General features: G+C 63.2%; 38 protein-coding genes, 1 tRNA gene, 1 pseudogene and 1 riboswitch. Of the genes and pseudogenes, 17 read left to right on the top strand and 23 right to left on the bottom strand.

What is annotated here, in order from left to right; genetic code table 11:
- Positions 1–168: 168 nt before the first annotated feature.
- Complete coding sequence (locus NKI19_RS10135; RefSeq protein ID WP_352488224.1) at positions 169–693, bottom strand: GcrA family cell cycle regulator; 525 nt, start codon at positions 691–693, stop codon at positions 169–171.
- Between the two features lie 355 nt (positions 694–1,048).
- On the opposite strand from NKI19_RS10135, the gene NKI19_RS10130 reads away from it, so the two are divergent.
- The 3 genes from NKI19_RS10130 (at position 1,049) to NKI19_RS10120 (ending at position 4,347) form a co-directional block, all read left to right on the top strand.
- Positions 1,049–2,248, top strand: coding sequence for an aspartate aminotransferase family protein (locus NKI19_RS10130; protein ID WP_352488225.1), 1,200 nt, complete (start codon positions 1,049–1,051; stop codon positions 2,246–2,248).
- A gap of 14 nt (positions 2,249–2,262) precedes the next feature.
- Positions 2,263–3,174, top strand: a complete 912-nt coding sequence (gene argF / locus NKI19_RS10125; RefSeq protein WP_352488226.1) for an ornithine carbamoyltransferase — start codon at positions 2,263–2,265, stop codon at positions 3,172–3,174.
- A 162-nt stretch (positions 3,175–3,336) separates the two neighbouring features.
- Positions 3,337–4,347, top strand: coding sequence for an Hsp33 family molecular chaperone (locus NKI19_RS10120; protein ID WP_352488227.1), 1,011 nt, complete (start codon positions 3,337–3,339; stop codon positions 4,345–4,347).
- A gap of 77 nt (positions 4,348–4,424) precedes the next feature.
- On the opposite strand, the gene apaG is transcribed toward NKI19_RS10120, so the two are convergent.
- Positions 4,425–4,817, bottom strand: coding sequence for a Co2+/Mg2+ efflux facilitator ApaG/CorD (gene apaG, locus NKI19_RS10115; RefSeq protein ID WP_254816331.1), 393 nt, complete (start codon positions 4,815–4,817; stop codon positions 4,425–4,427).
- A 228-nt stretch (positions 4,818–5,045) separates the two neighbouring features.
- Here apaG and NKI19_RS10110 point away from each other — a divergent pair, with 228 nt between their 5' ends.
- Complete coding sequence (locus tag NKI19_RS10110) at positions 5,046–6,200, top strand: ceramide glucosyltransferase (RefSeq protein WP_352488228.1); 1,155 nt, start codon at positions 5,046–5,048, stop codon at positions 6,198–6,200.
- Positions 6,201–6,236: 36 nt separating this feature from the next.
- On the opposite strand, the gene NKI19_RS10105 is transcribed toward NKI19_RS10110, so the two are convergent.
- On the bottom strand, positions 6,237–7,427 hold the full coding sequence (locus tag NKI19_RS10105; protein ID WP_352488229.1) for an O-succinylhomoserine sulfhydrylase: 1,191 nt from the start codon (positions 7,425–7,427) through the stop codon (positions 6,237–6,239).
- 70 nt (positions 7,428–7,497) lie between these two features.
- A riboswitch (SAM riboswitch) is annotated at positions 7,498–7,575 on the bottom strand.
- 135 nt (positions 7,576–7,710) lie between these two features.
- On the opposite strand from NKI19_RS10105, the gene NKI19_RS10100 reads away from it, so the two are divergent.
- Complete coding sequence (locus NKI19_RS10100) at positions 7,711–8,805, top strand: 2'-deoxycytidine 5'-triphosphate deaminase (RefSeq protein WP_352566449.1); 1,095 nt, start codon at positions 7,711–7,713, stop codon at positions 8,803–8,805.
- Positions 8,806–9,011: 206 nt separating this feature from the next.
- Here NKI19_RS10100 and araD1 read toward each other — a convergent pair whose 3' ends face one another.
- From araD1 to chvE, 4 genes are all read right to left on the bottom strand, one after another.
- Positions 9,012–10,004: an AraD1 family protein gene (araD1, locus tag NKI19_RS10095; protein ID WP_352488232.1), complete on the bottom strand. Its 993-nt coding sequence runs from the start codon at positions 10,002–10,004 to the stop codon at positions 9,012–9,014.
- Between the two features lie 189 nt (positions 10,005–10,193).
- On the bottom strand, positions 10,194–11,486 hold the full coding sequence (mmsB, locus tag NKI19_RS10090; RefSeq protein ID WP_292659525.1) for a multiple monosaccharide ABC transporter permease: 1,293 nt from the start codon (positions 11,484–11,486) through the stop codon (positions 10,194–10,196).
- Entirely contained in the window at positions 11,483–13,015 is a 1,533-nt protein-coding gene (gene mmsA, locus NKI19_RS10085; protein WP_352488233.1) for a multiple monosaccharide ABC transporter ATP-binding protein, read from the bottom strand. Before mmsA ends, mmsB begins: the two co-directional genes overlap by 4 nt.
- A gap of 99 nt (positions 13,016–13,114) precedes the next feature.
- Positions 13,115–14,182 carry a multiple monosaccharide ABC transporter substrate-binding protein gene (chvE, locus tag NKI19_RS10080; RefSeq protein WP_352488234.1) on the bottom strand — a complete coding sequence of 356 codons (1,068 nt, stop codon included), beginning with the start codon at positions 14,180–14,182 and terminating at the stop codon, positions 13,115–13,117.
- A gap of 319 nt (positions 14,183–14,501) precedes the next feature.
- Here chvE and NKI19_RS10075 point away from each other — a divergent pair, with 319 nt between their 5' ends.
- Positions 14,502–15,491 carry a LysR family transcriptional regulator gene (locus NKI19_RS10075; protein ID WP_352488235.1) on the top strand — a complete coding sequence of 330 codons (990 nt, stop codon included), beginning with the start codon at positions 14,502–14,504 and terminating at the stop codon, positions 15,489–15,491.
- A 311-nt stretch (positions 15,492–15,802) separates the two neighbouring features.
- Here the strand turns inward: NKI19_RS10075 and NKI19_RS10070 are convergent.
- A tRNA-Gly gene (locus NKI19_RS10070) sits at positions 15,803–15,876 on the bottom strand.
- 133 nt (positions 15,877–16,009) lie between these two features.
- Here NKI19_RS10070 and NKI19_RS10065 point away from each other — a divergent pair.
- Complete coding sequence (locus NKI19_RS10065) at positions 16,010–16,273, top strand: DUF6460 domain-containing protein (protein ID WP_023677362.1); 264 nt, start codon at positions 16,010–16,012, stop codon at positions 16,271–16,273.
- 4 nt (positions 16,274–16,277) lie between these two features.
- Here the strand turns inward: NKI19_RS10065 and NKI19_RS10060 are convergent, their stop codons facing one another.
- Positions 16,278–17,180 (bottom strand): histone deacetylase family protein, encoded by a 903-nt coding sequence (locus NKI19_RS10060; protein ID WP_352566447.1) that lies wholly within the window; start codon positions 17,178–17,180, stop codon positions 16,278–16,280.
- Between the two features lie 50 nt (positions 17,181–17,230).
- On the opposite strand from NKI19_RS10060, the gene NKI19_RS10055 reads away from it, so the two are divergent.
- The gene (locus NKI19_RS10055) at positions 17,231–18,655 is read left to right on the top strand and encodes an MATE family efflux transporter (RefSeq protein WP_352488569.1); all 1,425 of its coding nucleotides are present in this window, start codon (positions 17,231–17,233) and stop codon (positions 18,653–18,655) included.
- 3 nt (positions 18,656–18,658) lie between these two features.
- Here the strand turns inward: NKI19_RS10055 and NKI19_RS10050 are convergent, their stop codons facing one another.
- Together NKI19_RS10050 and NKI19_RS10045 are read right to left on the bottom strand one after the other, a co-directional pair.
- Entirely contained in the window at positions 18,659–19,735 is a 1,077-nt protein-coding gene (locus tag NKI19_RS10050) for a quinone-dependent dihydroorotate dehydrogenase (RefSeq protein WP_352488238.1), read from the bottom strand.
- On the bottom strand, positions 19,732–20,082 hold the full coding sequence (locus tag NKI19_RS10045) for a DUF952 domain-containing protein (RefSeq protein WP_352488239.1): 351 nt from the start codon (positions 20,080–20,082) through the stop codon (positions 19,732–19,734). The genes NKI19_RS10050 and NKI19_RS10045 overlap by 4 nt, the downstream gene beginning before the upstream one ends.
- A gap of 125 nt (positions 20,083–20,207) precedes the next feature.
- Between NKI19_RS10045 and NKI19_RS10040 the strand changes: the two genes are divergently transcribed.
- A complete protein-coding gene (locus tag NKI19_RS10040) occupies positions 20,208–20,639 on the top strand; it encodes a hypothetical protein (protein ID WP_352488240.1) in 432 nt (143 codons plus the stop codon).
- 120 nt (positions 20,640–20,759) lie between these two features.
- Positions 20,760–21,422, top strand: coding sequence for a response regulator (locus NKI19_RS10035; RefSeq protein ID WP_473556440.1), 663 nt, complete (start codon positions 20,760–20,762; stop codon positions 21,420–21,422).
- 3 nt (positions 21,423–21,425) lie between these two features.
- Here the strand turns inward: NKI19_RS10035 and NKI19_RS10030 are convergent, their stop codons facing one another.
- On the bottom strand, positions 21,426–24,914 hold the full coding sequence (locus NKI19_RS10030; protein ID WP_352951114.1) for a PAS domain-containing hybrid sensor histidine kinase/response regulator: 3,489 nt from the start codon (positions 24,912–24,914) through the stop codon (positions 21,426–21,428).
- A gap of 231 nt (positions 24,915–25,145) precedes the next feature.
- Between NKI19_RS10030 and mscL the strand changes: the two genes are divergently transcribed.
- Positions 25,146–25,568 (top strand): large conductance mechanosensitive channel protein MscL, encoded by a 423-nt coding sequence (mscL, locus tag NKI19_RS10025; protein ID WP_352566443.1) that lies wholly within the window; start codon positions 25,146–25,148, stop codon positions 25,566–25,568.
- A 111-nt stretch (positions 25,569–25,679) separates the two neighbouring features.
- Positions 25,680–26,846 (top strand): pyridoxal phosphate-dependent aminotransferase, encoded by a 1,167-nt coding sequence (locus NKI19_RS10020; RefSeq protein ID WP_352566442.1) that lies wholly within the window; start codon positions 25,680–25,682, stop codon positions 26,844–26,846.
- Positions 26,847–26,878: 32 nt separating this feature from the next.
- Here NKI19_RS10020 and hemA read toward each other — a convergent pair whose 3' ends face one another.
- The gene (gene hemA, locus NKI19_RS10015) at positions 26,879–28,156 is read right to left on the bottom strand and encodes a 5-aminolevulinate synthase (protein ID WP_352566451.1); all 1,278 of its coding nucleotides are present in this window, start codon (positions 28,154–28,156) and stop codon (positions 26,879–26,881) included.
- 265 nt (positions 28,157–28,421) lie between these two features.
- Here hemA and galE point away from each other — a divergent pair, with 265 nt between their 5' ends.
- Both galE and NKI19_RS10005 read left to right on the top strand, forming a co-directional pair.
- Entirely contained in the window at positions 28,422–29,417 is a 996-nt protein-coding gene (gene galE, locus NKI19_RS10010; protein ID WP_352566441.1) for a UDP-glucose 4-epimerase GalE, read from the top strand.
- Between the two features lie 43 nt (positions 29,418–29,460).
- Positions 29,461–30,711: a D-amino acid dehydrogenase gene (locus NKI19_RS10005; RefSeq protein ID WP_352566439.1), complete on the top strand. Its 1,251-nt coding sequence runs from the start codon at positions 29,461–29,463 to the stop codon at positions 30,709–30,711.
- Between the two features lie 36 nt (positions 30,712–30,747).
- On the opposite strand, the pseudogene NKI19_RS10000 reads toward NKI19_RS10005, so the two are convergent.
- From NKI19_RS10000 to NKI19_RS09970, 7 genes and pseudogenes are all read right to left on the bottom strand, one after another.
- Positions 30,748–32,119: pseudogene (locus NKI19_RS10000) on the bottom strand (FGGY-family carbohydrate kinase).
- Positions 32,116–32,433, bottom strand: a complete 318-nt coding sequence (locus tag NKI19_RS09995; RefSeq protein ID WP_352566437.1) for an L-rhamnose mutarotase — start codon at positions 32,431–32,433, stop codon at positions 32,116–32,118. Before NKI19_RS09995 ends, NKI19_RS10000 begins: the two are co-directional and overlap by 4 nt.
- Complete coding sequence (locus NKI19_RS09990) at positions 32,433–33,434, bottom strand: ABC transporter permease (protein ID WP_502899260.1); 1,002 nt, start codon at positions 33,432–33,434, stop codon at positions 32,433–32,435. The genes NKI19_RS09995 and NKI19_RS09990 overlap by 1 nt, the downstream gene beginning before the upstream one ends.
- Before the next feature lie 232 nt (positions 33,435–33,666).
- Positions 33,667–34,644: an ABC transporter permease gene (locus tag NKI19_RS09985; RefSeq protein ID WP_352566433.1), complete on the bottom strand. Its 978-nt coding sequence runs from the start codon at positions 34,642–34,644 to the stop codon at positions 33,667–33,669.
- Positions 34,641–36,182: a sugar ABC transporter ATP-binding protein gene (locus NKI19_RS09980; protein ID WP_352566431.1), complete on the bottom strand. Its 1,542-nt coding sequence runs from the start codon at positions 36,180–36,182 to the stop codon at positions 34,641–34,643. The genes NKI19_RS09985 and NKI19_RS09980 overlap by 4 nt, the downstream gene beginning before the upstream one ends.
- Before the next feature lie 83 nt (positions 36,183–36,265).
- Complete coding sequence (gene rhaS / locus NKI19_RS09975; protein WP_352448664.1) at positions 36,266–37,261, bottom strand: rhamnose ABC transporter substrate-binding protein; 996 nt, start codon at positions 37,259–37,261, stop codon at positions 36,266–36,268.
- Between the two features lie 55 nt (positions 37,262–37,316).
- Positions 37,317–38,126, bottom strand: a complete 810-nt coding sequence (locus NKI19_RS09970; RefSeq protein ID WP_023677380.1) for a DeoR/GlpR family DNA-binding transcription regulator — start codon at positions 38,124–38,126, stop codon at positions 37,317–37,319.
- A 187-nt stretch (positions 38,127–38,313) separates the two neighbouring features.
- Between NKI19_RS09970 and NKI19_RS09965 the strand changes: the two genes are divergently transcribed.
- The 3 genes from NKI19_RS09965 to ggt all read left to right on the top strand — a co-directional run bounded on the left by NKI19_RS09965 (position 38,314) and on the right by ggt (position 43,852).
- Positions 38,314–40,416 (top strand): bifunctional rhamnulose-1-phosphate aldolase/short-chain dehydrogenase, encoded by a 2,103-nt coding sequence (locus tag NKI19_RS09965; protein ID WP_352566429.1) that lies wholly within the window; start codon positions 38,314–38,316, stop codon positions 40,414–40,416.
- A 175-nt stretch (positions 40,417–40,591) separates the two neighbouring features.
- On the top strand, positions 40,592–41,884 hold the full coding sequence (gene rhaI / locus NKI19_RS09960; RefSeq protein ID WP_352488256.1) for an L-rhamnose catabolism isomerase: 1,293 nt from the start codon (positions 40,592–40,594) through the stop codon (positions 41,882–41,884).
- 231 nt (positions 41,885–42,115) lie between these two features.
- Positions 42,116–43,852, top strand: a complete 1,737-nt coding sequence (ggt, locus tag NKI19_RS09955; RefSeq protein WP_352488257.1) for a gamma-glutamyltransferase — start codon at positions 42,116–42,118, stop codon at positions 43,850–43,852.
- 62 nt (positions 43,853–43,914) lie between these two features.
- Here ggt and NKI19_RS09950 read toward each other — a convergent pair whose 3' ends face one another.
- The 3 genes from NKI19_RS09950 to NKI19_RS09940 all read right to left on the bottom strand — a co-directional run bounded on the left by NKI19_RS09950 (position 43,915) and on the right by NKI19_RS09940 (position 45,327).
- Positions 43,915–44,256 (bottom strand): hypothetical protein, encoded by a 342-nt coding sequence (locus NKI19_RS09950; protein WP_352488258.1) that lies wholly within the window; start codon positions 44,254–44,256, stop codon positions 43,915–43,917.
- A gap of 181 nt (positions 44,257–44,437) precedes the next feature.
- Positions 44,438–44,887 carry a hypothetical protein gene (locus NKI19_RS09945; RefSeq protein ID WP_352488260.1) on the bottom strand — a complete coding sequence of 150 codons (450 nt, stop codon included), beginning with the start codon at positions 44,885–44,887 and terminating at the stop codon, positions 44,438–44,440.
- 140 nt (positions 44,888–45,027) lie between these two features.
- Complete coding sequence (locus NKI19_RS09940; protein WP_352488261.1) at positions 45,028–45,327, bottom strand: DUF1236 domain-containing protein; 300 nt, start codon at positions 45,325–45,327, stop codon at positions 45,028–45,030.
- Positions 45,328–45,582: the final 255 nt, after the last annotated feature.

Below are 45,582 nucleotides of genomic sequence, written 5' to 3'. Positions count from 1 at the left end.
CAGTAGGGCAGTAGGGCAGTAGGGCAGTAGGGCAGTAGGGCAGTAGGGCAGTAGGGCAGTAGGGCAGTAGGGCAGTAGGGCAGTAGGGCAGTAGGGCAGTAGGATATCGCTTCCGAGCACGCTTCTCCGCAATTCACCACATACTGCCGTACTGCCCTACTCCCCTAACTATCTGCTCCGGCGCCGCTCCGATGCCGGCTGGAACGCCACGCGGGCGTGGTACTTGCAGTAGGGCCCGGTTTCGGCGGCGTCGTTGCCGCAGAAATGGAAGTCTTCCGAAAGCGGATCGCCGTTCGGCCATTTGCAGGTGCGCTCGTTGAGCTCGACAAGTTGCAGATGCCGCGAGATCGGCACGACGACGTTCTCGACCGGGCGGATATAGTGGCGCGCCACCGGTTCGGCATCGAACTGCGCCTTGAGCGCGGTCGCACCGATCGACATCGACGTCGTGGTATGGCGGGTGGCGCTTGCTGCCCGCGACACCGATTTCTGGATCGTCGATCCCTGTACCGTCTTCTTCTGGCGTGCCGGTGAGGCGGTCGTGCGTCCGCGACCGGACAGTTTCAGCCGGTGCACTTTGCCGATGACCGCATTGCGGCTGACCCCGCCAAGCTGTGCGGCGATCTGGCTGGCGCTGAGGCCCTCCGACCACAATTTTCTGAGAAGTTCGACTCGCTCGTCAGTCCAGTTCATGAGACCGCGCTCCTGCTGAAATGTACGGCAATCGGAATCCATTCCCGACCCGGCTTCTGCCGGGCAGACACCACATATATCGGGTGATTAGGTCCGCCGCACGAAATCTAGTTATTTCTCTACTACAATTACCTTATGCGCTGACTCGGTGACAAGAGTCCCAAGGCCAACACGAATCGGTTTTTTCGGTTTTCCCCAACTTGCCCGGTCGCTTATGAGCCGGCGTTATGCTGGGGGGCTTGCCGCGCGACCTTGCGCGACCTTTTCGTTGACTTCACGGCCGAAAAACACGATAAGCCACAAGGGCCGCCGCTTTGGCGGCTTTTTGATTTTTCCGGTTCCGGAGACGCATATAATGAGCGGTTCGGCGCTTTTCGAGACCTTTGTTCGCGCACCCTTGGCTTTCGACCACGGTGAAGGCACCTGGCTGGTCACCGACAAGGGCGAGCGATATCTCGATTTCGCCGGCGGCATCGCCGTGAATTCGTTGGGCTACAGCCATCCGCATCTGGTCGCGGCCCTCACCGAGCAGGCCGCCAAGCTCTGGCACGTCTCCAATCTGTACGAGATTCCGGGACAGAGCCGGCTCGGCGAGCGGCTGGCCGACGCCAGCTTCGCCGACAAGGTGTTCTTCACCAATTCCGGCGCAGAGGCGCTCGAATGCGCCATCAAGACGGCGCGGCGCTACCACTTCGTCAACGGCCATCCCGAGCGCTACCGCACAATCACCTTCGAAGGCGCCTTCCACGGCCGCACCCTGGCGACCATCGCCGCCGGCGGCCAGTACAAGTATCTGGAAGGTTTCGGCCCCAAGGTCGACGGGTTCGACCAGGTCGGTTTCGACGATATGGATGCCGCCGAAAAGGCGATCACGCCTGAGACCGCGGCGATCCTGATCGAGCCGGTGCAGGGCGAGGGCGGCATCAGGCAAGTGCCGACGCAATCGCTGAAGCGCCTCAGGCAGCTCTGCGATCAGCACGGGCTGCTCCTGATTTTCGACGAGGTCCAATGCGGCGTCGGCCGCACCGGAAAGCTGTTCGCGCATGAGTGGGCGGGTGTCACACCCGACCTCATGGCGGTGGCCAAGGGCATCGGCGGCGGCTTCCCGATGGGTGCCTGCCTCGCCACCGACGAGGCGGCGGTCGGCATGACCGCCGGCGTGCACGGCACCACCTTCGGCGGCAATCCGCTGGCAATGGCGGTCGGCAACGCCGTGCTCGACGTGGTGCTGGAAGACGGCTTTCTCGAAGACGTCCGGCGCAAGGCACTGCTGTTGAAGCAGGGGCTCGCTGGCGTCGCCGACGAATTTCCGGATGTTATCGAAAGCATCAGGGGCACCGGCCTGATGCTCGGGCTTAAATGCGCGATGCCCAACACCAAAGTCACGGTGGCACTGCGTGACCAGCATCTCTTGACGGTTCCGGCCGGCGACAACGTTATCCGCCTGCTGCCGCCTCTCACCGTCACCGACGCCGAGATCCACGAAGCGCTCGAGCGCATTCGTGCCGGCGCCAAGAGCCTGGCGGATGCCATTGTCGCTGCCGCTGCGAAGTAATCCTGGAATTCCTGATGTCCCTTCGCCATTTCACCGATCTTTCCGCCGTTTCTGAAGGCGATCTGCGCTTCATGCTCGACGACGCAGCTGTGCGAAAGGCAAGGCTCAAGGCCGGCGAACGCAGCAAGCCGCTCGAAGGCAAGGTGCTGGCGATGATCTTCGACAAGCCGTCGACGCGCACGCGCGTGTCGTTCGACGTCGGCATGCGGCAGTTGGGTGGCGAGACGATCATGCTGACCGGCACCGAGATGCAGCTTGGCCGCTCCGAGACCATTGCCGACACGGCCAAGGTGCTGTCGCGCTATGTCGATGCCATCATGATCCGCACCACCTCGCATGACCGGCTGCTGGAACTGACGGAAAACGCTACGATCCCCGTCATCAACGGGCTGACCGACGAGACCCATCCCTGCCAGCTGATGGCCGACATCATGACCTTCGAAGAGCACCGCGGTCCGGTGGCCGGCAAGACGATCGCCTGGACCGGCGACGGCAACAACGTGCTGCATTCGCTGCTGGAGGCATCTGCGCGCTTCCATTTCAAGCTGAACGTCGCCGTGCCCGAGGGCAGCGAACCGGCCCAGAAGCATGTCGACTGGTCGAAAGCCAATGGCGGCAAGCTGAAATTCACCCGTTCGCCCGAGGAGGCCGTTCACGAGGCCGATTGCATCGTCACCGACTGCTGGGTGTCGATGGGCCAGGAGCACCGTGCCCGCGGCCACAATGTCTTCCTGCCCTATCAGGTCAATGCGGCACTGATGGCGAAAGCCAAGCCGGACGCGCTGTTCATGCACTGTCTGCCGGCGCATCGCGGTGAAGAGGTTACCGACGAGGTCATCGACGGACCGCATTCTGTGGTGTTCGATGAGGCCGAGAACCGGCTCCATGCCCAGAAGGCGGTCTTGGCCTGGTGCCTGGGCGCTTGATAAGGGCCGCCTTGATCCGGGCTGGCCTGATCTGCGCCGCGTTGATCCGGGCCGCCTTGATCCGGGAGTGGGTGGTGCCTATCTCAGGCGCATCACGCAAATCGAGCGCGTCTCGTCGCATGCGCCCCGGAGGGCGGCATCGCCGCGCCCCGGAGCTTTGTCATGTTGGAAACTCATCAATTGGCTGAACATAAACCCAAGCTCGGCGAATTCGGCTACGCTGGCGACGACCATGTCGTGCCGTTCGAGGTCGGCCCGCTCGACGTGCGCGGCCGCACCGTCCAGCTCGGGTCGATGCTCGACGCTATTCTCAGCCGCCACGACTATCCAGAGCCGGTCGCCCGGCTCCTGGCCGAAGCCTGTGTGCTGACGGTATTGCTCGGAACTTCGCTGAAGTTCGAGGGCAAGTTCATTCTGCAGACCCGTACCGACGGGCCGGTCGACATGCTGGTCGCGGATTTCTCCACGCCGCACGCGCTGCGCGCTTATGCCCGCTTCGATGCCGACCGGCTGCAGGCTTTGACTTCTGCCGGTGAGACGTCACCGCAGACGCTGCTCGGCAGCGGTGTCCTGGCGCTGACCATCGACCAGGGCGCCCACACGCAACGCTACCAGGGCATCGTCCAGCTCGACGGCGTCACGCTGGAAGATGCCGCACGCACCTATTTCCGCCAGTCGGAGCAGATTCCGACCGACCTCCGGCTTTCGGTTGCCAAGCTTCTGACGCCCGGCGTCGGCGGTGCCCGCGAGCAATGGCGGGCCGGTGGCCTGCTGGCACAGTTCCTGCCGCAGTCGGCGGAGCGCATGCGCGTACCCGACCTTCCCGGTGGCGACGGCGATCCGCGTGAGGAAATCCACGACCCGACCGACAATTCCTGGCAGGAGTTGCTGGCGCTGCTTGGTACTATTGAACCGACCGAGCTGATCGATCCGACGATCGGCGCCGAACGGCTGCTTTACCGGCTTTTCCACGAGCATGGCGTCCGCGTCTTCGGCGGGGTGCCGGTCGCCGACCAGTGCTCATGCTCGAGGGAGAAGATCCGCGGCATCCTCGAAGGCTTCTCCGCCGAGGAGATCAGGGACAGCACCGAGGATGGCAGCATTCACGTGGCCTGCGAATTCTGCTCGAAACAATATGACTTCGATCCGGCGGAATTTGCAGCGGCTCAATAGCGAGCGTCAGTGCGGCTGCCTTCGCAGAACTTGGATTCCCTCGCCCCGCAAGGCGGGGAGAGGAATCCAAGTGAACGTCAATTGACGGTGCGCCGCGTGCCCGGCAAATCGAGCGAGAAGGCGGGGATGGCGACGTCGAACGTCTCGCCCCGCTTGTTGCGCATTGTGTAGTGCCCGACCATGATGCCGGACGGGGTCGAGAGCGGGCATCCAGACGTATACTGATAGCTGTCGCCGGGGTTGAGTCCGGGTTGCTCGCCGACGACCCCGGGGCCGCGCACTTCCTCGACCTTGCCGGTGCCATCGGTAATGTGCCAGTAGCGTGACAGAAGCTGCACGAACTCGTCCGACTGATTGTCGATGGTCACCTGGTAGCCCCAGACATAGCGGTTTTGCGGCGGGTCGGAGTGATCCTCCAGATAGAACGGCCTGACCTGCACTTCGATGTTGCGGGTGACGGCGCTGTACATAAACTGCTCCAAAGCAATGTAGATGGAACTTTCGATGCTCAGCGCAGTTTGGTCAACGATGCGCGGCATCTTCTTGCCCGATCTCAAGCGCAGGTGCCGAAAAACAATGTCATTTGAGTGACACATGACAATGATGGTGTGCAGGCTTGTGCCGGGCGACTCAGCGTTTTGTCGAATTGTTGAAAACGGCCGTCATGCGGCCGGCATTTCTGGAGTGACCAGATCTCGATGGAACCGACATTCGCAGCCGCTCTCCTTTCCATAGCCCTCCTTCTTTCAAATCTCGCCAGCATCCTGTTAGCCTCGCTGAAGCTGAAGCGACCAGCCAAGATTGCACCGCCCGCGGCCAACGCGCCGCCGGTATCGATCGTCATCCCGGCGCGCGGCGTCGAGCCGTTTGCCGAAGAGACGCTGGAGCGCGCCTTCTCCCTCGACTGGCCGCGCTACGAACTCATCTTCTGCGTCGCCCATGCCGACGACCCGGTAGTCAAGCCGATCAACGCCGCAATGGCGCGCTTTCCAGCTATTCGCGCCCGTCTTCTAGTCGGTGACGACCGCATCAGCGGCAATCCAAAACTCAACAATTGCGTGAAGGGTTGGGAGGCGGCGCATTATCGCTGGGTCATCCTTGCCGATTCCAACGTGCTTATGCCGAGCGATTACGTCCAGCAGCTGCTGGCGGCCTGGCGGCACGACACCGGCCTCGTCTGCTCGACGCCGATCGGCTCGCGGCCGGACGGTTTCTGGGGGGAGGTCGAATGCGCCTTTCTCAACACGCTGCAGGCACGCTGGCAGTACGCTGGAGAGGCGCTCGGCCTCGGCTTCGCCCAGGGCAAGAGCATGTTGTGGAACAAGCCGATGCTCGACGCCAATGGCGGCATCCGCGCGCTTGCCGCCGAGATCGCCGAGGACGCCGCCGCGACCAAGCTCGTCAACCGACTCGGACTGCGGGTCAATCTTGTCGCCTCGCCATTCGAACAGCCGCTCGGCCGGCGCACGCTTGGCGAGATCTGGTCGCGGCAGGCGCGCTGGGCGCGGCTGCGCCGCGTCACCTTTGCACTGTTCTTTGCCCCCGAGATCCTGATCGGCGCGGCGCCGCCGCTGGTGCTTGCGCTGGTTGCCGCGGCTGATGCCGGCGTCAGCCTGCCGGCCACCGCCACCGCCGTGCTGGCCGCGGCCTACCTGCCGGAATGCGCCTTGGCCTCGGCCAAGGGGTGGCACCTGTCGCTGCGCACCATCCCGGCGATGATGGTTCGCGACTGCATGCTGCCGGCGATATGGGCGCGCGGATGGCTGAGCGGCGCCGTCGATTGGCGAGGCAATGTGATGACTATCCAGACCAAGGCCGTCGCGGAGCTGGAAGAGACCCCGTCCGGCGCCTGATCGGCGCGTCCCCGCTCGCCTCTGTTCGGCCAGCCCTTATCCGGCAGCTCTCAGCGCCTGCTCGATGTCTTCGAGCAGATCGTCGGTGTCCTCAAGGCCGACTGACAGCCTGAGCGTGCCCGGTCCGATGCCGAGCTCGGCGCGGGCCTCATCGGTCAAGTTCTTGTGCGTCGTCGTCGCCGGATGGGTGATCAGGCTCTTGGCGTCGCCGAGATTGTTGGAAATCAGCACGACGTCGAGTGCGTTCTGGAAGGCAAAGGCCGCCTGCTTGCCGCCCTTCACATCCAGGCAGATCAGCGTCGAGCCGCCCGACATCTGCTTCTTGACCACGGCCGCTTGCGGGTGGTCGGCGCGGCCGGGATAGATGACGCGGGCGATTTGCGGGCGCTCGGCGAGGAAATCCGCGATGCGGCCGGCACTTTCCGTCTGCTGGCGTACGCGCAGCGGCAGCGTCTCCAGGCCTTTCAGCAGCGTCCAGGCATTGAAGGGCGAGAGGCTCGGGCCGGTGTGACGGAAATAGTCATGCAGGTTCTCGTCGATCCATTTCTTGTCCGACAGGACGATGCCGCCAAGACAGCGCCCCTGGCCATCAATATGCTTGGTCGCGGAGTAGACGACGATGTGGGCGCCGAGCTGCAGGGGTTTCTGCTGCAAGGGCGTGGCGAAGACATTGTCGACGATCAGCCTGGCGCCAATCGAGTTGGCAAGTGCGGCGACGGCGGCGATGTCGACCACTTCCAGCGTCGGATTGGTCGGGCTTTCCAGGAAGAACAGTTTGGTGTTCGGCTTGACCGCTTTTTGCCAATTGGCGATGTCTGTGCCGTCGACCAGCGTTGCCTCGATGCCATATTTCGGCGCCAGCGTCTCGATCACCCAGCGGCAGGAGCCGAACAGTGCGCGCGCCGCCACGATATGGTCGCCAGCCTTGGCGCTGCACAGCAATGCTGCCGTCACCGCCGCCATGCCGGATGCAGTGGCGCGCGCGTCCTCGGCTCCTTCCAGCGCGCACATGCGTTTTTCAAACATGTCCACGGTCGGATTGGCATAACGCGAATAGATGAAGCCCGGCTCCTCGCCCTTGAAGCGGGCTTCCGCCGCTTGCGCCGTCTCGTAGACATAGCCTTGGGTGAGATACATCGCCTCGGAGGTCTCGCCGAAGCCAGAACGCAGCGTCCCGGTATGCACGAGTGCGGTCTGAGGCTTCCAGTCGCGCTTCTTGGTCATCATTCTATCCAAACACCAAAATTGGTCCAAACAACAAAAAACCGGTCGCGAAAGTCGCAACCGGTCCATATGGCCTTGCGGCCCGACGGTCCTTTAGCGACTTGTTTAACGTGGCTGCAAGCCGACCGGCCAAATCACCACGGGATAACGAGCTTTAGACCCGCGCCACGCTTGCGTCAATTGCCGGCATGATTAAGAGGGTTGTACCAAGCAGGTGCCAAAGGCGTCCACGGTCGGACCTGCGACAGAACAAGACCTCGCCCGGCGTTCGAACGGAGCCAGACCCTTGCGGCAGACAGGCATTCTTCCCGATCAGGATATTTCCGCGCTGTTCCAGACGGGCGCGCTGAAATCGACGCGCACGCTCGATGCCGATCAGATCCAGCCGGCCAGCCTTGACCTCAGGCTCGGCGACAAGGCCTGGCGGGTGCGTGCTTCCTTCTTGCCCGGCCCGGACCACAGAGTTGTCGACAAGCTCGACCGGCTGAAGCTGCACGAGATTAACCTCGCCGAAGGTGCTGTGCTGGAAACCGGCTGCGTCTACATCGTGCCGCTGCTCGAAAGCCTGGCGCTGCCCGCGCATATTTCGGCTTCGGCCAACCCGAAGAGCTCGACCGGGCGGCTCGATATCTTTACCCGGGTGATGACCGACCGTGGCCACGAGTTCGACAAGATCGCCGCCGGCTATGAAGGCCCGCTCTATCTGGAGGTCAGCCCGCGCACCTTCCCGATTGTGGTGCGGACAGGCTCGCGGCTGTCGCAGATCAGGTTCCGCACTGGCAATGCGCTCTTGTCGGAAAGCGAGCTGCACGAACTGCACCGCGCCGAGATGCTGGTCGCCACCGAACCGCCCAACATCTCAGGCGGCGGCATCGCGCTGTCGATCGACCTCGACGGCGACAAGGATGGGCTGGTCGGCTATCGCGGCAAGCACCACACCGGTCTGGTCGACGTCGACAAGCGCGCCGCGCAGGATGTCGTCGATTTCTGGGAGCCGCTCTACAAGAGCGGCGCCGGCGAACTGGTGCTCGATCCGGACGAATTCTATATTCTGGTGTCGCGCGAGGCGGTGCATGTGCCGCCGCTCTACGCCGCCGAAATGACGCCCTTCGATCCGCTGGTCGGCGAGTTCCGCGTCCATTATGCCGGTTTCTTCGACCCGGGTTTCGGCCATTCGGCGTCGGGCGGCACCGGCAGCCGGGCGGTGCTCGAGGTGCGTAGCCACGAAGTGCCGTTCATCCTCGACCACGGCCAGATCGTCGGACGGTTGGTCTACGAGCACATGCTGAAACGGCCGCAAGCGCTCTACGGCACAGACCTCGGCTCGAACTATCAGGCGCAGGGCCTGAAACTGTCCAAGCATTTCCGCGCCGCGCGCTGAGGTTGGAACAGCCAATCTCCCCCCTCGTGGGGGAGATGCCCGGCAGGGCAGAGGGGGGCGCGAAGGATCGCGGCCTTCGTGTTGAGGCAGGTGAAAACTTCCGAAGGCCGAGCTTTGATGAGTTGAGACGCTGGCGGGACAGCGCCCCCCTCTGGCCTGCCGGCCATCTCCCCCACGAGGGGGGAGATCACGCTCTCATCGACGCCTCAAAGCGCCTTCACGGCGACCTTCACCGGCTGCTCGATTTCGAGCGGGTTGCGCAGAGGCAGGCCGAAATCCTGCGCCTCGATCTCGAATACGTCACCGGCCTCGGTCCTGATGCCGTCGGCGAAGGACAGCGTCGCCGTGCCGAACATGTGTACATGCACGTCGCCCGGCTGGCGGAAGGCCGAGTATTTGAAGTGGTGATGCTCGAGATTGCCAATGGTGTGCGACATGTTCGCCTCGCCCGACAGGAACGGCTTTTCCCAAAGCAGCTTGCCGTCGCGCAGGATGCGTGAAGCGCCGCGGATATCGGAGGGCAGATCGCCGATCAGGATTTCCGGCCCGAACGAAGCGTTGCGCAGCTTGGAATGGGCAAGGAAGAGATAGTTCACGCGCTCGGTGACGTGGTCGGAAAACTCGTTCGACAGCGTGAAGCCGACGCGGAACGGGGCGCCGTCGTCGCCGATCACATAGATACCGGCGATTTCCGGCTCCTCGCCGGCATCCTGGGCGAAGGCCGGCGACATAAGCGGCGCCCCGGGCGCCACTGCCATGGTGCCATTGCCCTTGTAGAACCATTCCGGCTGCACGCCGGTCTGGCCCTTCGCCGGCTTGCCGCCCTCAAGCCCCATGCGGAACATCTTCATGGAATCGGTCAGCTGTTGCTCGCCGTCCGTGCTGAGCTTCTTGTGCATGGAATCGCGGGTCGCGGCGGAGCCGAGGTGCGTCAGCCCGGTGCCGGTGAGATGGAGATGCGCCGGATCGGGATGGTTGATCGGCGACAGCAGCCGCCCCTTCTTGTAGGCTGCGTCGAGATCGACGGTTTCGCTGAAGCCCTTGCGCTCGATCAGGGCGACAAGCCCGCTGCCGGTGCGCGCGGCCTCCATCGCCAGCGAATAGACGCTGCGGGCGCCGTTGATGACGCGGGTCTTGCCGCCGTTGCGGGCAACGACGCGGATCGTCTCGGCGTCGTCGAGGATCTGTGAGATCAGCATGGTAACCCTCTCTGAATTGCGGGCTGGCCTGCCTTTCTCGGCAAACCCTACCCTGCGCGGCCCGGACCCTGTCCGCGCCTCGGTTGAAATTCTTCGTCCGGATTGCGCTCGCGGATCAGGTCCCTCGGGGGACTTTTTTGCGCCGCCCGGCAGCGCCGCGATGTGACCCGTATGCCTCCTGGTTGCCTCTCAAGCCTTGTTCTTGTTGTAGACGTCGAAGACGACGGCGCCGAGCAGCACCAGGCCTTTCACCACCTGCTGCCAGTCGACATTGACGCCCATGATCGACATGCCGTTGTTCATGACGCCCATAATGAAACCGCCGACCACCGCGCCGATGACCTGGCCGACGCCGCCCATCGCCGAAGCGCCACCGATGAACACCGCGGCGATGACGTCGAGCTCGCTGCCGAGGCCGGCCGCCGGCACAGCCTGCCCCAGGCGCGCGGCGATAATCAGGCCGCCGAGTGCCGACAGCACGCCCATATTGATGAACACCATCAACGTCAGCCGTTCGGTCTTGATGCCCGATAGCTGGGCTGCCTTGGCGTTGCCGCCCATCGCATAGATGCGACGGCCGATCGTCATGCGTTTGGTAACGAAGACGAATAACGCGATCAGCACGCCCATCACCATGAGAACGATTGGAAGGCCCCTGTAGGTGGCGAATTGGTAGACGAGAAACAGCGCCAGCGCGCTGATCACCAGGGTCTTGACGACGAACAGCGAGAAGGGCTCGGCTTCGTAGCCATGCTTCTCGCGGGTGCGCCGTGCCCTGAGCCCGAAATAGGCATAGGCGAGCACGGCGACGAGGCCGATCACAATCGTCGTCAGGTGCAGCGTCAGGCCGCTGCCGACAATGGTTTTGCCGGCGGCGTTGACGGTTGGCGGTATCAGCGTCAATGGGCCGATCAGGTCCGGAATGAAGCCGGAACTGAGCGCCTTGAAGCCGACGGGGAGCGGCCCCACGGAAGACCCGCCACCCAGCAGCGCCTGGCAGATGCCGCGGAAGATCAGCATGCCCGCCAGTGTGACGATGAAGCTCGGTATTCGGTGATAGGCAATCCAGTAGCCTTGTGCCGCGCCGATTGCGCCACCGACGATCAGGCAGATGATCGACACCACCAGCGGATTGCTCAACGGGCCAAGCGGCCAGATGACCATCATCATCGCCGCCAGCGCACCGATGAAGCCGGCGACGGAGCCGACGCTGAGATCGATATGGCCCGAAACGATCACCAGAAGCATGCCCAGCGCCATCACGATGATGAAGCTGTTCTGCTGAACCAGATTGCTGAGGTTCACCGGCTTGAACAGCGTTCCGGACGTGGTGAACTGGAAGAACACCATGATTGCGATCAACGCCAGCACCAACCCGTATTCGCGCAGGTTGGTGACCAGCGCCGAGACGGCAATGCGAGGTCCCTGTTGTAGGTCCTGGGCAACGCCGGTTTGCGGCCCGGGAGCGCTTTCGGTGCTCATGATGCTTTTCCTTCTCCGCGGACGATGGCGCGCATTATCTTTTCCTGGCTGGCGTCGCTTGCCGCCATTTCGCCGACGATGCGTCCTTCGTTCATGACGTAGATGCGGTCGGTGATGCCGAGCAGTTCGGGCATTTCCGACGAGATGACGATGATTGCCTTACCCTCGGAGGCGAGACGCGCGATGATCGTATAGATTTCATACTTGGCCCCGACGTCGATACCGCGCGTCGGCTCGTCGAGGATCAGCACTTCCGGATTGGCGAACAGCCATTTCGACAGCACCACCTTCTGCTGATTGCCGCCAGAAAGGTTGCCGGTCATCTGGTAGACGCTCGAGGCGCGGATATTGGTCCTGCCGCGATAGTCATTGGCGACTGAAAGCTCGCGCAAATCGTCGATCACGCCATGGCGCGAGACGCCGGGCAGGTTGGCCAGCGTGATGTTGTGCTTGATATGGTCGATCAAGTTGAGACCGTAGGTCTTGCGGTCCTCGGTAACATAGGCGATGCCGTGTTCCACCGCCTTGCTCACCGACGAGACATCGATCGGCTTGCCGTCAAGGAACACCTCGCCGGTGATGCGGCGGCCATAGGACCGGCCGAACAGGCTCATGGCAAACTCGGTCCGGCCGGCGCCCATGAGCCCGGCAATGCCGACGACTTCGCCCTTGCGGGCGTTGAGGTTGATACCCTTGATGACCTGCCGCTCGGCATGGATGGGGTGGTAGACCGACCAGTTTTTCACTTCGAGCACGGTCTCGCCGATCTTCGGCTCGCGCGGCGGATAGCGGTCGTCGAGCGAACGGCCGACCATCGAGGTGATGATGCGGTCCTCCGAGATGTCCTTCTTGGCCAGCGTCTCGATGGTCCGGCCGTCACGGATGATCGTGACCTTGTCGGCGACCCGGTTCACCTCGTTGAGCTTGTGCGAGATCAGGATCGAAGTGATGCCCTGCCGCTTGAATTCGAGCAGCAGATCGAGCAGCGCCTGGCTGTCTTTTTCGGACAAGCTCGCCGTTGGCTCGTCGAGAATGAGCAACTTCACTTCCTTGCTGAGCGCCTTGGCGATCTCGACCAGCTGCTGCTTGCCGACGCCGATATTGGTGATCAGCGTGTTGGGGTCCTCCTTGAGGCCGACCTTCTTGAGCAGGGCGCTGGTGCGCGCCTCATTGGCATTCCAGTCGATGACGCCGTATCTGGCGTGCTCGTTGCCAAGAAAGATGTTTTCGGCAATCGACAGCATCGGCACCAGCGCAAGCTCCTGGTGGATGATGACGATGCCCTTGCGCTCGCTGTCATGGATGCCTTTGAAATGGCACTCATCGCCGCGATAGATGATCTGGCCGTCATAGGTGCCGGACGGATACACGCCCGACAGCACCTTCATCAGCGTCGACTTGCCGGCGCCGTTCTCGCCGACCACGGCATGGATCTCGCCTTCCTCGACCATGAGCTTGACGTTCGACAGCGCCTTGACGCCGGGAAACGTCTTGGTGATGTCGCGCATCTCCAAAATCGTCGATGCCATTGAGAATACCACTCCTGCGAGGTCCGCAAACAATACCGGGCTGGCTCGCCAACGAAAAGGGGCCCTGCCTGCGCAGGACCCCAGGCTTTGTAACCGCGATTACTTCAGTTCTTCGGCCTTGATGTAGCCGGAGTCGACCACCAGGGCCTGATAGTTCGACTTGTCGACATCATGCGGCGTCAACAGGATCGACGGAACGACCTTGACGTCGTTGTTGTAGGTCTTGGTGTCGAGGCCTTCCGGCTTGCCGCCAGAGAGCACCTTATCGACGAGTTCGACCGTCGCCTTGGCGAGTTCGCGGGTGTCCTTGAACACCGTCGAATACTGTTCGCCGGCGATGATCGCCTTGACCGAAGCGGTCTCGGCGTCCTGTCCGGTGACGATCGGCCATGGCTGATCGGCGGTGCCGTAGCCTACGGCGCGCAGCGAAGCGATGATGCCGCGCGACAGGCCGTCATAGGGCGAGAGCACGCCATCGACGCGGCTGCCGTCCGAATAGTTGGCGGAGAGCAGATTGTCCATGCGGGCCTGGGCGGTGGCGGCCAGCCAGCGCAGCGTGCCGACCTTGTCCATGCCCATCTGGCCGGACTTGATCTTGATCGAGCCGTCGTCGATCATCGGCTGCAGGACAGACATCGCACCATTGTAGAAGAAAAAGGCGTTGTTGTCGTCGGGCGAGCCGCCGAACAATTCGACGTTCCACGGTTTGGTGCTTGGGAAGCGCTCCTTGAGGCCCTTGACCAGGGAATTCGCCTGGATGACGCCGACGCCGAAATTGTCGAAGGTGGTGTAATAATCGACATTTGGCGTCTTCTTGATCAGGCGGTCGTAAGCGACGACGACGACGCCTGCGTCATTCGCCTTCTGCAGCGCATCGCCCATCGTGGTGCCGTCGATCGAAGCGATGATCAGCGCCTTCGGGCCCTTGGTGATTTCGTTTTCCAGCTGGCTGAGCTGGTTCGGAATGTCGTCCTGCGCGTATTGCAGGTCGACAGTGTAGCCCAGAGCCTCGAGCTGGGACTTGACGGCGTCGCCGTCGTTGATCCAGCGCTGCGAGGTCTTGGTAGGCATCAGCACGCCGATCAGGCCTTCGCCCGCCTGCGCCGGCAGCGTCATAGCCGCGATGCCTAGGGCCGCGACGGCGGCCAGTGTCTTGATAATCTTCACATTAACTCTCCCTGGTTGATGGACGCGTACCCTTGGGTTTCGTGGGCCGCGCAATCGTGCAGGAGCGCCAAACGCGCCGCTGCCGTCAATCGATCTCCGGTATCCTCCCAATCGGCCCCGAAACTCTGGTTTCAATCGATACGAGTTTTCCCTCGTCGCCGATCGTCAGGTATCAGGACGCGCGAAGGGTGTGTCGCTTTGCCATAACTGTCAAATGCGATCTTTGATGGTTGCTATATCGAAACCGATATGGCTAAAGCTAGTGGCGAGGCTGCCGGGTGATCAGCCGGGGCGGCCGGCGCAGAAGTAGGGAAAAATCATGGCGGCGCTGCGAAATCCTGGCGGAATATCAGCCGGTTACGATGAAATCCCGGGCGATGGCGGAACCTTGCTGCGCAGCGGCTTGAGCCTGCGTCACATGCGCATGATCGCGGCCCTCGACGAGCACGGGCGGGTGAGTGCCGCGGCCCAGGTCATGAACATCTCGCAGCCGGCGGCCTCGCGCATGATCGCCGAAATGGAGGCCGTGCTCGATGTCAAGCTCTGCGAAAGGCTGCCGCGCGGCATTACGCTGACGCCTTATGGCAAGGCGTTGGCACGGCGCGCGCGATCGATCCTGCTCGAGATGCGCGAGGTTGACCGCGAGATTTTCGAGCTCAAGGCGGGCAAGGGCGGCTCGGTGTTCCTGGGCGCGGTGACAGCACCGGCGATCGAGCTGGCGGTGCCGGCGATCCGTGAGATCCGGCGCCTCTATCCGCGCATCGAAATCACCATGCAGGTCGAGACCTCGAACGTGCTGGCGCGCGAGCTGATCGCCTCCCGCCACGATTTCATCATCGCCCGCATCCCAGACGACCTCAATCCGCGGCTGTTCGAAGCGCGAGTCATCGGCGTCGAGAAGGCCTGCCTGATCGTGCGCCGCGGCCACCCGCTGACCAAGGGCAAGGCGGTGCGGCTGGAAGACACCGCCGCCTATGACTGGGTCTTCCAGTCGGGCGGCTCGCCGCTGCGCCAGGCGATGGAAAGCAACTTCTTGAACCGCAACATCGCGCTGCCGGACCGCATCCTCAACACCAGTTCGCTGCTATTGACTCTGGTCATGGTCGCGCAATCCGACGCCATCGCGCCGGTGTCGGTCCAGGTCGCGAAGTTCATCCAGAACCCCGAAGGCCTGGCCGGCGCTATCGATGTCGTCCAGACTGAGTTCGACATCGAGGTCAGGCCTTACAGCCTGATCACGGTAAAGAACCGCGCGCTGTCACCGGCAGCCAAGATGCTGCACGATTTTATTTTGCGGGAGGTGGGCTGAGGGTTGGAGCGGGTAGCGGGCGCATTCCGTGGCCAGCCAGACGACCAGACGGGCCCGCCTGAGCGGCGCCGGTGCACGTTGGCAATACCGCGTGATGCTCAAAAAAAGCCCGCCAGCAGACGCCAGCGGGCCAAGGGTAGACTTTCCGGTTGGGGTCATTCGAGGCCCCGCCGACCCTCAATGTGAGATATTCCACGAACTGGCACATCGGCCAAACAGATGAAAGACGGCCAGCCGGCTGCAAAAAAATGCCTGTGAAGCCGCTGGTTTTCAGCCTGGCCAGAACAAGTGCAATGCACCGGGGCAAAAGCTGGAGCGGGTAGCGGGAATCGAACCCGCGCGTTCAGCTTGGGAAGCTGACAAGCTACCATTACATCATACCCGCGCTGGTTCCTCCGATATCATGGCCCGGCGCCGATGCGCAATCCGATTTGAGGCGCCGCCTTGATGCAGCGCGGGCGACTGCGTATTTCTTGGCATGTGCCCGAATCGCGGCACCCGACTGTGGAGACAGGCCCTTGTCCGCACTGAACCGCTTTCTCGGCGATACGCCGCTCCGGGTGATCCTGAAGCTGCTCGTGGTGTCGTTTCTCGTCGGCCTGGTCATGAACGCTTTCGGCTGGTCGCCGATGGACGTGCTTTACGGCATCCGCAAATTCTTCATCGACCTGTGGAATTTAGGCTTCCACGCCATCGACCGCTTCCTCGGCTACATCCTGCTCGGTGCCGCGATCGTCGTGCCGGCCTTCATCCTGCTCAGGATCGCTAACTACCGGAAGTGAATTTTCAGGCGTAGGCAGCGGCCACTTCGAACAGGATGGCATGGCGTGCGGCGAGTGCTGCGACATCGGTCGAATAGCCGCCGCCGATGACGCCGCACACCGGTATGCCAAGCGTGCGGAAATGGCGGATCACCATATCGTCGCGAGCGCGCAGCCCGTCATCCGTGAGCGACAACCTGCCGAGCCGGTCCTCGGCATGGACGTCGACCCCGGCATTGTAGAAGACGAGATCCCAGCGCGCTCGCACCGACAACTCGGGCAGGATGGCGCCCAGCCGCTCCAGATAGGCTGCATCGCCGGTTCCGTCGTGCAGGGCGATATCGTGATCGGAGGCGATCTTGCGCGCGGGGTAGTTGCGGTCGCCATGCATGGAGAAGGTGAACACGCGCGGCTCGTCGTTCAGGATATCCGCTGTTCCGTCGCCCTGATGCACGTCGAGGTCGACGACCAGGATGTTTTGGACAGCAGCTTCGGCGAGCAGCACCAGCGCAGCCACGGCCACGTCATTGAGGGTGCAGAAGCCGGCGCCTTGCGCGCGCCGCGCGTGATGGCTGCCGCCGGCGGTGTTGCAGGCGATGCCGTTCAGCAAGGCCAGCCGCGCTGCCAGCACCGTGCCGGCCGTGGCGAGCTGCGCCCTCAGCGAAACCCGCTGTCCAATGGGGAAACCGATCTCGCGCTCGATCCTCACCGGCACGTCGCAGGCGAGCACCTGGTCGACATAGTCTGCCGCGTGGGCAAGCTTCAGCCATGATGGCCGCGCAGCCTCCGGCATGTTGAGCGCCTCGGGCCGCGCCAGGCCGCGTGCCCGCAAGGCGTCCATCAGCAGCGGATATTTGCTCATCGGGAAGCGGTGGTTGACGGCGAAGCCGGCGTCGTAGTCGGGATGATGAACGATCTGCAAGGGCATGGGGCGGCCGGTGCACCAGAGGCGGGTTTCGGTTGACCACAATGGGGTGGATGGTTGCGCGAGGTCCGCAAACTGGGGCACATCGGCTAGCCGATCAAGCCGCAACAGGAAGCGACACGCGTTTGGAGCAGGCTTTACCCACCGAAGTCCACGCCACCGAAGCCAGGGCATTCGTCGTCACCAACCGCTCGGTGCTCGCCATCGCCGTGCCGATGACGCTTGCCTATCTGACGACGCCGTTGCTCGGAATTGTCGACACGGCGGTGGTCGGACAGTTCGGCGATGCCGCCCTTCTCGGCGGCCTGGCGGCCGGCGCCCTGATCTTCGACGTCGTTTTCACGACCTTCAACTTCCTGCGCTCCGGCACCACCGGCCTCGTCGCCCAGGCCTTCGGGCGCGGCGATGCGCTGGAGGAGCAGGCGGTGTTCTGGCGCGCCGTGCTGATCGCGGTCGTCGCCGGCTTCGTGCTTGCCGCGCTTGCGCCGCTGGTTTCCACCGCCGGGCAATGGTTCATTGGCGCCGAACCGCGCGTCAGCGCGGCGATGGACGTCTATATCCGCACCAGGATGCTCGCAGCACCGTTCTCGCTGATCAATTACGCCATCCTCGGTTACGTGCTGGGGCGCGGCGAAGGCGGGCTCGGGCTGATGCTGCAATTGATACTGAACGGCATCAACATCGCCCTCTGCTTCCTGCTTGGCCTGGAGCTCGGCTGGGGCGTTGCCGGCGTTGCCTGGGCGACGCTCACCGGCGAATTCGTCGCCATGCTGCTTGGTCTCGCCATTGTCGGCCGGCGCTTTTGGGCGGCGCCCAGGTTGCCGCGCCACCGCGTCCTCGATCTGCCGGCATTCCTGCGCATGATGTCGCTCAATCGCGATATCATGATCCGCTCCTTTTCGCTGCTCGCCGCCTTCGCGCTGTTCACGCGACAAGGCGCACAATTCGGCACTCTGACGCTGGCCGCCAACGCCGTGCTGATGAACCTGTTCCTGGTTGCCGGCTATTTCCTCGATGGTTTCGCCACCGCCGCTGAACAGCTCGCCGGGCGCGCCATAGGCGCCCGTGCCGCCACGGCGTTTGACCAGGCGGTGCGGCTGACGCTGCTTTGGGGGCTCGGTCTGGCAGGCGCGGCGACGCTCTTCTTCCTGCTGGAGGGCACCGATCTCGTCGCCGTGATCACGACCTCGACGGACGTCCGCGCCATTGCCGATATCTACTTGCCCTGGGCGGCGTTCACCGCGCTCAGCGGCGCGCTGGCTTTCGAGATGGACGGGGTTTTCATCGGCGCGACATGGTCGCGCGACATGCGCAACATGATGCTGGTGTCATTCCTGGCGTTCAGCGCCGCGCTGCTGATCCTGGCGCCGGCCTTCGGCAATCACGGCTTGTGGGCGGCGTTGCATGTCTTCCTGCTGGTACGCGGCTTCAGCCTGCTCGCCATATTGCGGCTGCGGGTGCGAACGGCCTTTGGCTGATCGCTAAAGCGGTTTCGCCGCCCATTGATCGAGGCGGCTGTCGCGAAGCTCGCGCAGCGACTTCAGCCCTTGACTGTCCATGAAACGGGCCATGCCGGAAAGAATGCGCCCCGGTAGCGCCGGCCCAGCATAGATCATCCCGGTATAGAGCTGGACGAGATCGGCGCCGGCACGGATCTTTTCCAGCGTCGTCTCGGCGGAATCGACGCCGCCGACGCCGATGACGGCAGGATCCCGGCCAAGCAGTTTCCGCATTTTTGCCAGCACGGTGGTTGAGCGCTCGAATAACGGTTTTCCCGAAAGCCCGCCCGCCTCGCCGGCAAAATCGTTGCTGCGCAGTCCCGCCCGCGCGATCGTGGTGTTGGAGACGATGACGCCGTCTATTTTCTTCTCAGTGACCTCGGCGGCAATGTCCTCCAGCTCGCCCTCGACCAGATCCGGCGCGATCTTGAGGAAGACGGGCGGTTTTGCCGGTGCCGCCGCACGCGCAGCCATGACCCGCGACAGGAGCTCGCCAAGCTGTTCGCGCGCCTGCATGTTGCGCAGGCCCGGCGTGTTCGGCGAGGAGATATTGATTGTCAGATAGCTGGCGTATCGCGCGAACCGGATCACGCCGCGCTCATAATCGCCGACGCGGTCGGCGCTGTCCTTGTTGGCGCCGATGTTGATGCCGACGATGCCGGGGCGGCCTTTTCGGGCGGCAAGACGCTTCTCTGCGGCAGCGTGGCCTTCATTGTTGAAGCCCAGCCGGTTGATTACCGCCCCGTCCGAAGGCAGCCGGAAGATGCGTGGCTTCGGATTGCCCGTCTGCGGCAGCGGTGTGATGGTGCCGACCTCGGCGAAGCCGAAGCCCAGGCCGAGCAGCGCGTCCGGCACTTCGGCATTCTTGTCGTAACCCGCGGCCATGCCGAGCGGGTTCGGGAAGTCGAGCCCGCAAAGGCTGACCTTTAGCCTGTTGTCCTGCGGCGGGCGACCGGCGACCGGCAGACCGCATCTCAGCGCGGCAATCGACAGCCCATGCGCGGTTTCCGGATCGAGCGTGAACAGCAGTTTCTGGCCGATCCGGTCGAACGCGCTCATTCGGCCCCCATCGCCGGGAATTCATGCCGGCCGTCGGGGCCGAGCGGCAATGCCCGCACCGAGACGACCGCATCGAGGCCGAGCCCGCAATAGAGATGCGGGAACAAGGCGCCGCCGCGCGAGACCTCATATTTCAGCGCATGGCCGAGGCGCGCGCTATCGACGGCAACCAGCAGCAACCCGGCCTGGCCGGCGAAATGTTTTGCTGCCGTTTCCCGGACCTGCCCGGCGGTGGAAAAATGGATGAAGCCGTCGGCGACGTCGATCGGCGCGCCGGTGAAGCGGCCTTCTCTTTCAGCCTCGCGCCACAGCGCCTCGGGAACTATCTTGTAGATGATCTCGGACATCGTTGCGCTATAGTCCGAACAGGCCATGCGGGGAAGGGGCAAGCGGGTTTCGCAGGCTCCGAACTCTTCCCCATTTCAGGCGCAAACATGTGATAGATTGAGCCAACTGGCTCATGGAGGAAAACATGCGTCTGAAACACGTCTTGATCCCCGCAGCACTGATCCCGCTTGTCGCGGCGTCGGCCTTTTCCGAGGAGGCCGATCGCTACCGGCTGGAAAAATCGGCAAATGGCTATGTGCGCATGGATACGCAAACCGGCGCCATGTCGCTCTGTGAGGAGCGCTCCGGTCAGCTTGTCTGCAAGACCGCGGCCGACGAACGTGCCGCCTTCCAGGATGAGGTCGACCGGCTGAAAAATTCGGTGAAGGCGCTCGACGAACGCGTCGCCAAGCTCGAAAATTCGCTCGCCGCGCGTTTCGAATCGACTTTGCCCAGCGAGGACGATTTCAACAAGACGATGGGCTACATGGAGCGCTTCCTGCGCAGCTTTATGGACATCGTCAAGGACATGGACAAGGACGAAGACGGCGCCAAGCCCAATTCGCAAAAGACCTAGGCAATTCGCAAAAAAGACCTGGGGCGGGAATAGCAAGCCGGCCACGCCGAACAGCAGGCGTTGCGTTATGATCGTTCAGATCCTGCAAGGCGGAAAATCGCCAACGGGATTCGGGGAGGGATATCACCGTTGGGCTACACATTCGTCATTGCCGACGATCATCCGCTTTTTCGCGGTGCATTGAGGGAGGCACTCGCGGGCATCGGCGACGTTGCCGCCATTCACGAGGCCGGCGATTTCGAAAGCGCCAAGGCGCTGGTCCTGGCCAATGAGGATGTCGATCTGGTGCTGCTCGATCTCTCGATGCCGGGCGCAAGCGGTCTTTCCGGCCTGATTTCGTTGCGCGGCATCCATCCGGCGGTGCCGATGATGGTGGTCTCGGCGCATGACGATCCGGTGACGATCCGGCGCGCGCTCGATCTCGGCGCCTCCGGCTTCATCTCCAAATCGGCCAGCATGGAGGAGATCCGCAATGCGGTGCAGTCGGTGCTCGCAGGTGATATCGCCGCACCCGCCGGGGTCGATCTCGGCGTCGAGCGCGATCCCGAGATTTCGGACCTGATCAAGCGCCTGCAGGCGCTGACTCCACAGCAGACGCGCGTGCTTGGCATGCTGGCGGAAGGGCTGCTCAACAAGCAGATCGCCTATGAGCTCGGGGTCTCCGAAGCGACGATCAAGGCGCATGTGTCGGCCATCCTGCAGAAACTCGGCGTCGACAGCCGCACCCAGGCGGTCATCCTTTTGTCCAAAATCGGCAGCGACCCGCTGCAGACGGCCGGCTGATTCCTATTCGGCCGCCGGCGCCAGCGGCCTGACCCTGGCCATCATCGAGCGCAGCATTGCCGGTTTCAGCGGTTTGCTGATCACCGGCACGTCGAGCCTGCCGGCAGCGGCGCGAACCTCGCTGGAGCGGTCGGCGGTGACCAGCACCGCCGGCAGGTCCTCGCCATGGATCGCACGCAACTGGGCGATCAATTCGAGGCCGGTCCTGTTGTCGAGATGATAGTCGGCAAGCACGATGTCCGGCCGATGCATGCCGGACCTGTCGAGGTCCTCCGCGCCGGAAAGCGTGTCGACGCTGCAGCCCCAGCCCTCGAGCAGGAGCCGCATGCCGTCGAGGATGCGGGCGTCGTTGTCGATGCAGAGCACATTGAGCCCGGCAAGCGAGGCCGCGGCACGGGCAGGGGGCTTCGCCTCGGCCTCCCGCCGCGGTGCCTGCACGGCTGCCACCGGCAGCAGCACGGAAAAGCGTGTGCCCTTGCCGGGGTTGGAGAAGATCCGGATTTCGAGCCGCAGGACGCGGGCGATGCGGTCGACGATGGAGAGCCCCAGGCCGAGGCCTTCCGCGTCGCGAGCGCCCTCGTCCAGCCGGGTGAATTCGCGAAACACGGTGTTCAGCTTGTCGCCGGCAATGCCGATGCCGGTGTCGATCACCTGGATCTCGGCCAGTTCGCCGCGCCGCCGCACGCCGACCAGGATGCGGCCATGGCGCGTATACTTGATGGCGTTTGAGACCAGGTTCTGGATCAGCCGGCGCAGCAGATTGCGGTCCGTCATGACGCTGAGCGACGACGGCATGATCGAGAGCTCGAGTTTCTTTTCGGCGGCAAGCGGCCGGAAGTCGTTGCCGATCTGGCGCAGCAGCCCGTCGAGGCCGAAGCTCGTATCGTCCGGCTTCATCGCGCCGGCGTCGAGGCGCGAAATGTCGAGCACCGCGCCGAGGATGGTCTCGACCGATTCCAGCGACGATTCGATGTTCATCGCCGCCTTGCCGGCAGGTCCCTTGCCGGTCTTCTCGATCAGCGACGAGCAATAAAGGCGGGCGGCGTTCAGCGGCTGCAGGATGTCGTGGCCGGCGGCAGCGAGGAAGCGGGTCTTGCCGAGATTGGCCTCCTCAGCCAGCATCTGCGCCTGCGCCAGCTCCTCATTGACGCGGGTGAGCTCGGCGGTGCGGCTCTTCACTCGCTGTTCCAGCGATTCGTTCGCGCGCTTCAGCGCCAGATCCTGCTCGACGCGTCCGGAAATGTCGGCATAGGTGGCGACGATGCCGCCGTCCGGCATCGGATTGGAGCGCAATTCGAGGATGCGCCCGCTGGTCTTCAGCTCCATCTGCCATGGGCTGACGAAGCTGGTCAGGCGGTTGAGCATGGTGACGCGTTGGTCTGCCGGTATGTCGCCGCGCTCGGCAAGGTGGCGCAGGATACGATCGAGTGAGACACCGACCTGGCCCATCTCGTCGGGCAGGTCGAACAGCGCCCGGTACTGGCGGTTCCAGCAGATCAACCGGAAATCGCGGTCGAAGACAGTGATGCCCTGTTCCATCTGGTCGAGCGCGATCTGCAGCAGGTCGCGATTGTGCTGCAGCGCCTCGGTGGCGTCATCGAGCAGGCGGAAGGCGTCCTTGGATTCGCGATCGTTGCGGCGCAGCAGCAGCGACAGGATCAGCCGCGCCGAAGAGGAGCCGACGGCACTGGCCAGAAGCTGTTCGGAGAAGCGGATGACATCCATGCTGGCCTGTTCGTTGCCGTGCAGTGAAGTGCCGCTGCTCTTCTCGAACGATTGGAAGGACCGCTCGGTGCGTTCGACACCGAGATAACGCGCGATCGTGTCCTTGAGGTCGTTGACGGTGATGGTGGTGCGGAAGCGGCGCAGGCTCGGCAGCGGCCCCGCCTCGCGCGGCACGAAGATCGATGCCTGGATGCGTTCCAACGGCACCGACGCGCGCGACAGTGAGCCGAACACAAAAAACAGCGTGTTGATCGACAGGCTCCACAGCACGCCATGATTCAGCGGCTCGGCGACGGTGCCGAAAAGAGCCTGCGGCCGCAATGCATCCAAGCCGAACAGGCCGTGGACGAGGATGCCGGTATCGGGCGCGGCAAGCGACGGAAGCAGCAGCGTGTAGCTCCAGACGACGATGCCGGCAACCATGCCAAGCGCGGCACCCCGGCCGTTGGCGCCGCGCCAGACCAGGCCGCCGATCATTGCCGGCGCGAACTGCGCGATCGCGGCGAACGACATCAGGCCGATCGAGGACAGCCGCGCGCTGTTGGTGCTCTCGCGGTAGTAGAGAAAGGCGATGAACAGCATGATGAAGATCGCCGCCCGCCGTACATTGAGGATGAGCGTCGACCAGTCCTCGCTCTCTGAGGTCGTGGTCCGCAGCAGCCGGCGCACGAACAGCGGAATGATCAGGTCGTTGGAGATCATGATCGACAGCGCGACGCTTTCGACGATCACCATTGCGGTCGCCGCCGACAGGCCGCCGATGAAGGCGGCCATGGCCAGGACGTCGTGGCCGCTGAACAGCGGCAGCGACAGCACGTAAAGGTCGCTGCTGGTTCTGGTGCCGACCAGTTCCAGGCCGGCCAGCGCGATCGGCAGCACGAACAGGTTGATTGCCACCAGATAGAGCGGAAACACCCATGTCGCGGTGCGCAGCTCGGCCTCGCTGCGGTTTTCGACGATGGTGACGTAGAACTGGCGCGGCAGCATGAGGATGGCAAAGCCGCTCAGGCATGTCAGCACCAGCCAGGTGGCGAGCGAGGTGTTGTAGCCCATCGCCTGACGCACCTGCGTGTTTTCGGCGAGCCGGTCGAACATATCGCCTGGCCCGCCGAATATCAGAAACATGACCAACAGGCCGATCGCCAGGAAGGCGGCGAGCTTGACCACGGTCTCGACCGCCACAGCCAGCACCAGCCCGTCCTGGTGCTCGGTGGCATCGGCATGGCGCGTGCCGAACAGCACCGCAAACAGCGCCAGCAGCATGGCCACGACCAGCGAGATGTCGCTGACGAACGGATCGAACGACGGGGGCGAGCCGGTATAGTGCTCGACCATCAGGCTGACCGAGCCGGAGATTGCCTTCAATTGCAGCGCGATATACGGCACGGCGCCGATGGTCGCGATCAGCGTAGCGATCGCCGCGACAGCGAAGCTCTTGCCGTAGCGGGCACCGAGAAAGTCGGCGATCGAGGTGATCTTCTCGGTCTTGGCCAGCCTGACGATGCGCTGCAGCAGCGGAAAGCCGAACACGAACACCAGAACCGGTCCGATGTAGATGCCGAGGAACTCGAGGCCGCGCTCGGAGGACAGGCCGACCGAGCCGAAGAAAGTCCAGGAGGTGCAGTAGATGGCGAGGCTGAGCGCATAGATGAACGGCCGGGCGCGGCCGGCCCCGGATGAAGTCGAGCGGCGGTCGCCCAGGCTGGCGATGACGAACAGCAACGTCACATAGGCGATCGCGATGATGACGATGAACCAGCCTTGCACGCCTCGAACTTCCTCCCTGCGCCGGCTTTTTCATCCGGCATTGCAGACGCAATCACAGCTTGGCAATCGAGTCCATCGCGGCTTTCGGCGTATTATATTGGCTACGTCGGGCAATCGTGACCGGCTGAAACCAGCTTTTGTTCCTGTTGCAACCGCAGGTTTTTGCTATTCTGCCTGCCGGTCGATGCCGGAGGAGCGGCAGAACGGCCGGTCAGGACAAGGAGGCGTCGAATGCTGAAAGAGTTTCAGGAATTCATTTCCAGGGGCAATGTGATGGACCTGGCCGTCGCTGTCATCATTGGCGCTGCCTTCGGCAAGATCGTCACCTCGCTGGTCGACGACATCATCATGCCTATTGTTGGCGCGATCTTCGGAGGACTGGACTTCAACAACTACTTCATACCCCTGTCTTCTGCGGTGAATGCAACCTCGCTGGCTGATGCAAAGAAACAGGGTGCGGTCTTCGCCTATGGCAGCTTCATCACGGTGGCGCTGAATTTCCTCATCCTCGCCTTCATCATCTTCGTGATGGTCAAGGCGGTGAACAATCTGCGCCAGCGGCTGGAGCGTGAAAAACCGGCCGCCCCCGCCGCTCCGCCGCCGGCCGATGTTGCGCTGCTCACCGAAATTCGCGATCTCCTCGCCAGAAAGTAGCGCCTGCGGCAACTTTCTGGACCAAAACCCCGGTCGCTTGCGGCCGGGGTTTTCTGTTTTCGTCCGCCCTGAAACACGCTAGCAGTCGAGCAAACGAAAACGGATCCATTCATGACCCTGATCGATACTCTGCGCGTCGAAGCGCGGGCGGCGCCTGAAAGCGGCATTGTCGCCGTCATGAACCGCGGCCGCGGCCGCGACGGCATGATCCCGCTCTGGGCCGGCGAGGGCGACCTGCCGACGCCTGCCTTCATCACCGATGCCGCCGCCAAGGCGCTGGCCGCCGGCGAGACCTTCTACACCTGGCAGCGGGGCATTCCTGAACTCAGGCAGGCGCTCGCCCGCTACTACACCAGGCATTTCGGCAAGACTTTCGCCAACGAGGAATTCATCGTCACCGGCTCCGGCATGCACGCCATCCAGATGGCCATCGATGCGGTCGCCGGCAAGGGCGACGAACTCGTCTACCTGTCGCCGGCATGGCCGAACTTCGCCGCCGCCGCCGGCGTCGCGGGCGCCATTCCAGTCGCGGTCACGCTCGACCAGTCGGGCAATGGCTGGTCCTGCGATGTCGACAAGATCGCAGCGGCGATCACGTCACGGACCAAGGCGCTGTTCGTCAACACGCCGTCCAACCCGACCGGCTGGACCGCCGACAGGGAGACGCTGCAGGCGATCCTCGATCTTGCCCGCGAAAGGGGCCTGTGGATCATCGCCGACGAGATCTATTCGCTGTTTCATTACGGCCATGGCCGCGCGCCGTCCTTCATCGACATCATGGCCGATGAGGATCGCATCCTGTTCGTCAATTCCTTTTCCAAGAACTGGGCGATGACCGGCTGGCGCATCGGCTGGATCAAGATCCATCCCGCCTTGCAGCAGGTGTTCGAGAACCTGGTCCAGTATTCGACTTCCGGAGTTGCGCAGTTCATGCAGCGAGGCGCCGTCGTTGCCCTCGATGAGGGCGACGCCTTCATCGTCGAGCAGGTGGAGCGGGCGAGGGTGGCGCGCGACCTGGTCTGCGGCATTCTCGCCGAAACCGGCAGGGCGCGGTTCACCGTGCCGCAGGGCGCATTCTATCTATTCTTCGCGGTCGACGGCATCACCGATTCCCGCGCTGCCGCTTTCGACATGGTCGACCGCGCCAATGTCGGCCTGGCTCCCGGCACCGCCTTCGGCCCCGGCGGCGAAGCCTTCCTCAGGCTGTGCTTCCACCGCCGCCTCGACCAGCTCGAAGAAGCCGCGCATCGGCTGGCGAAATGGATGAAGACTGTGTGAGCTGCCTCGAAGCCCGAGTTTCAACTCGGGCTTCAGCCGCCCGACTTCGGCACCAGCAACGGGATGACGCGGTCGCTCTTGGCGACCGACGGTCGGCCGGCCGAACCGTAGGGAATCCCCAACGCGTCCCATGTCTCGACCAGCGCGTCCTGCAGGGACGCAATCAGCGCGTCCGAATGGAACGGTGTCGGCGTAATGCGCAGCCGTTCGGTGCCGCGCGGCACTGTCGGGTAGTTGATCGGCTGGATGTAGATGCCGTGCACACCGAGCAGGCGGTCGCTGGCCATCTTGCAGAGCTCGGGATCGCCGACCAGAAGCGGCACGATGTGGGTAGGCGATTCCATCACCGGCAGGCCGGCTGCGGCAAGCACTTGCTTGGTCCGTGTCGCCTGACGCAGCTGCGCATCGCGCTCGGCCTGCGAGCGCTTGAGGTGGCGGATCGAGGTGGTTGCCGCGGCGGCGATCGCCGGCGGCAACGCCGTGGTGAAGATGAAGCCCGGCGCATAGGAGCGCACCGCGTCGATCACCGCAGTGTTGCCGGCGATGTAGCCGCCAAGCGTGCCGAACGCCTTGGCCAGTGTGCCCTCGATGATGTCGATGCGGTCGGACAACCCTTCGCGCTCGGTGATGCCGCCGCCGCGTGGCCCGTACATGCCGACGGCGTGGACCTCGTCGATGTAGGTCATGGCGTTGTAACGCTCGGCGAGATCGACGATCTGCTTGATCGGCGCGATGTCGCCGTCCATCGAATAGACGCTCTCGAAGACGATCAGCTTGGCGCGCTCGCGGCCGGCCGCCTGCAGCAGGCTTTCGAGATGCGCGACGTCGTTATGGCGGAAGATCTTCTTCTCGGCGCCCGAGCGCCGCACGCCCTCGATCATCGAAGCGTGGTTGAGCTCGTCCGAGATGATCAGGCAATTGGGAAGCAGCTTTGCAATGGTCGAGATCGACGCCTCGTTGGAAACGAAGCCGGAGGTGAAAACCAGTGCCGCTTCCTTGTCGTGCAGGTCGGCCAGCTCCAGTTCGAGCTCGACCAGCGGGTTGCTGGTGCCGGAAATGTTGCGGGTGCCGCCGGCTCCCGAGCCCATCTTGCCTGCCGCCTTCTGGAACGCGGCAATGACGTCGGGATGTTGGCCCATGCCGAGATAGTCGTTGGAGCACCAGACGGTGATTTCCTCGGCGCGGCCATTGGCACGCCAGATGGCGCGTGGGAATTTCCCCACGATACGTTCAAGGTCGGCGAAGACGCGGTAGCGACGCTCTGCATGGAGCTGGTCGATCGCTTCCTCGAAAAACCGCTGATAGTTCATGTCGCCTTCCCAGTTTTGCGCGGGATCATAGTCATTGGCCCATTCGTCGTCCACCTGGCCTTTTTGGTCAAAATGCCACGCCCCGAGCCTGTTCCTAACGACCACGGAACGTGGCCTATTCCCTTGATGTGGATCAATCTTGTTTCAGGACAATGCCACGCGCCGATGAGACCGGTTACCGCAGGTTCTAATGGCTTGGCGGCAGATTTTCCAGTAAGGCGACGATTGAGACAGTTCCGATAAATCATGAATAGCGAGGATGCGGATGACGGTTTTGGTGACAGGCGGGGCCGGCTATATCGGTAGCCATATGGTCTGGGAATTGCTGGACACGGGTGACAGCGTCGTCGTCCTCGACCGGCTTTCCACCGGCTTTGAATGGGCCGTGGCCCCGGAAGCAAAGCTCGTCGTCGGCGACGTCGCCGACAGGGAACTGGTCGCCTCGATCATCCGCGACAATAAGGTCGACGCGATCATCCATTTCGCCGGCTCGATCGTGGTCCCCGAATCGGTCGCCGACCCGCTTGCCTATTACGAGAACAACACCTGCAAGACACGCACCTTGATCGAGACCGCGGTGCGCGAAGGCGTGCCCAATTTCATCTTTTCCTCGACCGCCGCGGTCTATGGCGGCGCCGGCCTGGAGCCGGTGCGCGAGGATGCCCGGCTTGCGCCGGAATCGCCCTATGGCCTGTCCAAGCTGATGAGCGAATGGATGCTGCGCGACGCAGCCATTGCCCATGGGCTGCGCTATACGGCGCTGCGCTACTTCAACGTCGCCGGCGCCGATCCGAAGGGCCGCACCGGCCAGTCGACGCCCGGCGCCACGCATCTGATCAAGGTCGCCTGCGAGACGGCGCTCGGCAAGCGCCCCTTCATGCAGGTGTTCGGCACCGACTATCCGACGCCGGACGGCACCTGCATGCGCGACTATATCCACGTCAGCGACCTGGCGGCGGCGCATCGGCTGGCGCTGCAGCGGCTGCGTGCCGGCGGATCGAGCCTGGTCGCCAATTGCGGCTACAGCCACGGCTATTCGGTGCTCGAGGTCATCGACAGCGTCCGCCGCGTCTTCGGCCATGAGTTCGATGTACGGATGGGCGATCGCCGCGCCGGCGACGCCGCCGCGGTCGTCGCCAATTCGGAGCTGGCGCGCGGCGAACTCGGCTGGATCCCGCAGCGCGACAACCTCGACCAGATTGTTGCCGATGCGCTTGCCTGGGAGCGCATCCTGACCAGCAAGAATTCGGCTCTGGGGTGAAGTGGGCTCTCCGCAAAGGTTGGTTCAGCGCGCTGGGGGCGGAATGAAAATCCTGGTGCTTGGAGCCGGCGTCGTCGGCACGGCGGCGGCCTATTGTCTGGCCAGCGACGGCCATGAAGTGACGGTGATCGAGCGCCATCCGGCGGCAGCACGCGGCACCAGCCGGTCGAATGCCGGCCTGGTGTCGCCCGGGGACGCCACCGCCTGGGCCTCGCCCGCCGCGCTGAAGACGTTCCTGCGCGGCCTCTACAACCACGATCTCGGTATCAAGGTGCGGCTGCGCTTCGATCCGTATTTTTTCGCCTGGAGCCTGCGATTCCTGCGCCAGTGCACGCATAAGCGCATGCGCGCCAACACCGACGTCAAGTTGCGTCTGGCGCTCTATTCGCGCGACTGCATCAACGCCATCTCGGCCGAAACCGGCATCCATTATGACGAGCGCAAGAAAGGTATTCTGTACTTCTTCCGCTCGCAGCAGAGCTTTGATACCGGCACCGACAATTACCGCTATCTCGGCGAACACGGCCTGCCGATCGAGATCGTCGGCCGCGACCGGCTGGTCGAGCTCGAGCCGGGCCTCGCCGGCGCCAAGGACAAGATTGCCGGTGGCGTCTATTCGCCGATCGACCAGACCGGCGACTCCAGCCAATTCACGCAGCGCCTCGCTGCCTATGCCGCCGAGAAACTCGGCGTCCAGTTCCTCTACGGCACCACTGTCGAAGGCCTCGACATCGACAGCGGCCGCGTGCGCGCGGTGATGACCTCGGCCGGCCCGGTGCCTGGCGACGCCGTGGTCATCTCGATGGGGCCGGAGAGCGGCCTGCTCGGCCGCCGCTACGGCATCGACCTGCCCGTCTATCCCGTGAAGGGCTATACCGTGACTGTTCCGCTGGAAGATGAAAGCAAGGGGCCGATCATGGGTGGCGCCGACGAGGACCGGCTGATCGGCTATTCCAGGCTGGGAAATCGGCTGCGGATGTCCTCGACGGCGGAGTTCACCGGTTTCGAACGCACGTTCAAGCCCCGCGATTTCAACTCGATCCTGAACACCGGCAAGGACCTGTTCCCCGGCGCCTTCGACGAGAGCAAGGCCGAGCTCTGGGCTGGACTTCGCCCGATGATGCCGAACTCCGTGCCGGTCATCGGCCGGGCGCGGTACGACAATCTCTACCTCGACACCGGCCACGGCCATCTCGGCTGGACCATGGCCTGCGGCTCGGGAAAGTTCCTCGCCGACGTGGTCGCCGGCCGCAAGCCGGAGATCGATCCACAAGGATTGCTCTACACGGGGTAGGCTTCTCCGGACATCAGGGCGCCATGAGCTCGGCGGTCAGGCTCGTTCGTCGACCGCCGAACGCCAGGAGCGCACGTAACTTGTCCAGAGTGGATCGGCCGACGGTTCGGTCCTTTCGCCTCTGCCTTGCTGTGTCCCCTGGTCAGACGCCAGCAAAGCGGCGCCGATGCTGGTGCCTGTCGCAGCCTCGGAGGCAATGACGGCGCGCGCCGTCATTGCAGCCAGCATGCGGGTGAACAGCCGGTTGCGGGCGAAGGGTCCTTCGACGATGGTTGACCCCTCGCCGCCGATCAGGTCGAGGCAGGTCGCGGTCATCAGTGCCAGGTAGAACGAGATGGCGACAAAGCGTTGGCCGGCGCTCATACCGTCCGCGTTAAGCCATGATGCGGTATGATGCGGAAACGGCCCCGAACCCTGTTGGGTCGAGGGCAATAGGGACGTCTTGCGCGCCAGCACCGTGGCAACATCGCCTTCCGTCCAGTTCTCCGATTGGCCCTCGGTCAGCACGGAAAACTCGCGGCCGCCCATGAAGCGCGCCGAAGGCACGGCATCGCCAAGTGCGTTGACATTGACCAGCGTGTCGCGGGCCGGACTCGAGCGTGACCTTGCTACCGCCTACCGCCATCGACACCACCCAGGTGCCGGTCGAGACGACGGAGAAGGGCGGTTTGCCGGATAGGAGATGCGGCAGCAGCGAGGCGTTGGAATCGTGCAGGCCGCAATACACCGGCGTTTGCGGATCGAGGCCGGTTTGCCGGGCAAGGGCGGGCAGGATCGGGCCCAAGCGGTCCTTGGCCTGCCGCACCGGGGCCATTAGCCGGCGCCATTGCAGCCGGTCGACCAGCGAGGAAAAGTCCGCTTTCCACGGGTTCCACAGATCGGTGTGGCAGCCGAGCGAAGTCACCTCGCTGGCGGCGACGCCGGTCAGGCGTAAGGCCCAGTATTGCGGATACGTCAGCATCGCGGCGGTTCTGGCGAAATCCGCCGGAAAGCGCTTCTGCTGCCAGAACAGCTGCGCGCCGAGATTGAGGCCAGCCGGCAGGCGCGGCGTGCCGGTCTCGGAGAACGCCGGACGGATCGTGTCATAGTCCCCGGCAAGGGCATCCGGCCCGTCGAATTCGTAATCGAGCACCGGCAGCGCCAGTTCGCCTGATGCATCGACCAGCACGCCCGTTGCGCCATGGGTGGTGATCGATACCGCATCGATGCGCTGCTCGCGATCGATCTCGGCCAGGCTGCCGAGAATAAATGCCCATAACCGCTCGACATCATGGTGCGGGTACGGGCCTTGCCGAACCGGCTCGTTCGCGATCCTGCGCAGCGCGACTTCGCTTGCTGCGGCAAGATCGACCAGCGCCACCTTGGCGTTGGTCTTGCCGATGTCGATGACGGCGACGTGGCGGGTCATTCCATATGGAACATTGTTTCCAGCGGCACCGCCACCGGCTCGTTGTTCGGCCTGGTCGCCATGATGTCCGCCATCTCGGCCCACCAGCGCTGCATCACCGGATGCTTCGGCAATTCGTCCATACCGTGATCATCGCGTCGCCACAGCACGCCGAACAAGGTGTTGGTCTCCTCGTCGAGATGGATCGAATAATCGGAGATACCGGCCTGTTTCAGCAACGCCACGAGTGACGGCCGGATGTCGTCGTGGCGCCTCTTGTATTCGGCCTTCATGCCCGGATTGAGCTTCATCTTGAACGCGTATTTCTCCGGCATCAAGCAAAGCGCTCCCGCCGCACGCGCCGCCATAGGATCGGCAGCGCGATGACGATGATCAGCAGCAAGCCGATGAAGATCGACATGACGATCCCCGGCACGTTAAGCAGGCCGAGGCCGAAGGTCACCAGCCCCATGATGAAGGCCGCCAGCACCACACCCAGAATGCTGCCGGCGCCGCCCAGGATGCTGACGCCGCCGAGCACCACCATGGTGATGACTTCGAGCTCGTAGCCCTGCGCGATGGACGGCCGGGTCGAGCCGAGCCGCGATGTGATCAGCACCGAGGCGATGCCCGCCATCAGGCCGGTCAGGCAAAACAGGATGAATTTGATGCGGCCGACACGTACCCCGGAAAACTGCGCCGCGACCGGGTTGTTGCCGATGGCAAAGACCCGGCGGCCGAAGCTCGTCCGGTGCAGAAGGAACCAGTAGATAACTGCCGCGACGAGGAAGAGCGTCAGTTCGAACGACACCACCCACCAGACATAGCCCTGGCCGAAGAAGGCGAAGCTCGCGGGATAGCCCTTATAGGCCTGGTCACCCAGGATGATGAAGGCAACGCCGCGAAACAGGCTCATCGTGCCGATGGTGACGACGATCGACGGCAGGCCCAGCCTGGTGACGAGCAGCCCGTTGAAGGCGCCGCAGCCGAGCCCGACGACGATGCCGATTGCCATCAGTTCAGGCGTGCCGGCGCCGGCCTGCACCGCCATGCCCATCATCGTCGAGGCGAGTGCGATGATAGCGGCGACCGACAGGTCGATTTCGCCGGAGATGATCAGCAGCGCCATGGCCAGCGCGATCAGCGCCTTTTCGGTGAAGTTGAAAGTCAGGTCCGAGAGCGACCAGGGGTCGAGGAAATAGGGCGAGGCAAAACTGTTCACGGCAAAAATGGCAACCGCGACAACGACCAGCAGTGCCTCCCATGAAAAAATCGCCGCAGTGAAAGGCTTGTCGAGCCGATCGGGAATGTGGCGTGGGGCAGGGGTGTGAGCGATGTCGGTCATGTGGCAACACCCTTCGAAGGCTGGCGCCGCCCCTCACCCTTACCCTCTCCCCGTGAGAACGGGGAGAGGGGGATCGCCGGCGTTGCGGCCAGGTCCCTTCTCCCCGTCACTATACGGGGAGAAGGTGCCGGCAGGCGGATGAGGGGCAGCGTCCAGTTTGAAAACGGGACTGTTGCGGACGGCAACAGTCCAATCATCCCAGAGAAATGAAGCGAGGCGTCCATCATGCCGCTTCCGCCTTTTTGAGGATGATGCGGCCTTGCCGGCGTTCGCCGCGTGCGTTGAGCACTACGGCCAGGATGATGGCGCTGCCTGAAATCGCCATTTGCCAGAAGGGCGAGATATTGATGACCGGCAGCGCGTTGGAGATGATGCCGAGGAACAGCGCACCGAGCACCGCGCCGCCGACCGAGCCGATGCCACCGGCAATGGAAATGCCGCCGATGACGCAGGCGGCGATGATATTGAGCTCATAGCCGTTGGCGACCTCGACCGAGGCGATGACGTAGCGCGAAATCCAGAGATAGCCGCAGAGACCGCCGATCATCCCCGAGATGCAGAAGACGATGAACTTCGTCCGGCCGACATCGATGCCGGCATAGACCGATGCCGTCGGGTTGACGCCGATGGCATAGATCGAGCGGCCGAGCGCGGTCCGCGTCATCACGAGGAAGAACAGGGCGATGACCAAAAGGGCGATCCACGACAGCACCGGAATGCCGACGAAAGCCGCGCGCTGCAGCCCGATGAAATCAGCGCTCATCTGGTCGGCATTGACCCAGGCGCCGCCTGATATGACAAAGGTGGCGCCGCGATAGATGGTGAGCGTGCCGAGCGTAACCACGATCGAGGGAATGTTCAGCCGCCATACCAGCAGGCCGTTGATGGCGCCGAGCACGAGCCCGACCAGAAGTGCGATGACGATCAGCAGCGGGATCGGGATTGCCGGATGTGCGGAGTTCAGCATCGCCACCACCATGCCGGTGAAGCAGAGATTGGAAGCCATCGACAGGTCGATAGAGCGGGTCAGGATGACGACCATCTGGCCGAGCGCCAGGATCATCAGGATCGACGTGTCGTTGAACACCTGGCGCAGATTGGCCGGATCGGCAAAACCTGGAAAACGCGTTGAGATCAGCCCGATCAGCACGACGATTGCCGCCAGTAGCCAGACCTCGCGATATCTGAGAAAAGCCTTCATGCCGCGATCCCTGCTGCCGTCCTGACCAGTGTTTCGGCGTCGAGCCCCTTATTGTCGTAGACCGCGGCAATGCGGCCCTCGCGCATGACGACGACGCGGTCGGACATGCCGAGGATTTCCGGCAACTCAGACGACACCATGATCACCGACAGGCCTTGCGCGACGAGCTCGGCCATGAAGCCGTGCACGGCCGCCTTCGAGCCGATGTCGATGCCCTTGGTCGGCTCGTCCAGGATGATCACCTTTGGCGCGGTTGCCAGCCATTTGGCGATGACGATCTTCTGCTGGTTGCCGCCCGACAGCGTGCCGACATCCTGGCTGAGCGAGGAAGCGCGCAGGTCGAGCCGCTCGGTATAGTCGCGGGCCAGGGCGAACTCTTCCGCCAGCCGCAACATGCCGGACTTGGAGGTACGCTTGAGCGAGGGAAGCGAGACATTCTGGAAGATCGGCAGGCCAATCACCACACCTTGCTTGCCGCGCTCCTCCGGCACATAGACGATGCCGGCATTGATCGAATCCGCCGCCGATTTCGGCGCGATCGCCTTGCCCTCCAGCGTGATCGCGCCGCCGCTGGTGCGGGTGATGCCTGATATCGCCTGCATCACCTCGCTGCGCCCGGCGCCGACAAGGCCGTAGAAGCCGAGGATTTCGCGCCTGTGCAGTTCGAAGCCGATGTCGTCGAACTCGGTCGGATGCGACAGGCCGGAGACGGCGAGCACCGGCGCGCCGATCTCGGCCTTGCGCTGCGGAAAGATGTGATCGACCGAGCGGCCGACCATCATGCGCACGATCTGGCTCTGGCCGGCGTCCTTGATCAGGCCTTCGCCGACCATCTCGCCGTCGCGGAACACGGTATAGCGGTCGGCTATGCGGTAGATCTCATCGAATTTGTGGCTGATGAACAGGATCGCCTTGCCGTCGCTCTTGAGGAATTCGATCAGCAGGAAAAGCTCTTCGATCTCCTTCATCGAAAGCGCTGCCGTCGGCTCGTCCATGATGACGATCCGCGCGTCGATCGACATGGCGCGGGCAACCGCGACAAGGTGCTTGTTGGCGATGCCGAGATCCTTCAGCCTGGCGTCGGCGTCGATATGGCCGGCGCCCATCGTGTCGAGCACCTCGCGGGCATTCTTGCGCATGGTGCGCCAGTCGATGGTTTTGAAGCGCGTGCGCGGCGCATGGCCGAGGAAGATGTTTTCGGCCACCGTCAGGTCGTCGAACAGCACGGTTTCCTGGTGGATGGCGGTGATGCCATGCCCGAACGCGGCGTGGGCGCTGGGCAGTGTGACCGGCTGGCCGTCGATGCTGATCGTGCCGCCATCAGGCTGGTAGATGCCGGTCATGATCTTGACCAGCGTCGACTTGCCGGCGCCGTTTTCGCCGATCAGCGCGGTTACCTGGCCGGGATAGAGCGACAGGCCGACATCGTGCAGCGCCCGCACGCCGGGAAAGCTTTTCGAGATACCGGACAGGGTCAGCCGCTGTCCGGAAGACAAAGGCGCTTCCTTCGCCACTTCGTGTTGGGCTGTCGTGTCCATAATCGTATCAAGCCCTGAAACAAGGTTCGTTTGAAAGCGCGGCGGAACGTGAGCTCCGCCGCGCCAGTTCGAAGGTTCCAGGATCAATAGATCTTGGAGAACTTTTCGATGTTCGACTTGTCGAACTGGAAGGGGGGAGCCATCGCAGCCGAGTTGGTGTCGTCGAGCGTGACCTTGCCGACGCGGCCAATCGACAGCGTCGCACCGGGCTTGGCCTCTTCCTTCTTCACCGCCAGATCATGGGCGAGGTAGACGGCGGAGTAGCCGAGATCGATCGGGTTCCACAGCGCAACCGCTTGGCTGGCGCCATTGTCGATGAACTTCTTGAACTCCGACGGCAGCGCTAGGCCGGTGACGTTGACCTTGCCGATCAGGCCTTCGTCGGTCACCACCTGCGCCGCGGCAACGACGCCGACCGTAGTCGGTGCGATGATCGCCTTGAGGTTCGGATAGGACTTCAGCAGGCCCTTGGCTTCGTCCGTGCTCTTGGCCGAGTCGTCGTCGCCATAAACGGTGGCGACGAGCTTGATCTTGGGAAACTTCTCCGGCAGCACCTTCTTGGCCGCGTCGATCCAGGCATTCTGGTTGGTCGCGGTCGACGAAGCCGACAGGATGGCGACATCGCCGCCTTCCGGCAGGTAGTCGGCGGCAAGCTTGATGATGGTCTCGCCGATCAGGTTGGTGTCGGAGGGGTTGAGGTGAAGCTGGCGTCCTTCCGGCGCGACGCCTGAATCCCACGAAATGACGGTGATGCCGCGCTGCATCGCTTTCTTCAGCACCGGCACCAGCGCGTCGGCGTCGTTCGCCGAAATGGCGATGGCATTGACCTTCTGGGCGATCAGCGAATTGACCACTTCGATCTGCGCCTCGGCGGTCGCTTTGGTCGGGCCGGTGTAGATGATGTCGACATCGCCGAGCTCCTTGGCCGCTTCTTCGGCGCCCTTGTTGGCGGCGTCGAAGAAGCCGTTGCCGAGCGACTTCACCACCAGCGCGATCTTGACGTTTTCGGCGTAGGCGGCATTCACGAACATGGCGGCGGAGAACGCCGCCGTAACCATCAATTTCTTCAGAAAGCTCATCGAATATCCTCCCTTGAGCGTTGCATTCCATCGCCGCTGCGGGCGTGAGTGTTTCTCAGGCCTGCAGCGAAGATTCTTCCTTGTTGGTTGCCGTTGTGCGGGCGATGATCAGCGTCACGCCGGCGGTCTCCAGCATCTTGGCTTCGCGATCCTCGATGGCGTCGTCGGTGATCACCGTGGCGATGCGCGACAGGCCGCACAGGATCAGGCTCGAGCGTTTGCGGAATTTCGAGGAATCGACCAGCACCACCAGCTCGTCTGCCTGGTCGATCAGTTTCTGTTCGGCCTGGATCAGCAGCGGGTCGCCTTCCATAAGACCGAGCGGCCCCAGCCCTTGTGCGCCCATGAACATGCGGCGCGCGTAGAAATTGCGCGTCACGTCATTGTCGAACGGCGACAGGATGATGTTCTGCTCGCGGTAGATGGTGCCGCCCGACAGCATCACCGTGTTCTTGGAGTGCCTGAGCAGGTGCTCGGCGATCGGGAAGGAATTGGTGAAGATCGGCATGCGACGGCCGGTCAGGAAATGCACCATCTGGAAGGTGGTGGTGCCGCCATTGATGATGATCGGCTCGCCGTCCTTGCATAGATCCACGGCTTCCCGCGCGATTGCCCGCTTCTGCGAAGCGTTGATGGTCTCGTTGACGGAAAAGGGCCGGCCGGCAAGGCCGATGAACTGCGGCGGCGAAAGCGCCTCGGCGCCGCCGCGCACGCGGCGCAGCCGCTTTTGCACATGCAATGCCGCGATGTCGCGCCGGATCGTCGCCTCCGACGACTCCGTCAGGTCGACCATCTCCTGCACCGTCACCACAGGTTTTTCCTGGACGGCGGACAGAATGATCCTGTGGCGCTCTTTTTCGTGCATGGTTCCTCCCTGCCTGAGCATCTAGGCACCCAAAGCGCGCAGTGTCAATCATTTCCGATCAGATAATTTCATTGTGCAGTGCAATATGACTGATATTGATCGTTTGTGATTGACAAGGCCGCCGCTTGCGTAGAAATTCGGATAAAAGGGACCGGCGCCGTTTGCGTGTCCCAAAGGGAGGATACCTATGCTCGACAAGCGCCCCGGCACGCGCCTCGCCAATCTTTGGGATGACGCAAAAGCGCAAGCAATGAGCGAGCCCGAACGTCTGGTCTATCGCTCGAACGTCCTTGGCTCCGACAAGCGCGTCACCAATTATGGCGGCGGCAACACCTCCTCCAAGATCTGGCAAAGGGATCCGCTCACCGGCGAGAGCGTGGAAGTGCTGTGGGTCAAGGGCTCGGGCGGCGACAGCGCCTCGATTAAAACAGACGGCTTCGCCACGCTCTACATGGACAAATTGCGCGCGCTGAAAGGTCTCTATCGCGGCCTCGAACATGAAGACGAGATGGTCGGCTATCTGCCTCACTGCACCTTCAACCTCAACCCGCGCGCGGCCTCGATCGACACGCCGCTGCATGCCTTCGTGCCGAAGCCTTATGTCGACCATATGCACCCCGATGCGATTATCGCCATTGCCGCCGCCAAGGATTCGCAGGCGCTGACCAAGGAGATCTTCGGCGACACGATCGGCTGGCTGCCATGGAAGCGGCCAGGCTTCGAGCTCGGCCTGTGGCTGGAGAAATTCTGCCTCGAGAACCCCAACGCCAAGGGTGTCGTGCTGGCAAGCCATGGCCTGTTCAGCTGGGGCGACACGCCGAAGGAATGCTACGAGACGACGATCTCGGTGATCAACCAGGCGATCGACTGGTTCGAGCGCAAGAGCCAGGGCAAGCCGATCTTCGGCGGCGAAGTCGTCAAATCCCTCGATGCGCCGGCGCGTCGCGCCGTGGCCGCAAAACTGATGCCGAGGATCCGTGGCCTGGTCTCGGAGAACAGCCACAAGCTCGGCCATTTCGACGATTCTCCTGCCGTGCTCGAATTCGTCAATTCCAGGGATTTGCGGCCGCTGGCGGCACTCGGCACGTCCTGCCCGGACCACTTCCTGCGCACCAAGATCCGGCCGCTGGTCATCGAGTTCGACCCCCAAAATCCCGACGTCGATGCCGTCATTGCCCGTCTTGCCGACGACGTGGCTGAGTATCGTGTCGGCTATCAGGCCTATTATGACCGCTGCAAGCACGCGGATTCGCCGCCGGTGCGCGATCCGAACGCCGTCGTCTATCTGATGCCCGGCGTCGGCATGTTCACCTTCGCCGGCGACAAGGCGACGGCGCGCATATCAGGCGAATTCTACGTCAACGCCATCAACGTCATGCGCGGTGCCTCGACGGTGTCGACCTATGTCGGCCTGCCCGACCAGGAAGCCTTCGACATTGAATACTGGCTGCTCGAAGAGGCAAAGCTGCAGCGCCTGCCGAAACCAAAGGCTCTTGCCGGCCAGATTGCGCTGGTCACCGGCGGCGCCGGCGGCATCGGCCGGGCCACCGCCAACCGGCTGCTGCGCGAAGGCGCGTGCGTCGTGCTGGCTGATATCGATGAAGCAGCCCTTGCCAGCGCCAATGACGAGCTTGCCAAGGCCTATGGCAAGGATTTCGTGCGGCCCGTCGTCATCAACGTCACGTCCGAGGATCAGGTGATCTCCGGCTTTGCCGAAACGGCGGTCGAATTCGGCGGCATCGATATCCTCGTGTCGAATGCCGGTCTGGCAACGTCGGCGCCGATCGAGGACACCACGCTGGCGCTGTGGAACAAGAACATGGACATCCTGTCGACCGGCTATTTTCTGGTTTCGCGGGAAGCATTCCGGTTGTTCCGGGCGCAGAAGATCGGCGGCAACGTCGTCTTCGTCGCCTCCAAGAACGGGCTTGCCGCATCGCCCAACGCCGCCGCCTATTGTACGGCCAAGGCCGCCGAGATCCATCTGGCACGCTGCCTGGCACTGGAAGGCGCGGAGGCGCAGATCAGGGTCAATGTCGTCAATCCCGACGCCGTGCTGCGCGGCTCGAAGATCTGGAGCGGCGAGTGGAAGGAACAGCGCGCCGCCGCCTACAAGATGTCGACCGACGATCTCGAGGAGCACTACCGCTCGCGTTCGATGCTGAAGCGGTCGGTGTTCCCCGAAGACATCGCCGAGGCGATCTATTTCTTCGCCTCCGATGTGTCGGCCAAATCGACCGGCAACATCATCAACGTCGACGCCGGCAACGCGCAGAGTTTTACGCGATAAGCGATCGTCTTTTGAGGGTTGCGCTGCCCCTCATCCGCCTGCCGGCACCTTCTCCCCGTATAGTGACGGGGAGAAGGGAAGCGCTCCAATGCCGGTGATCCCCCTCCCCGTTCTTTGCGGGGAGAGGGTAAGGGTGAGGGGCAGCGTCAACCGAACGCATTTGGGAGGAAACGAAGTGTCCGAAACCATCATCTCCGCCGACCTCGTCGACAGGCACAATGCCGCGCGCGATGCAGATCTCAGACGCGACTACGAGTCTCTCGGCGAGCGCCTCGACCGCCGCGGCATCGCCATCGATGCCATTCGAGACAAGGTCGAGAAAGTCGCCGTCGCCATCCCGTCCTGGGGCGTCGGCACCGGCGGCACCCGCTTTGCCCGCTTTCCCGGCGCCGGCGAGCCGCGCGACATTTTCGACAAAATCGAGGACTGCGCCGTCATCCGGCAATTGACGCAGTCGACGCCGACCGTCTCGCTGCACATTCCCTGGGACAAGGCCGATCCGAACCGGCTGAAGCAGGCGGCATCCCGCTTCGGCCTCGGCTTCGACGCGATCAACTCCAACACCTTCTCCGACGCCAGGGACCAAAAACTTTCCTATAAGTTCGGCTCGCTGTCGCATGCCGACGCGGCGACGCGCCGGCAGGCGGTCGAGCACAATCTCGAATGCATCGAGATCGGCAGGACGCTGGGCTCGAAAGCGCTGACGGTGTGGATTGGCGACGGCTCGAACTTTCCCGGCCAGGTCAATTTCGCCAAGTCGTTCGAGCGCTATCTCGACGCGATGAAGGAGATCTATGCCGGGCTGCCGCACGACTGGAAGCTGTTCACCGAGCACAAGATGTACGAGCCCGCCTTCTATTCGACCGTCGTGCAGGATTGGGGCACCAACTACATCATCGCCAAAGAGCTTGGCGACAAGGCGTTCTGCCTGGTCGACCTCGGCCATCACGCTCCCAACGTCAACATCGAGATGATCGTGTCGCGGCTGATCCAGTTCAAGAAGCTCGGCGGCTTCCATTTCAACGATTCGAAATATGGCGACGACGACCTCGACGCCGGCTCGATCGATCCCTACCGCCTTTTCCTGGTCTTCAACGAGCTGGTCGATGCCGAGCTTGCCGGTGCCGAAGGTTTCGATCCGGCCCACATGCTCGACCAAAGCCATAACGTCACCGATCCGATCGAAAGCCTGATGCTGTCGGCGGTCGAGGTGCAGCGCGCCTATGCCCAGGCGCTGCTGGTCGACCGCAGGGCGCTCGAAGGTTTTCAGCACGCCAATGACGCGCTGATGGCGACGCAGACGCTGAAGACAGCCTATCGCACCGACGTCGAGCCGATCCTCGCCATGGCGCGGCTGAAGACCGGTGGCGCCATCGATCCGGTCGCCGCCTACCGCGCCGCCGGCTACCGGGCGAAGGTCGCAGCGGAACGGCCGGCGGTGGCGAGCGTCGGTGGCGGGATTGTTTGAAGTTGGGTGAAAATGAAAAACCCGCCACGAAAGGCGGGTCGTTGGAGCCAATTAGCACCACAGCCAAATTAGTAGCATAGCTGCCGGCACAAAGCAAGAACAAAATCTCCCCCTCAGGGGGGGAGATCGGCAGTTCCGCCGGCCTGAACCCTCGCCAATCCCATTAATGTCAGTAGACTCAACCTCGCCAAGCGCGTTTCCTAGGCCTACCCCACGCCTCGGAGAACGGCCATGCACAACACCCGCCGAACCCTAATCGCCGTCAGCCTTTCCCTCACCCTGACCTTCGTCCCTTTCCTCGCCTTTGCCGCCTCGCCGCAGCCGGCGAAGGGCGAGCACGGCATGGTTGTAACCGCCCAGCATCTTGCGTCTGAGGTCGGCGTCGAGGTGCTGAAGAAGGGCGGCAATGCCGTCGATGCCGCGGTCGCCGTCGGCTATGCGCTGGCCGTGGTCTATCCGACCGCCGGCAATATCGGCGGTGGCGGCTTCATGACCATCCGCTTCAAGGACGATCGCTCGACCTTCCTCGATTTTCGCGAGCGCGCACCGTTGGCCGCGACCAAAACCATGTATCTCGACAAGGACGGCAAGCCGGTGAAGGGCGCCAGTCTCGACGGCTATCTGGCGGTCGGCGTGCCGGGCTCGGTTGCCGGTCTCGAGATGGCGCGGGAGAAATACGGCACGCTGACGCGGCAGGACTTGCTGGCGCCGGCCATCCGCTTTGCCAGGGAAGGCTTCGTACTGGAGCAGGGCGACGCGGCCTCACTCCAGGGCGGCGCGGAGCGGTTGGCGAGGGACCCAGCGGCGGCGGCCATTTTCCTCAAGCCGGACGGCAAGCCTTATGCCGTAGGCGAGCGCCTTGTTCAGCCCGATCTCGCGGCTTCGCTTGCCGCCATTTCCGAACGCGGGGCGGATGCCTTCTACAAAGGCGCGACCGCCGACGCCATCGTCAAGGCAAGCGGCGAGAAGGGCGGCATTCTGGCCAGGGCTGATTTCGCAAACTACGCGGTGCGCGAGCTTAAGCCGGCGACCTGCAATTATCGCGGCTACGAGATCATTTCCTCGCCGCCGCCGAGCTCCGGCGGCGTCATCATCTGCGAGATCTTAAACGTGCTTGAGTTCTATCCGCTGTCCTATCTCGGCGCCGGTTCGGCCGAGACGGTTCACGTCATGGTCGAGGCGATGCGCCACGCCTATGTCGACCGCAATTCGGCGCTCGGCGATCCCGGCTTCGTCGACAACCCGGTCGCAAAACTGCTCGACAAGAATTACGCCAGGGAAATCCGCGAAAAGATCGATCCGTTCCGGGCCGGCGTCTCGCAGGAACTGATGCCGAAGGGCTTTGGCGAGAGCAGCGAGACAACGCACTATTCGATCATCGACAATGATGGCAATGCCGTCGCGGTAACCTACACGCTGAACGGCTCTTTCGGCGCCGGCGTTGTCGCCGCCGGCACCGGCATCCTGCTCAACAACGAGATGGACGATTTCACCCAGAAACCCGGCGTGCCCAATCTCTATGGCCTGGTCCAGGGCGAGGCGAACGCGATCGCGCCTAAAAAGACGCCGCTGTCGTCGATGAGCCCGACCATCCTCGCCAAAGACGGCAAGCCGTTCATGGTCATCGGCAGCCCCGGCGGTTCACGCATCATCACCATCACGCTGGAGGCGATCGTCAACGTCGTCGACCACGGCATGAACATCCAGGAGGCCATCGACGCACCGCGCATCCATCACCAATGGTTGCCCGACACGGTCTATATCGAACCTTTCGGCCTGTCGCCCGATACCGAAAAGCTGCTTACCGGCATGGGCTACCACCTCGATCTTGCCGACACGACCTGGGGCCAGGCGGCCGGCATCCTGGTCGGCGGCAAGAGCCTGGCGGAAATCGAGAAGGGTGGCGGCGCCCGCTACAATGGCGCCATCGACAGCCGCGCCGTATCCGGCAAGGCTATCGGGTATTAGACCCAAAAGTGGGGACCGGTTTACGGATAAGATCATGGTCGACAAGAAGATTACGCCTTGCTTCAGGTGACCAGCGCGATCGTCGACGCTATCAGCATCAGCGCCGCGATGCCGACGAACAGCGCGTAGATGCGCGGCCGGTCGAGCAGAAGCGCATTGCCGGATATCCATGCTGCGGTGGCGCCGCCAAGCGCGAAAAAGAAGGTGCTGCGGCGCCCGAAGCTCAAGCCGGCAGCCATCAGGCCACCGATGATCAGCGCGCCGAACACGATGATCACGGCGACTGCGTATTTTTCGAAATCGTTGCTGCCGGCGCCCGGGCCGATCGCGTTCAACCTCGACAGATCGTCCGGATCGAACGGGCTGGTCGACCCATATTCGTCTTGACCGACAGGCTCATGCATTATTCGTTCTCCGCAAACCGACAGCAAATCATCAAGCCTCGCCGAGCGCAACCGCTCGCCGAATGCGATCGGCACGGTGTTCAACACTTTCTGGCGGCGGCTTGCCAGAGATTTTTGAATTCGCGCTTGGATCTCCGCCCCGTTGCGCGGCCTGGTCAAGCGCTTTGCCCGAGCTGAACCTTCATGCCGCCCTGGCCAAAGACTGCGTTGCATGAACGGAAGCCCCAAGCACCGCCTGTGCGGTGTCGGCCTGCCTTTCATCGACATGCGTCAGCACCAGGATCACACCTTGTGCGGCATCCGGCTTGCCTGGCTGCTTGCCGATATCGGACAATGTGCCGAAAAGTCTGCCGGCAACGCAGCCCAAGGCTGTACCGACGAGGGCCGATGCCAGCCATCCCGCGCCGACGGGATCGATGCCGGGAATATTAAAGGCGCCGAGGCCGGCCAACAAACCCGCCGCCGCGCCAATGGCGGCACCGGTGCCTGGACCGCGCAAGACGGCGCCGATTTCGTCGTCGTAGGGTCCGATGACACTGATCTGGTGGCGCGCAATTCCTGCCGCCTGAAGTGCTTCGACGGCTCGCGCCGCCTGGTCATGGGAATCGAAAAGTCTGCTGATTGTTCGCATTGAAACTGCCTGTGAGGCCCCCCGGCCCTCCACGGTACGGCGGGGTTCCTGCCGAGCGACGACGCCGAGCAACCCCTGACGCATGCGTCGCCCGCCGCTCATTTCTGAGCGGCGGGCGATGGCTGCCCGAAGCTTTCAGGTCATTCGATGATCTTGACGATCTTGCGCGTGCCGGGGTCGACGACGACGGTGCGGTTGTCGACGACGACATAGCGGTATTTGACGTTGGGGACTTCATGAAGCTCGACGGTGTCGGGGAGTGTCGAGCCGATATTGAGTTCCACCCCAGGGATTTTCACCGAGGCCAGCGGCTGCTTCTTCACATACTCCTTGATGACCGTTTCCTGCTGCGGTTCGATGACAACGTCTTGCGCTGCAGCGGCACCGATGCCTGCCAGCAGCAAAAATCCCGCCACTGCGGTCGAAAGATGCATTCTCATGGTCGTCTCCTTTGCGAACTCGGTCCGCTCTTCGCGCCAAGGCTCACTCGAACGGAAGGCAGCTGAAAACGTTCCGTCGACGGGGCTTCGGTCCAGCCCGGCAGGGACCAACCGACGTAATGCCGCAGGACTTAAGTCTGATCCTTGCGCGCAAAGGGTGGGTTTGCCGCGCGACCCGGAACCGCCGCGGCGCCTAGCCGTTGCTGGCTGCACGTTCCGGGAGGATTCCATGGAAAAAGTCGACGGTTGCTCGCA

Origin of the sequence: Mesorhizobium sp. M0751 (assembly GCF_040320265.1) — a bacterium.
Lineage (GTDB): Bacteria > Pseudomonadota > Alphaproteobacteria > Rhizobiales > Rhizobiaceae > Mesorhizobium.
Note: the sequence above shows the minus strand (reverse complement) of the source record. Positions and strands in the feature narration are given on the sequence as shown.

Excerpts from the sequence above, each read along its gene's own strand:
- NKI19_RS10135 (WP_352488224.1), bottom strand. The coding sequence starts at position 693 with ATGAACTGGACTGACGAGCGAGTCGAACTTCTCAGAAAATTGTGGTCG.
- NKI19_RS10130 (WP_352488225.1), top strand. The coding sequence starts at position 1,049 with ATGAGCGGTTCGGCGCTTTTCGAGACCTTTGTTCGCGCACCCTTGGCT.
- argF (WP_352488226.1), top strand. The coding sequence starts at position 2,263 with ATGTCCCTTCGCCATTTCACCGATCTTTCCGCCGTTTCTGAAGGCGAT.
- NKI19_RS10120 (WP_352488227.1), top strand. The coding sequence starts at position 3,337 with ATGTTGGAAACTCATCAATTGGCTGAACATAAACCCAAGCTCGGCGAA.
- apaG (WP_254816331.1), bottom strand. The coding sequence starts at position 4,817 with ATGTACAGCGCCGTCACCCGCAACATCGAAGTGCAGGTCAGGCCGTTC.
- NKI19_RS10110 (WP_352488228.1), top strand. The coding sequence starts at position 5,046 with ATGGAACCGACATTCGCAGCCGCTCTCCTTTCCATAGCCCTCCTTCTT.
- NKI19_RS10105 (WP_352488229.1), bottom strand. The coding sequence starts at position 7,427 with ATGATGACCAAGAAGCGCGACTGGAAGCCTCAGACCGCACTCGTGCAT.
- araD1 (WP_352488232.1), bottom strand. The coding sequence starts at position 10,004 with ATGCTGATCTCACAGATCCTCGACGACGCCGAGACGATCCGCGTCGTT.
- mmsB (WP_292659525.1), bottom strand. The coding sequence starts at position 11,486 with ATGAGCACCGAAAGCGCTCCCGGGCCGCAAACCGGCGTTGCCCAGGAC.
- mmsA (WP_352488233.1), bottom strand. The coding sequence starts at position 13,015 with ATGGCATCGACGATTTTGGAGATGCGCGACATCACCAAGACGTTTCCC.
- NKI19_RS10075 (WP_352488235.1), top strand. The coding sequence starts at position 14,502 with ATGGCGGCGCTGCGAAATCCTGGCGGAATATCAGCCGGTTACGATGAA.
- NKI19_RS10060 (WP_352566447.1), bottom strand. The coding sequence starts at position 17,180 with ATGCCCTTGCAGATCGTTCATCATCCCGACTACGACGCCGGCTTCGCC.
- NKI19_RS10055 (WP_352488569.1), top strand. The coding sequence starts at position 17,231 with ATGGTTGCGCGAGGTCCGCAAACTGGGGCACATCGGCTAGCCGATCAA.
- NKI19_RS10050 (WP_352488238.1), bottom strand. The coding sequence starts at position 19,735 with ATGAGCGCGTTCGACCGGATCGGCCAGAAACTGCTGTTCACGCTCGAT.
- NKI19_RS10045 (WP_352488239.1), bottom strand. The coding sequence starts at position 20,082 with ATGTCCGAGATCATCTACAAGATAGTTCCCGAGGCGCTGTGGCGCGAG.
- NKI19_RS10040 (WP_352488240.1), top strand. The coding sequence starts at position 20,208 with ATGCGTCTGAAACACGTCTTGATCCCCGCAGCACTGATCCCGCTTGTC.
- mscL (WP_352566443.1), top strand. The coding sequence starts at position 25,146 with ATGCTGAAAGAGTTTCAGGAATTCATTTCCAGGGGCAATGTGATGGAC.
- NKI19_RS10020 (WP_352566442.1), top strand. The coding sequence starts at position 25,680 with ATGACCCTGATCGATACTCTGCGCGTCGAAGCGCGGGCGGCGCCTGAA.
- hemA (WP_352566451.1), bottom strand. The coding sequence starts at position 28,156 with ATGAACTATCAGCGGTTTTTCGAGGAAGCGATCGACCAGCTCCATGCA.
- galE (WP_352566441.1), top strand. The coding sequence starts at position 28,422 with ATGACGGTTTTGGTGACAGGCGGGGCCGGCTATATCGGTAGCCATATG.
- NKI19_RS10005 (WP_352566439.1), top strand. The coding sequence starts at position 29,461 with ATGAAAATCCTGGTGCTTGGAGCCGGCGTCGTCGGCACGGCGGCGGCC.
- NKI19_RS09995 (WP_352566437.1), bottom strand. The coding sequence starts at position 32,433 with ATGCCGGAGAAATACGCGTTCAAGATGAAGCTCAATCCGGGCATGAAG.
- NKI19_RS09985 (WP_352566433.1), bottom strand. The coding sequence starts at position 34,644 with ATGAAGGCTTTTCTCAGATATCGCGAGGTCTGGCTACTGGCGGCAATC.
- NKI19_RS09980 (WP_352566431.1), bottom strand. The coding sequence starts at position 36,182 with ATGGACACGACAGCCCAACACGAAGTGGCGAAGGAAGCGCCTTTGTCT.
- rhaS (WP_352448664.1), bottom strand. The coding sequence starts at position 37,261 with ATGAGCTTTCTGAAGAAATTGATGGTTACGGCGGCGTTCTCCGCCGCC.
- NKI19_RS09970 (WP_023677380.1), bottom strand. The coding sequence starts at position 38,126 with ATGCACGAAAAAGAGCGCCACAGGATCATTCTGTCCGCCGTCCAGGAA.
- NKI19_RS09965 (WP_352566429.1), top strand. The coding sequence starts at position 38,314 with ATGCTCGACAAGCGCCCCGGCACGCGCCTCGCCAATCTTTGGGATGAC.
- ggt (WP_352488257.1), top strand. The coding sequence starts at position 42,116 with ATGCACAACACCCGCCGAACCCTAATCGCCGTCAGCCTTTCCCTCACC.
- NKI19_RS09950 (WP_352488258.1), bottom strand. The coding sequence starts at position 44,256 with ATGCATGAGCCTGTCGGTCAAGACGAATATGGGTCGACCAGCCCGTTC.
- NKI19_RS09945 (WP_352488260.1), bottom strand. The coding sequence starts at position 44,887 with ATGCGAACAATCAGCAGACTTTTCGATTCCCATGACCAGGCGGCGCGA.
- NKI19_RS09940 (WP_352488261.1), bottom strand. The coding sequence starts at position 45,327 with ATGAGAATGCATCTTTCGACCGCAGTGGCGGGATTTTTGCTGCTGGCA.